The 57671-nt window shown below is 46.1% G+C and carries 50 protein-coding genes, 1 tRNA gene and 5 pseudogenes (1 of these 56 running past the window's edge); 33 read left to right on the top strand and 23 right to left on the bottom strand.

Going from position 1 to position 57671, the window contains the following annotated elements:
- From dsbC to lysS, 4 genes are all read left to right on the top strand, one after another.
- Positions 1-70 carry the final stretch of a bifunctional protein-disulfide isomerase/oxidoreductase DsbC gene (gene dsbC / locus ATB02_RS11715; RefSeq protein WP_046076902.1) on the top strand. It extends 641 nt beyond the left edge of the window, so the window shows 70 of its 711 coding nt (coding positions 642-711); its start codon lies off the left edge, out of view; it ends in the stop codon at positions 68-70.
- A gap of 5 nt (positions 71-75) precedes the next feature.
- A complete protein-coding gene (gene recJ / locus ATB02_RS11710) occupies positions 76-1809 on the top strand; it encodes a single-stranded-DNA-specific exonuclease RecJ (protein ID WP_105271613.1) in 1734 nt (577 codons plus the stop codon).
- A 90-nt stretch (positions 1810-1899) separates the two neighbouring features.
- A protein-coding gene (prfB, locus tag ATB02_RS11705) for a peptide chain release factor 2 (RefSeq protein WP_001701073.1) occupies positions 1900-2998 on the top strand; the annotation gives its coding sequence in 2 pieces (ribosomal slippage) (positions 1900-1974 and positions 1976-2998; 1098 coding nt in all).
- Between the two features lie 9 nt (positions 2999-3007).
- On the top strand, positions 3008-4525 hold the full coding sequence (lysS, locus tag ATB02_RS11700) for a lysine--tRNA ligase (protein ID WP_000003061.1): 1518 nt from the start codon (positions 3008-3010) through the stop codon (positions 4523-4525).
- Between the two features lie 42 nt (positions 4526-4567).
- On the opposite strand, the gene idi is transcribed toward lysS, so the two are convergent.
- Complete coding sequence (idi, locus tag ATB02_RS11695) at positions 4568-5116, bottom strand: isopentenyl-diphosphate Delta-isomerase (RefSeq protein ID WP_105271612.1); 549 nt, start codon at positions 5114-5116, stop codon at positions 4568-4570.
- 54 nt (positions 5117-5170) lie between these two features.
- On the opposite strand from idi, the gene ATB02_RS26685 reads away from it, so the two are divergent.
- Entirely contained in the window at positions 5171-5263 is a 93-nt protein-coding gene (locus ATB02_RS26685; protein WP_223344823.1) for a hypothetical protein, read from the top strand.
- On the opposite strand, the gene yqfG is transcribed toward ATB02_RS26685, so the two are convergent.
- Complete coding sequence (yqfG, locus tag ATB02_RS11690; RefSeq protein WP_001050745.1) at positions 5238-5363, bottom strand: protein YqfG; 126 nt, start codon at positions 5361-5363, stop codon at positions 5238-5240. The genes ATB02_RS26685 and yqfG overlap by 26 nt on opposite strands.
- Position 5364: 1 nt before the next feature.
- Positions 5365-6813, bottom strand: coding sequence for a urate/proton symporter UacT (gene uacT / locus ATB02_RS11685; protein WP_105271611.1), 1449 nt, complete (start codon positions 6811-6813; stop codon positions 5365-5367).
- 435 nt (positions 6814-7248) lie between these two features.
- Here uacT and ygfT point away from each other — a divergent pair, with 435 nt between their 5' ends.
- Complete coding sequence (ygfT, locus tag ATB02_RS11675) at positions 7249-9168, top strand: formate-dependent uric acid utilization protein YgfT (protein ID WP_105271610.1); 1920 nt, start codon at positions 7249-7251, stop codon at positions 9166-9168.
- On the top strand, positions 9168-9656 hold the full coding sequence (locus tag ATB02_RS11670; protein WP_088541708.1) for a 4Fe-4S dicluster domain-containing protein: 489 nt from the start codon (positions 9168-9170) through the stop codon (positions 9654-9656). The genes ygfT and ATB02_RS11670 overlap by 1 nt, the downstream gene beginning before the upstream one ends.
- Before the next feature lie 35 nt (positions 9657-9691).
- Here the strand turns inward: ATB02_RS11670 and ghxQ are convergent, their stop codons facing one another.
- From ghxQ to mocA, 8 genes are all read right to left on the bottom strand, one after another.
- Entirely contained in the window at positions 9692-11059 is a 1368-nt protein-coding gene (gene ghxQ, locus ATB02_RS11665) for a guanine/hypoxanthine transporter GhxQ (protein WP_000012163.1), read from the bottom strand.
- A 35-nt stretch (positions 11060-11094) separates the two neighbouring features.
- Positions 11095-12411, bottom strand: coding sequence for a guanine deaminase (gene guaD / locus ATB02_RS11660; protein WP_001352959.1), 1317 nt, complete (start codon positions 12409-12411; stop codon positions 11095-11097).
- A 17-nt stretch (positions 12412-12428) separates the two neighbouring features.
- Positions 12429-13829 (bottom strand): xanthine/proton symporter XanQ, encoded by a 1401-nt coding sequence (gene xanQ, locus ATB02_RS11655; protein ID WP_001280192.1) that lies wholly within the window; start codon positions 13827-13829, stop codon positions 12429-12431.
- 164 nt (positions 13830-13993) lie between these two features.
- Positions 13994-16864, bottom strand: coding sequence for a molybdopterin-dependent oxidoreductase Mo/Fe-S-binding subunit (locus ATB02_RS11650; RefSeq protein ID WP_105271609.1), 2871 nt, complete (start codon positions 16862-16864; stop codon positions 13994-13996).
- Positions 16861-17640, bottom strand: a complete 780-nt coding sequence (gene ygfM, locus ATB02_RS11645; RefSeq protein ID WP_000572478.1) for a molybdopterin-dependent oxidoreductase FAD-binding subunit — start codon at positions 17638-17640, stop codon at positions 16861-16863. Before ygfM ends, ATB02_RS11650 begins: the two co-directional genes overlap by 4 nt.
- Before the next feature lie 50 nt (positions 17641-17690).
- Positions 17691-19019 carry a putative aminohydrolase SsnA gene (gene ssnA / locus ATB02_RS11640; RefSeq protein ID WP_105271608.1) on the bottom strand — a complete coding sequence of 443 codons (1329 nt, stop codon included), beginning with the start codon at positions 19017-19019 and terminating at the stop codon, positions 17691-17693.
- 2 nt (positions 19020-19021) lie between these two features.
- Complete coding sequence (gene ygfK, locus ATB02_RS11635) at positions 19022-22120, bottom strand: putative selenate reductase subunit YgfK (RefSeq protein ID WP_105271607.1); 3099 nt, start codon at positions 22118-22120, stop codon at positions 19022-19024.
- Positions 22121-22441: 321 nt separating this feature from the next.
- Positions 22442-23020: a molybdenum cofactor cytidylyltransferase gene (gene mocA / locus ATB02_RS11630; protein ID WP_001272839.1), complete on the bottom strand. Its 579-nt coding sequence runs from the start codon at positions 23018-23020 to the stop codon at positions 22442-22444.
- A gap of 102 nt (positions 23021-23122) precedes the next feature.
- On the opposite strand from mocA, the gene yqeC reads away from it, so the two are divergent.
- Together yqeC and yqeB are read left to right on the top strand one after the other, a co-directional pair.
- The gene (yqeC, locus tag ATB02_RS11625; protein ID WP_105271606.1) at positions 23123-23893 is read left to right on the top strand and encodes a selenium cofactor biosynthesis protein YqeC; all 771 of its coding nucleotides are present in this window, start codon (positions 23123-23125) and stop codon (positions 23891-23893) included.
- Between the two features lie 47 nt (positions 23894-23940).
- The gene (gene yqeB / locus ATB02_RS11620; protein WP_001020405.1) at positions 23941-25566 is read left to right on the top strand and encodes a selenium-dependent molybdenum cofactor biosynthesis protein YqeB; all 1626 of its coding nucleotides are present in this window, start codon (positions 23941-23943) and stop codon (positions 25564-25566) included.
- Positions 25567-25606: 40 nt separating this feature from the next.
- Here yqeB and arcC read toward each other — a convergent pair whose 3' ends face one another.
- The 5 genes from arcC to ygeW are packed head-to-tail and all read right to left on the bottom strand — an operon-like array spanning position 25607 to position 31736.
- Positions 25607-26539, bottom strand: coding sequence for a carbamate kinase (gene arcC / locus ATB02_RS11615; protein ID WP_105271605.1), 933 nt, complete (start codon positions 26537-26539; stop codon positions 25607-25609).
- A 47-nt stretch (positions 26540-26586) separates the two neighbouring features.
- Complete coding sequence (gene hyuA, locus ATB02_RS11610) at positions 26587-27972, bottom strand: D-phenylhydantoinase (RefSeq protein ID WP_105271652.1); 1386 nt, start codon at positions 27970-27972, stop codon at positions 26587-26589.
- Positions 27973-28024: 52 nt separating this feature from the next.
- Positions 28025-29236: a YgeY family selenium metabolism-linked hydrolase gene (locus ATB02_RS11605; protein WP_001107125.1), complete on the bottom strand. Its 1212-nt coding sequence runs from the start codon at positions 29234-29236 to the stop codon at positions 28025-28027.
- 57 nt (positions 29237-29293) lie between these two features.
- Entirely contained in the window at positions 29294-30490 is a 1197-nt protein-coding gene (gene dpaL, locus ATB02_RS11600; RefSeq protein WP_000110502.1) for a diaminopropionate ammonia-lyase, read from the bottom strand.
- A 58-nt stretch (positions 30491-30548) separates the two neighbouring features.
- Positions 30549-31736 carry a knotted carbamoyltransferase YgeW gene (ygeW, locus tag ATB02_RS11595; protein ID WP_001360948.1) on the bottom strand — a complete coding sequence of 396 codons (1188 nt, stop codon included), beginning with the start codon at positions 31734-31736 and terminating at the stop codon, positions 30549-30551.
- A gap of 478 nt (positions 31737-32214) precedes the next feature.
- Between ygeW and ATB02_RS11590 the strand changes: the two genes are divergently transcribed.
- A complete protein-coding gene (locus tag ATB02_RS11590; protein ID WP_032185056.1) occupies positions 32215-33993 on the top strand; it encodes a sigma-54 interaction domain-containing protein in 1779 nt (592 codons plus the stop codon).
- A gap of 39 nt (positions 33994-34032) precedes the next feature.
- On the opposite strand, the gene xdhC is transcribed toward ATB02_RS11590, so the two are convergent.
- The 3 genes from xdhC to xdhA are packed head-to-tail and all read right to left on the bottom strand — an operon-like array spanning position 34033 to position 37695.
- Entirely contained in the window at positions 34033-34512 is a 480-nt protein-coding gene (gene xdhC, locus ATB02_RS11585) for a xanthine dehydrogenase iron sulfur-binding subunit XdhC (RefSeq protein ID WP_001016587.1), read from the bottom strand.
- Positions 34509-35387 carry a xanthine dehydrogenase FAD-binding subunit XdhB gene (xdhB, locus tag ATB02_RS11580; protein WP_000459196.1) on the bottom strand — a complete coding sequence of 293 codons (879 nt, stop codon included), beginning with the start codon at positions 35385-35387 and terminating at the stop codon, positions 34509-34511. The genes xdhC and xdhB overlap by 4 nt, the downstream gene beginning before the upstream one ends.
- 10 nt (positions 35388-35397) lie before the next feature.
- Positions 35398-37695, bottom strand: coding sequence for a xanthine dehydrogenase molybdenum-binding subunit XdhA (xdhA, locus tag ATB02_RS11575; RefSeq protein WP_105271604.1), 2298 nt, complete (start codon positions 37693-37695; stop codon positions 35398-35400).
- A 415-nt stretch (positions 37696-38110) separates the two neighbouring features.
- Between xdhA and actS the strand changes: the two genes are divergently transcribed.
- The 16 genes and pseudogenes from actS to ATB02_RS11500 all read left to right on the top strand — a co-directional run bounded on the left by actS (position 38111) and on the right by ATB02_RS11500 (position 51098).
- On the top strand, positions 38111-38866 hold the full coding sequence (actS, locus tag ATB02_RS11565) for an amidase activator ActS (protein WP_001352963.1): 756 nt from the start codon (positions 38111-38113) through the stop codon (positions 38864-38866).
- Positions 38867-38944: 78 nt separating this feature from the next.
- Positions 38945-39018, top strand: a tRNA-Gly gene (locus ATB02_RS11560).
- Positions 39019-39251: 233 nt separating this feature from the next.
- Positions 39252-40025: pseudogene (ygeQ, locus tag ATB02_RS11555) on the top strand (protein YgeQ); the annotation flags it as partial.
- Positions 40017-40385, top strand: a pseudogene (eivF, locus tag ATB02_RS26450) (type III secretion system transcriptional regulator EivF); the annotation flags it as partial. The pseudogenes ygeQ and eivF, both read left to right, overlap by 9 nt.
- A complete protein-coding gene (gene sctC / locus ATB02_RS11550) occupies positions 40382-42085 on the top strand; it encodes a type III secretion system outer membrane ring subunit SctC (RefSeq protein ID WP_000694676.1) in 1704 nt (567 codons plus the stop codon). The pseudogene eivF and the gene sctC, both read left to right, overlap by 4 nt.
- Positions 42086-42089: 4 nt before the next feature.
- Positions 42090-43235, top strand: a complete 1146-nt coding sequence (locus ATB02_RS11545) for a YopN/LcrE/InvE/MxiC type III secretion system gatekeeper (protein WP_105271603.1) — start codon at positions 42090-42092, stop codon at positions 43233-43235.
- Positions 43228-45288: an EscV/YscV/HrcV family type III secretion system export apparatus protein gene (locus tag ATB02_RS11540; RefSeq protein WP_000482504.1), complete on the top strand. Its 2061-nt coding sequence runs from the start codon at positions 43228-43230 to the stop codon at positions 45286-45288. The genes ATB02_RS11545 and ATB02_RS11540 overlap by 8 nt, the downstream gene beginning before the upstream one ends.
- 31 nt (positions 45289-45319) lie before the next feature.
- Positions 45320-46035, top strand: a pseudogene (locus tag ATB02_RS11535) (hypothetical protein).
- Positions 46025-46483, top strand: coding sequence for a type III secretion protein (locus ATB02_RS11530; protein ID WP_123059845.1), 459 nt, complete (start codon positions 46025-46027; stop codon positions 46481-46483). The pseudogene ATB02_RS11535 and the gene ATB02_RS11530 overlap by 11 nt, the downstream one beginning before the upstream one ends.
- A pseudogene (locus ATB02_RS26680) lies at positions 46461-46691 on the top strand (type III secretion system needle length determinant, SpaN/EivJ family); the annotation flags it as partial. The gene ATB02_RS11530 and the pseudogene ATB02_RS26680, both read left to right, overlap by 23 nt.
- A gap of 75 nt (positions 46692-46766) precedes the next feature.
- On the top strand, positions 46767-47336 hold the full coding sequence (locus ATB02_RS26990) for a SpaN/EivJ family type III secretion system needle length determinant (RefSeq protein WP_123057633.1): 570 nt from the start codon (positions 46767-46769) through the stop codon (positions 47334-47336).
- Positions 47296-48283 (top strand): annotated as a pseudogene (locus tag ATB02_RS11520) (YscQ/HrcQ family type III secretion apparatus protein). Before ATB02_RS26990 ends, ATB02_RS11520 begins: the two are co-directional and overlap by 41 nt.
- Positions 48273-48938, top strand: coding sequence for an EscR/YscR/HrcR family type III secretion system export apparatus protein (locus ATB02_RS11515; protein WP_000071537.1), 666 nt, complete (start codon positions 48273-48275; stop codon positions 48936-48938). Before ATB02_RS11520 ends, ATB02_RS11515 begins: the two are co-directional and overlap by 11 nt.
- 9 nt (positions 48939-48947) lie before the next feature.
- Complete coding sequence (locus ATB02_RS11510) at positions 48948-49208, top strand: EscS/YscS/HrcS family type III secretion system export apparatus protein (RefSeq protein WP_000341004.1); 261 nt, start codon at positions 48948-48950, stop codon at positions 49206-49208.
- Between the two features lies 1 nt (position 49209).
- Positions 49210-49977, top strand: a complete 768-nt coding sequence (sctT, locus tag ATB02_RS11505; RefSeq protein WP_105271601.1) for a type III secretion system export apparatus subunit SctT — start codon at positions 49210-49212, stop codon at positions 49975-49977.
- 8 nt (positions 49978-49985) lie between these two features.
- On the top strand, positions 49986-51098 hold the full coding sequence (locus tag ATB02_RS11500) for an EscU/YscU/HrcU family type III secretion system export apparatus switch protein (RefSeq protein WP_088542181.1): 1113 nt from the start codon (positions 49986-49988) through the stop codon (positions 51096-51098).
- Between the two features lie 69 nt (positions 51099-51167).
- Here ATB02_RS11500 and ATB02_RS11495 read toward each other — a convergent pair whose 3' ends face one another.
- Both ATB02_RS11495 and ATB02_RS11490 read right to left on the bottom strand, forming a co-directional pair.
- Positions 51168-51461, bottom strand: a complete 294-nt coding sequence (locus ATB02_RS11495; protein WP_000060687.1) for an invasion protein — start codon at positions 51459-51461, stop codon at positions 51168-51170.
- A gap of 1 nt (position 51462) precedes the next feature.
- Complete coding sequence (locus ATB02_RS11490; protein WP_105271600.1) at positions 51463-51963, bottom strand: helix-turn-helix transcriptional regulator; 501 nt, start codon at positions 51961-51963, stop codon at positions 51463-51465.
- Positions 51964-52221: 258 nt separating this feature from the next.
- On the opposite strand from ATB02_RS11490, the gene ATB02_RS11485 reads away from it, so the two are divergent.
- The 7 genes from ATB02_RS11485 to ATB02_RS11450 all read left to right on the top strand — a co-directional run bounded on the left by ATB02_RS11485 (position 52222) and on the right by ATB02_RS11450 (position 56840).
- Positions 52222-53403, top strand: coding sequence for a PrgH/EprH family type III secretion apparatus protein (locus ATB02_RS11485; protein ID WP_123057632.1), 1182 nt, complete (start codon positions 52222-52224; stop codon positions 53401-53403).
- Between the two features lie 13 nt (positions 53404-53416).
- Positions 53417-53656, top strand: coding sequence for a type III secretion system needle complex protein (locus ATB02_RS11480; RefSeq protein WP_000796272.1), 240 nt, complete (start codon positions 53417-53419; stop codon positions 53654-53656).
- Between the two features lie 19 nt (positions 53657-53675).
- Entirely contained in the window at positions 53676-54008 is a 333-nt protein-coding gene (sctI, locus tag ATB02_RS11475) for a type III secretion system inner rod subunit SctI (protein WP_000116717.1), read from the top strand.
- Positions 54005-54739: an EscJ/YscJ/HrcJ family type III secretion inner membrane ring protein gene (locus tag ATB02_RS11470; protein WP_105271599.1), complete on the top strand. Its 735-nt coding sequence runs from the start codon at positions 54005-54007 to the stop codon at positions 54737-54739. The genes sctI and ATB02_RS11470 overlap by 4 nt, the downstream gene beginning before the upstream one ends.
- A 15-nt stretch (positions 54740-54754) precedes the next feature.
- On the top strand, positions 54755-55336 hold the full coding sequence (locus ATB02_RS11465) for a type III secretion apparatus protein OrgA/MxiK (protein ID WP_105271598.1): 582 nt from the start codon (positions 54755-54757) through the stop codon (positions 55334-55336).
- A complete protein-coding gene (locus ATB02_RS26095) occupies positions 55278-55985 on the top strand; it encodes a hypothetical protein (protein ID WP_123059843.1) in 708 nt (235 codons plus the stop codon). The genes ATB02_RS11465 and ATB02_RS26095 overlap by 59 nt, the downstream gene beginning before the upstream one ends.
- Before the next feature lie 222 nt (positions 55986-56207).
- A complete protein-coding gene (locus tag ATB02_RS11450; RefSeq protein WP_000516283.1) occupies positions 56208-56840 on the top strand; it encodes a LuxR C-terminal-related transcriptional regulator in 633 nt (210 codons plus the stop codon).
- A gap of 17 nt (positions 56841-56857) precedes the next feature.
- Here the strand turns inward: ATB02_RS11450 and ATB02_RS11445 are convergent, their stop codons facing one another.
- Together ATB02_RS11445 and ATB02_RS11440 are read right to left on the bottom strand one after the other, a co-directional pair.
- Positions 56858-57361 carry a lytic transglycosylase domain-containing protein gene (locus ATB02_RS11445; RefSeq protein WP_001239196.1) on the bottom strand — a complete coding sequence of 168 codons (504 nt, stop codon included), beginning with the start codon at positions 57359-57361 and terminating at the stop codon, positions 56858-56860.
- An 83-nt stretch (positions 57362-57444) separates the two neighbouring features.
- Entirely contained in the window at positions 57445-57663 is a 219-nt protein-coding gene (locus ATB02_RS11440; RefSeq protein ID WP_105267236.1) for a hypothetical protein, read from the bottom strand.
- Positions 57664-57671 lie beyond the last annotated feature (8 nt).

The following is a 57671-nucleotide window of genomic DNA, read 5'->3' as shown; positions in this document are numbered from 1 at the left end:
GGGTTACCAGCCGCCGAAAGAGATGAAAGAATTCCTCGACGAACACCAAAAAATGACCAGCGGTAAATAATTCGCGTGAAACAACAGATACAACTTCGTCGCCGTGAAGTCGATGAAACGGCAGACTTGCCCGCTGAATTGCCTCCCTTGCTGCGCCGTTTATATGCCAGCCGGGGAGTACGCAGTGCGCAAGAACTGGAACGTAGTGTAAAAGGTATGCTGCCCTGGCAGCAACTGAGCGGCGTCGAAAAGGCCGTTGAGATCCTTTACAACGCTTTTCGCGAAGGAACGCGGATTATGGTGGTCGGTGACTTCGACGCCGACGGTGCCACCAGCACGGCTCTAAGCGTGCTGGCGATGCGTTCGCTTGGTTGCAGCAATATCGACTATCTGGTACCAAACCGTTTCGAAGATGGTTACGGCTTAAGCCCGGAAGTGGTCGATCAGGCCCATGCCCGTGGCGCGCAGTTAATTGTCACGGTGGATAACGGCATTTCCTCCCATGCGGGGGTTGAACATGCTCGATCGTTGGGCATTCCGGTTATTGTTACCGATCACCATTTGCCGGGCGAAACATTACCCGCGGCGGAAGCGATCATTAACCCTAACTTGCGCGACTGCAATTTCCCGTCGAAATCACTGGCAGGCGTGGGTGTGGCGTTTTATTTAATGCTGGCGCTGCGCACCTTTTTGCGTGATCAGGGCTGGTTTGATGGGCGCGGCATCGCAATTCCTAACCTGGCAGAACTGCTGGATCTGGTCGCGTTGGGGACAGTGGCGGACGTCGTGCCGCTGGATGCTAATAATCGCATTCTGACCTGGCAGGGGATGAGTCGCATCCGTGCCGGAAAGTGCCGTCCAGGGATTAAAGCGTTGCTGGAAGTGGCCAACCGCGATGCGCAAAAACTCGCCGCCAGCGATTTAGGTTTTGCGCTGGGGCCACGTCTCAATGCAGCCGGGAGACTGGATGATATGTCCGTTGGTGTGGCGCTGTTGTTGTGCGACAACATCGGCGAAGCGCGAGTACTGGCAAATGAACTCGATGCGCTAAACCAGACGCGAAAAGAGATCGAACAGGGAATGCAGGTTGAAGCCCTGACCCTGTGCGAGAAACTGGAGCGCAGCCGCGACACGCTACCCGGCGGCCTGGCAATGTATCACCCGGAATGGCATCAGGGCGTTGTCGGTATTCTGGCTTCGCGTATTAAAGAGCGTTTTCACCGTCCGGTTATCGCTTTTGCGCCTGCGGGTGACGGTACGCTGAAAGGTTCCGGTCGCTCCATTCAGGGGCTGCATATGCGTGATGCGCTGGAGCGGCTAGACACACTCTACCCCGGCATGATGCTGAAGTTTGGCGGTCATGCGATGGCGGCAGGCCTGTCGCTGGAAGAGGATAAATTCGAACTCTTTCAGCAACGGTTTGGCGAACTGGTTACTGAGTGGCTGGACCCTTCGCTATTGCAAGGCGAAGTGGTGTCAGACGGTCCGCTAAGCCCAGCCGAAATGACCATGGAAGTGGCGCAGCTGCTGCGCGATGCTGGCCCATGGGGGCAGATGTTCCCGGAGCCGCTGTTTGACGGTCATTTCCGTCTGCTGCAACAGCGACTGGTGGGTGAACGTCATTTGAAAGTCATGGTCGAACCGGTCGGCGGCGGTCCGCTGCTGGACGGTATTGCTTTTAATGTCGATACCGCCCTCTGGCCGGATAACGGCGTGCGCGAAGTGCTACTGGCTTACAAGCTGGATATCAACGAGTTTCGTGGCAACCGCAGCCTGCAAATTATCATCGACAATATCTGGCCAATTTAGCGTCATATTATCTATAAAAAAGAGCGTGGATTCGGTACAATCCCGCTCTTATCACCGCATTTTGACTAGCTCAATAAAAGAAATCAGACCATGTTTGAAATTAATCCGGTAAATAATCGCATTCAGGACCTCACGGAACGCTCCGACGTTCTTAGGGGGTATCTTTGACTACGACGCCAAGAAAGAGCGTCTGGAAGAAGTAAACGCCGAGCTGGAACAGCCGGATGTCTGGAACGAACCCGAACGCGCACAGGCGCTGGGTAAAGAGCGTTCCTCCCTCGAAGCCGTTGTCGACACCCTCGACCAAATGAAACAGGGGCTGGAAGATGTTTCTGGTCTGCTGGAGCTGGCTGTAGAAGCTGACGACGAAGAAACCTTTAACGAAGCCGTTGCTGAACTCGACGCCCTGGAAGAAAAACTGGCGCAGCTTGAGTTCCGTCGTATGTTCTCTGGCGAATATGATAGCGCCGACTGCTACCTCGATATTCAGGCAGGTTCTGGCGGTACGGAAGCACAGGACTGGGCGAGCATGCTTGAGCGTATGTATCTGCGCTGGGCTGAATCGCGTGGTTTCAAAACTGAAATTATCGAAGAGTCGGAAGGTGAAGTGGCGGGTATTAAATCCGTGACTATCAAAATCTCCGGCGATTACGCTTACGGCTGGCTGCGTACAGAAACTGGCGTTCACCGCCTGGTGCGTAAGAGCCCGTTTGACTCCGGCGGTCGTCGCCACACGTCGTTCAGCTCCGCGTTTGTTTACCCGGAAGTCGATGATGATATCGATATCGAAATCAATCCGGCGGATCTGCGCATCGACGTTTATCGCGCATCCGGCGCGGGTGGTCAGCACGTTAACCGTACCGAATCTGCGGTGCGTATTACTCACATCCCAACCGGGATTGTGACCCAATGCCAGAACGACCGTTCCCAGCACAAGAACAAAGACCAGGCCATGAAGCAGATGAAAGCGAAGCTTTATGAACTGGAGATGCAGAAGAAAAATGCCGAGAAACAGGCGATGGAAGATAATAAATCTGATATCGGCTGGGGCAGCCAGATTCGTTCTTATGTCCTTGATGACTCCCGCATTAAAGATCTGCGCACCGGGGTAGAAACCCGCAACACGCAGGCCGTGCTGGACGGCAGCCTGGATCAATTTATCGAAGCAAGTTTGAAAGCAGGGTTATGAGGAACCAACATGTCTGAACAACACGCACAGGGCGCTGACGCGGTAGTCGATCTTAACAATGAACTGAAAACGCGTCGTGAGAAGCTGGCGAACCTGCGTGAGCAGGGGATTGCCTTCCCGAACGATTTCCGTCGCGATCATACCTCTGACCAATTGCACGCAGAATTCGACGGCAAAGAAAACGAAGAACTGGAAGCGCTGAACATCGAAGTTGCCGTTGCTGGCCGCATGATGACCCGTCGTATTATGGGTAAAGCCTCCTTCGTTACTCTGCAGGATGTCGGTGGTCGCATTCAGCTGTATGTGGCTCGTGACGATCTGCCGGAAGGTGTTTATAACGATCAATTCAAAAAATGGGATCTCGGCGATATCCTCGGCGCGAAAGGTAAACTGTTCAAAACCAAAACTGGCGAACTGTCTATCCACTGCACCGAGCTGCGTCTGCTGACCAAAGCACTGCGTCCGCTGCCGGACAAATTCCACGGTTTGCAGGATCAGGAAGCGCGCTATCGTCAGCGTTATCTGGATCTCATTTCTAACGATGAATCCCGCAACACCTTTAAAGTGCGTTCGCAGATCCTCTCTGGCATTCGCCAGTTCATGGTGAATCGTGGCTTTATGGAAGTTGAAACGCCGATGATGCAGGTGATCCCAGGCGGCGCGGCGGCGCGTCCGTTTATCACCCATCACAATGCGCTGGATCTCGACATGTATCTGCGTATCGCGCCGGAACTGTACCTCAAGCGTCTGGTGGTCGGTGGCTTCGAGCGTGTATTCGAAATCAACCGTAACTTCCGTAACGAAGGTATCTCCGTACGTCATAACCCAGAGTTCACCATGATGGAACTCTATATGGCTTACGCTGATTACAAAGATCTGATCGAGCTGACCGAATCGCTGTTCCGTACTCTGGCACAGGATATTCTCGGTAAGACCGAAGTGACCTACGGCGACGTGACGCTGGACTTCGGTAAACCGTTCGAAAAACTGACCATGCGTGAAGCGATCAAGAAATATCGCCCGGAAACCGACATGGCGGATCTGGACAACTTCGACTCTGCGAAAGCGATTGCTGAATCTATCGGCATCCACGTTGAGAAGAGCTGGGGTCTGGGCCGTATCGTTACCGAGATCTTCGAAGAAGTGGCAGAAGCACATCTGATTCAGCCGACCTTCATTACTGAATATCCGGCAGAAGTTTCTCCGCTGGCGCGTCGTAATGACGTTAACCCGGAAATCACTGACCGCTTTGAGTTCTTCATTGGTGGTCGTGAAATCGGTAACGGCTTTAGCGAGTTGAATGACGCGGAAGATCAGGCGCAGCGCTTCCTGGATCAGGTTGCCGCGAAAGACGCAGGCGACGACGAAGCGATGTTCTACGACGAAGATTATGTCACCGCACTGGAACACGGCTTACCGCCGACAGCAGGTCTGGGAATTGGTATCGACCGTATGGTAATGCTGTTCACCAACAGCCATACCATCCGCGACGTTATTCTGTTCCCGGCGATGCGTCCGGTAAAATAAGCATTACGTTATGCTCACAACCCCGGCAAATGTCGGGGTTTTTTAATTGTGCTGCGCGAAAGCAGACAACAATTTTCTTGCTTCACTATTGGCTGCCTGCATCACCATCCACGGACTGAACGCCCACGGTGTGGCATCAATACCGTGTAATACATCTGCTAAATCACACCATTGATAATCCATCACTTCATCATCGTTGATCTGTAACGCACTGGTCGTGCGTGCGGCAAATACCGGACACACTTCATTTTCCACAATGCCATTCGGATCGGTGGCGCGGTAGCGAAAGTCAGGATAGACCGGTTCTGGTGCTGTTATTTCCACACCCAGTTCAAAGCGGCAACGGCGGATCACCGCGTCTTCGTTGCTTTCGCCCAGTTGTGGGTGCCCACAAACCGAGTTAGTCCACACGCCCGGCCATGCTTTTTTGCTAAGGGCGCGGCGGGTAACTAATAATTGCCCTTTGGCATTAAACAGCCAGCAGGAGAACGCGAGATGTAAGAGAGTGTCTGCCGTGTGTGCGGCATACTTTTCCAGCGTACCCGTGGGAACTCCCTGTGCATTCAATAAAATGACGTGTTCCGTTTGCATAATTTCTCACATGTAATTCTAATCACTCATCATTATAGATAATTGAAGAGTGAAATGATTAACCAAGTGAGCGTTTATCGACAACCGCCCGTTTTGAGCGGATGTCGACAGGTAAAACCATTTAAAAAAGCAGCATCATATATTTGAAGCGACTTTCAATGGCCATTGCAACACAGTCAGAAATGACAGGAATAGAGAGAGTAAAAAGCAACAACAGACTGAATATAGCGCGCATTAAAAGATTCATATTATTCTCCATGCTCATTTTTCTTCAGCTTGCGCATCAGAAGCCACATACGTACTGTCCTGACTTTTAAATCTTTATCAGAGACGGATTCCTTCACCAGATCAGCATGATGCTGATAGCCATTAAAGAAGACGTTCAGCACAACGGCGCTAAGGGTTGCGAGCATAATGCCGCTATGCAGCAACGGTTGCAGTACGGCCGGTAACTTAGAAAAGAAATCGTGAGAGAGCGTCGGAGTCATGCCAACGCCGAGACTGATCGCCACAATATAGAGGTTGTAACGGTTAGTGGTGTAGTTACAGCGCGACAGAATTCGAATCCCCGTCGCCAGTACCATGCCGAACATCACCAGCCCTGCGCCGCCAAGCACAAATTGCGGAATCGAGGCTACCAACACCGCCATTTTGGGCACCATGCCAAACATGATTAATATGATCCCCGAAGAAATACACACCCAGCGACTATGAACGCGAGTCACGCTAACCAGGCCAACGTTTTGAGAAAATGACGTGTGGGGGAAGCTGTTAAACGTTCCGCCTATCATTGTCCCTACACCATCGACACGCAGCCCGCGAATAATATCGTGCGAAGAGAGTTTACGACCGACTATTTCACCCAGTGCCAGGAACATCCCCATCGACTCGATAAACACGATGATTAACACAGCGGTCATGGTTAGAATAGAAACGGGGTCAAATACCGGCATACCAAACGACATTGGGGTGACAATCGCAAACCACGAAGCATCATGTAGCCCGGACAAATTGACTTCATTCATCATCCACGAAAGTAAAAAGCCAAATACAATCCCCAGTAATACGGCGACGTTGGACATAAATCCTTTCGCATAGCGAGTAATGAGCAAGATAAAAATTAAGACGGCAAAGGAGATACCTAAATAAACGGGATTACCATATTGCGGATTCCCTTTACCTCCAGCGGCCCAGTCAATACCGACCTGAATAATGCTAAGCCCGATAGAAGTAATAACCACACCGGTAACCAGTGGCGGGAATAAAGGCATTAAGCGACCGATAAGTGGTGCTAATAATGTGGTGATAAATCCCGCGGCGATAGTGGCACCAAATATCCCCAGCAGGCCGATATCCGGGTTCATGCCAATGGCTATCATTGGTGTTACAGCAGCAAAGGTTACCGACATAATCACCGGCAGACGGATCCCCATAAAGCGGCCGATACCGATACATTGTAATAATGTGACGATCCCGCAGCAAAAGAGATCCGAGCTAATGAGCATCGCAATAGCTTCTTTTGAGAGGCCCAGTCGGTCACCAATCATAAGAGGAACAGCGACTGCACCTGCGTACATTACAAGGACGTGTTGCAGACCGAGTATGATCAGCTTTCCTGGTGATAATATGCGGTCAACCTCATCAGTTGGGCGGTCTTGCCCTTGAGATGAGGGAAGTTGGGAATCTATGGCGCTCATCAGTGTTTCTCCTTTCGCCCGCCAGAGTAAAAAGCAACCGTTTACGTTATTGAAACTGTCTAAACATATGCTCGTGGAGTGCCAGTTTTTGCGAGGAAGGGGAGTTAGAGACAGGAATTGCGGAGGCAATCACATAATCGTGGTTAAACCACGAAAATGAGAAGAGAACCTGACAATGGAATTATCTGTAATTTTCTCATATTGATATTTCATTAATCATTCTGGCATGTCGCACTCTCGCATTTAATCGTTTTTATCTGGATAGCGCTCTTTTGGTCGGCAATGTTGAAATAATGAAAGCGGCACAGATTGAGGGGCAATAATTTGAACTCAGTCGCAAAATTATAATTAAAACGGTCATGCTACCTAATATATGCCCGTTTATTGCATCGCGAAATTTGAGAAGACATAACTCATTAAATGAAAGGGATGCAAATGAATAAGTTTATCGCTGCTGAAGCTGCGGAATGTATAGGCTGTCATGCTTGTGAAATTGCCTGTGCGGTGGCACACAATCAAGAAAACTGGCCGCTGAGTCACAGTGACTTTCGACCGCGTATCCACGTTGTAGGGAAAGGCCAGGCTGCGAATCCGGTGGCCTGCCATCATTGCAACAATGCCCCTTGCGTTACGGCTTGTCCGGTTAATGCTCTGACTTTCCAGCCCGATAGCGTACAACTGGACGAGCAAAAATGTATTGGTTGTAAAAGATGCGCAATCGCTTGCCCCTTTGGCGTCGTTGAGATGGTCGATACGATTGCGCAGAAATGCGACCTTTGTAACCAGCGCAGTTCCGGCACGCAAGCCTGTATTGACGTATGCCCAACACAGGCGTTACGGCTGATGGACGATAAAGGGTTGCAGCAGATAAAGGTGGCCCGCCAGCGCAAAACGGCAGCAGGAAAAGCGTCATCAGACGCTCAGCCATCTCGCAGTGCAGCGTTGCTCCCCGTTAACTCGCGTAAAGGCGCAGATAAAATTTCAGCGAGTGAACGGAAAACCCACTTTGGCGAAATTTATTGCGGGCTGGATCCACAACAAGCGACTTATGAGAGTGACCGCTGTGTTTATTGCGCCGAAAAAGCTAACTGCAACTGGCATTGCCCGCTGCATAACGCTATTCCGGATTACATCCGTCTGGTGCAGGAAGGAAAGATTATTGAAGCGGCAGAACTTTGCCACCAGACCAGTTCCTTACCAGAAATCTGCGGCAGGGTATGTCCACAGGACCGTCTTTGTGAAGGCGCATGTACTTTGAAAGATCACTCTGGCGCAGTCTCTATCGGTAATCTGGAGCGCTACATCACCGATACTGCGCTGGCGATGGGCTGGCGTCCCGATGTCAGCATGGTGGTTCCCCGTATCGAAAAAGTGGCGGTGATTGGCGCTGGGCCTGCAGGATTAGGGTGTGCTGATATCCTGGCGCGCGCGGGAGTTCAGGTTGATGTCTTTGATCGCCATCCAGAAATTGGCGGTATGCTGACTTTTGGCATTCCTCCTTTCAAACTCGATAAAACAGTCTTAAGCCAGCGGCGAGAGATATTCACCGCAATGGGAATCGACTTTCATCTCAACTGTGAGATTGGCCGCGATATTACCTTTAGCGATTTAACTTCTGAATATGATGCCGTTTTCATCGGCGTGGGGACTTACGGGATGATGCGAGCAGATTTGCCGCATGAAGATGCGCCCGGTGTCATTCAAGCTCTACCGTTCCTGACCGCTCATACTCGCCAGTTGATGGGATTGCCGGAATCTGAAGAGTATCCGCTGACGGATGTTGAAGGTAAGCGAGTCGTGGTATTGGGCGGTGGCGATACGACAATGGATTGTTTGCGTACCTCCATCCGCCTCAATGCTGCCAGCGTGACCTGCGCCTATCGTCGTGATGAAGTCAGTATGCCGGGCTCGCGTAAAGAGGTGGTCAATGCGCGTGAGGAAGGTGTCGAGTTTCAATTCAATGTTCAGCCGCAATATATCGCTTGTGACGAAAATGGGCATTTAACTGCGGTGGGCCTTATTCGTACCGCTATGGGTGAGCCGGGTCCGGATGGTCGCCGTCGTCCTCGTCCGGTAGCGGGTTCAGAGTTTGAGTTGCCCGCCGATGTTCTGATTATGGCCTTTGGTTTCCAGGCGCATGCCATGCCTTGGTTGCAAGGCAGCGGAATTAAGCTCGATAAATGGGGCCTGATTCAAACCGGGGACGTCGGGTATTTACCTACCCAGACGCACCTGAAAAAAGTCTTTGCTGGTGGGGATGCAGTTCATGGCGCGGATCTGGTTGTCACTGCAATGGCCGCAGGAAGGCAGGCGGCGCGCGATATGTTAACTCTGTTTGATACGAAGGCATCGTGATGAAATCGTTAATTATCGTTAATCCGGCTGACTGTATTGGCTGCCGTACTTGTGAAGTGGCCTGTGTGGTCGCTCACCCTTCAGAACAGGCGTTGAATGCCGATGTCTTTTTACCCCGGCTGAAGGTACAGCGGCTGGACTGCATCAGTGCGCCGGTGATGTGCCACCAGTGTGAAAATGCCCCTTGTGTTGGCGCTTGCCCCGTGGGAGCGCTGACGATGGGCGAGCAGGTGGTGCAGGCCAATTCTGCCCGTTGTATTGGCTGTCAGAGTTGTGTCAGTGCGTGCCCGTTTGGGATGATAACCATTCAGTCGTTGCCGGGGGATACCCGGCAACAAATTGTGAAATGCGATCTCTGTGAACAGCGGGAAGAGGGGCCTGCCTGCGTTGAATCTTGCCCGACACAGGCGCTGCAGTTGCTTACTGAAAGAGAACTCAGGCGAGTCCGCCAGCAGCGTATTGTTGCCAGCGGTGAGAATCCTCTCTGAAAGAATTCTCCGCGCTGAAAGGCGCGGAGAATCTATTAGATAGCCCATCCACCCGCGTAAAATGCGACCAGTGCGGCAGTAATGATTACCGTACCAATATTCAGCTTTTGCCATTCGCGTGCAAAGACGCGGCCTACGACCAGTGTCACAAAGCCCAGCATAATACCGGTAACGATATTACAAGTCAGAACGATAAACACGGCACACACCAGGCCAGCCATTGCGTCAATAAAATCGTTGAAATCCAGCTTCGAGACGTTACTTAACATCAGCAAACCTACGTACATCAGAGCGGGTGCAGTGGCGTAACCAGGGATCAAAAATGACAGTGGTGATAAAAACAGAATCAACAGGAATAACGCCCCCACTACGGTTGCGGTCAACCCTGTTTTACCCCCGGCGGCGGTTCCTGCCGCTGATTCGATATAAACCGCTGCGGGCGCAGCACCCACCAGGCCGGAGAATATTGAACTTACTGAGTCACTGGTCAGGGCTTTACCGCCGTTGATGATCTGGTTGTCTTTATCTAACAAATTCGCCTGACCGGCGACGGCACGGATGGTACCGGTGGCGTCGAACACTGCGGTCATCACCAATGCCAGTACACTCGGAAGTACAGTTGGCTGGAGTGCCCCCATAATATCGAGGCTGAAAATCAGAGACTTACCATCTTCGCCAGTCAGACTGGGCATCGCCACCAGACCGTGGTACTTCACCGCTGGATCAAAGATTAAGCCGATGATCGAAATTGCAATAATCACCAACAAGATCCCGCCAGGTACGCGGCACTTTTCCAGACCGAAGATGACCGCCAGACCCAGTAAGCTCATCATCACCGGGAAGGAGGTAAACGCGCCGAGCGCCACCGGCAAGCCTTCAATCGGGTTTTTGATAACCATTCCCACACCGTTAGCAGCAATCAGCAGCAGAAACAGGCCGATACCGATACCTGTGCCGTGAGCGATACCCATCGGTAAATTACGTAATATCCAGGTTCGCACACCGGTTACAGAAATGGCGGTGAAGATGACGCCCATCAGAAAGACCGCGCCCAGTGCGACAGGAACGCTAATTTGTTGCCCGAGTACCAGACTGAATGCGGTAAATGCCGTTAAGGAAATAGCGCAACCAATCGCCATTGGCAAGTTGGCCCACAAGCCCATCAGCAACGAGCCGAAGCCCGCGACCAGACAGGTGGCAACAAACACAGCTGCGGGAGGAAAACCTGCTTTGCCCAGCATTCCCGGAACGACGATAACGGAATAAACCATGGCCAGAAAGGTCGTTAAGCCAGCCAGTACTTCCTGACGAACGGTACTGCCACGAGCGGTAATTTTAAAATAATTATCCAGCGCGCCTTGTGGCTTTGGTGCGTCCGGTGTTTGTAGGATGTCTCCAGACATAATGATGTCCTCACGAGGATGTTAAAGTTTTATTATTAGTTGCGTTCGTACACCAGACGACCATCAACGTAGGTGCGGTAGATCGAACGGTCATCGCCCAACGTCATCATCACGAACAATTTGTCGACTAAAGAAACAGAGTTGTCATAGCGCAGCTGCTGTAGCGGGGTGGCGGTGGGTTCCATCACCACGAAATCAGCCTCTTTGCCAGGTAAAAAGTTGCCAATCAAATCGTCAAGGCCCAGAGATTTCGCCCCGCCGAGCGTGGCAAGGTAAAACGCTTCATATGCCGAGAGGCGATAGCCTTGTAATTGCAACACTTTGTAGGCTTCGTTCAGCGTTTGCAGCATGTTGAAAGTTGTTCCTGCGCCAATGTCAGTCCCCATGCCCACTTTGACTTTCTTCTGCCATGCTTTTTTCAAGTTGAATAAGCCACTGCCGAGGTAAAGGTTGGAGGTAGGACAGAAAGCAATGCTGGATTTGGTTTCGCTGAGACGATCCCACTCTTTCTCTTCGAGATGGACGCAGTGAGCAAAGACACAATTTTTACCTGTCAGACCGTACTGATGGTAAACATCCAGATAACCATCATGGTCAGGATAAAGCGATTTGACCCAGGCAATTTCATCTTTATTTTCACAAAGATGGGTATGTACCCATGTGTCGGGATACTCTTCTTTCAGGCGTTGCGCCATCGCCATCTGTTCAGGAGATGAGGTTGGGGCGAAGCGTGGCGTAATCGCATACAACAGACGACCATTTTTGTGCCAGCGTTCGATCAGTTCTTTGCTTTGGTGATAGCTGCTTTCGGCAGTGTCGAGCAGATAATCCGGTGCGTTGCGGTCCATCATCACCTTACCGGCAATCATACGCATATTGATATGACTGGCGGCTTCAAACAGCGCATCAACGGATTGCGGATGAACGGTACCAAACACCAACGCTGTGGTGGTTCCGTTACGTAAAAGCTGCTTGATGAAGAACGCCGACATTTCGCGGGCGTACTCTAAATCCTCATAACGACGTTCAGTAGGGAAGGTGTGTTTATTCAACCACTCCAACAATTGTTCACCATAGGCCCCAACCATTTCACTTTGCGGATAATGGATATGTGTATCGACAAAGCCCGGTACTACCAGTTTGCCGCGATAGTCGCGCACGCGAATGGTGTCAGGAATTTGATGCTTTCCGTCTTCCCATTCGCCAAACCATTCCACTTTTCCCTGTTTAATGAGTAATAAACCATCCTCAATAAACCGCAGCGCAGAGGCAATCTCTTCCGGGTTATCGACCGTACGGGTGACATCAATAAAACTGCCTCGTACCGCTTTTAACGTGTGTTCTCCTGACATCATTGACTCCTTTACTGTTAATCCATCTCTTCCGCTGAGGTAATACCAGGCAGAACGTTTTCCTGTCGGTAGCCACCAGGGAGGATAATATTTAATAAAATCGCAGTTAATCCACCAGCACAAATAGGGTTTTCAACTAATACATAAATAGAGGCTGGCAATATTTTAAAAATTTCCGGGTCGTAGGAGACGCCAAGCCCTAAACCTAAAGAAGTGGCGACAATAAGTGTTTCACGGCGCTTTAATCCGTTGGTGATGATGATGCGAATCCCAGCGATGGCAATCATGGAAAACATCAACGTCATTGCGCCTCCCAGAACTGCCGAGGGAATGGTCGTGAAGAAGCCGCCAATCATTGGAAACAAGCCGAGAATAACCAACATGACCGCGATGGTTCGCCCGACATAACGTGAAGCGACACCGGTCATCTGAATAACCCCATTATTTTGCGCAAACGTGGTTAACGGTAATGAACCGACAGCGGAAGCGATAACCGAAACCAGGCCATCTGCCAGTACGCCGCCTTTCAGACGCGACTGATACTCTTCTCCCTGGATGGGGCGGCGGGAAACCATTGCCGTGGCGGTGATATCACCGACAGCTTCCAGCACGCTAAGCAAATAAATCGTGCCGACCACCAGGAACTGATGGAAGCTGAAACTAAACCCGTATTTGAACGGATGCGGGATGGTGATTAACGGCAAATTGCGCATACTGCTGAAATCCACCATGCCCAGGCATAACGATGCGATATAACCGACACATAGCCCAATGGCAATCCCTCCCATGCGTAGTAACGGACTGCGGCAGCAGTTAAAGCCGATCACCACAATCAAAACCAATAAACCAACTCCGAGATGTTCGTAATTGCCGAACGTACCGCTGCTTTTGGCAGCAAATCCTCCACCAAAATCGATAATGCCGACTTTAATCAGGCTTAAGCCGATCATCAGCACCACAATGCCGCTAACGGTAGGTGTAATAACCCGACGTAAATAGGGCAGGATAAAAGAAGAGCCGACAACCAGAAATGCGCCAACGAAGGAGACGCCGAGAAGCGACGACATGATTAACTCTTCGTGAAAACCATCGCTTTTCATGCTGCTGCCCAGCGCAATCATGACTGTAACAAATGAAAAATTGACTGACTGAATTGAGAGTAGGCCAGAACCGACGATGCCATAGCGGTTTACCTGTAACCAGGTACCAATACCAGAGGCGATCATCGCCATAGAAACAAGATAGGCGGTTGTTTCAGCGGAAAGCTGTAAGGCCGCACCCACGATTAACGCAGGGGTTACCATCGGAACGAAAATTGCCAACAGATGGGTAATGGCACCAACGAGAGCCTGATGAAAGGGAGGGCGATCCTCCAGTTCAAATATAAGGTCAGAACCTGCATGGTTTATATCAGACATCCCTTCACTCCTTTTAAAGTAAATTTGATCATCTGAATCAGTAAAATAAATTCCCACGAATTTGGGGCGCAGGACGCCTTGAGAACGGCTTATCTCATTTTCGCAGTCACTATTTAGTCATCGTTCAAACAGAGAAACAGGCCGCCGAAGCGGCCATTTATTATTTATATTTTTTCCAGCGCGGTGAGTATTTTCTCCGGTGTGAAATGCCATTCGCGTAACCAGATGCCGCAGGCATCGTGAATTGCGGTAGCAATCGCCGGAGCTGCGCCATTTACACCGATTTCTGAGATTGATTTCGCCCCGAATGGGCCGACTTTATCGTCGCTCGGCACCAGCACAGCGCGGAAATCACGCGGAATGTCACCAATTTTCGGTGCGCCGTAACTGCGTAAATCACGCGTTAACGGGTGGCCTTCGGCGTCATAAATGATTTCTTCGCTCATACTGTGCCCGATAGCACGCAGGGTGGCTCCGTAGATTTGTCCCAACGCTAACTCTGGATTGACCGGTGTACCACAGTCCAGCAAGGCATAGAATTTATCCAGGCGGATTTCACCCGTACGTGTGTTGACGGCAACTTCAGCAAAGTTTGCGCCATACGGGAAGGCGAAATCAGGCGTGATATAACTGGCAGTTCCCACCAGTGAACCAAAACCGGTGCCGGTTTCGCCTTTATGGGCAATATCCCCGAAACTAACTTCGCCTTTCTTGCCGCGCACGACGCCCGGCGTTGCTAGTTGAACATCTGCCACTGGCTCACCCAACATTTGCGCGCCGTGGAACAGAATTTTATCCCGCAGATTTTCCGCTGCCAAACGCGCCGCGTTACCCGAGAAGCAAGTACCGGACGAGGCATATGCGCCTTTATCAAACAACGCATGATCGGTATCACCGGAGATAACATGCACGTCCTGCGGTGGGCAGTGCAGCACTTCTGCTGCCAGTTTCGTCACAACCGTATCCAGACCAGTACCAATATCCGCACCGCCAGAATGAACGATAAAGGTACCGTCTGATTCCAGTTTGATCATGCAGTTAGCCTGATCGATATCCGGGATCCCTGATTTCTGCATGATAATGGCGACGCCACGACCGATGTGCCAGTCACCGTTTTGTGGTTTTGGTGAAGACCATTGGATCATCTCGCGACCCTGACGCAGGATCTCTTCCAGTGCGCAGCTGGCGGCGGAAGGAACGGAGGTCGGCGCTTTACCTTCACCGATTGCACCGAGAATTTTCAGCTCTTGCCCTTCGTGTACCCGGTTACGTTCGATAATTTCCAGTTGGTCGATCTGTAACTGTTCAGCCAGTTCCGCTAATGCCATGGTGATAGCGAAGTTACCTTTCGGTGCGCCATAACCCTGATAAGCACCATTTGGGCAAATGTTGCTGTAGTAGGTGGTGACCTGGAAATCGACGTTATCGCACGGATATAACGGCAGCGACAGCGCCGGTCCGTTACACGGTACGGTGAGTGAGTGGTTGCCGTAAGGGCCTGTGTTGGCGCGGAAATCCATCTTCACAGCCGTCAGGCGACCATCTTTCTTTGCCCCCAGTTTGACGGTGACTTTCGCGACGTGACGAGAGGTGTTAGCAATAAACTCTTCTTCACGAGTGTAGCGGAACAGTACCGGACGCCCGGTCACGCAGGTTGCCCAGGCGCACACTTCTTCCAGCAGGATGTCCTGTTTAGACCCAAAACCGCCGCCAACTCGCTCTTTAATGACATGAACTTTATGTTGTTTCATGCCCACGAGGCGCGCGACCTGGCGGCGTAAGTGCCATGGTACCTGGGTGGAGGCGTGGATAACCAGACGATCGCCGTCCATACGGGTAAAGCAGATATGAGTTTCAGTCGGGCACTGCTGCGCCTGCGTTGAGTTATAGGTTCGCTCAATGATCACATCGGCATCGGCAAAGCCTTTGTCCATATCGCCAATATGACCATGAATACTGGCGGCGATATTTTTACGGGGGCGAGAACCGATCGGGAAGTTGATGATCATATGCTCGCCGCGCTGGGCTGCATGGCTGTTATCGTCTTCCAGAGTATCTGGCGCACCAGCAACATACACCACCGGTTCATCGTGCACGACAGGCGCATCTTCCGCCATTGCCTCGTCAATCGACATTACAGGTTTAAGCACTTCATATTCAACGTCGATGAGCTTTAGTGCTTCGAGCGCAATTTCTTCACTTTCTGCGACGACCGCAGCAACGCGATCGCCGACGTGACGCATTTTCTTGCCGAACATACGGCGGTCAAGCGGTGACGGTTCCGGTGCGCTCTGACCACCCGGGGTGTAGTAGATATCCGGGCAATTCAGATGAGTAATAACGTGAACGACGCCTGGTAAGGCTTCAGCTTTGCTGACATCCAGGTGAGTAATCAGTGCGTGAGCGTGAGGGCTACGTAACATTTTAATGACGCAGGCGTCAGCCGTTACGCGGTCTTCAACATAGCAGGGTTTCGCCTGCACCATTTTTGCGGCATCAGTTTTAGGATAATGCTTACCAATGACTTCAAGGTCATTGCGGAAAGTCGGAGCGATATCAATGGTGGCCTGCGGGTTATTTTTACGTGCAACCGCCAGTTCAATGACCTGATAGTATTGTTGCCAGCCTGCATCGCGACTGAACAAACCAGAAAGCGCGTCGTCGATCTCTTCGCGGGTCGGTGCGGCGATACGCTCGAGCAGATCGGTGATAATCAGAGCAGCAGCTGGATCGTTATAACCAGACTGCACCACGCCAACATCAACCATTGCCTGTTGAACCAGACTTAACTCGTTCCATTTTCCCAGAGACTCTGTGGTACGAATATTAGCCTTCTCTATCTGTGCGGCAATAAGTAAGGACGCGTTGACGATATTACCGTTAAAGATAATTGCGTCAGAACCGGCAAAACCGAATCCATCATCGCTGTTGCGTACAGAGTGCATTCCCATGTTAAACAACAGCTTTTGCACGTTTTCACCAGGATTAACGGTTAGCTCCTGGGGCGTGCCATTTAATGTAAAGTGGATGATCATACGGCTTCCTCCCCAGCCTGTTGGCAGTCGGCATAAAGGTCGGCTACCAGAACTCCCGTGATATAGCGTTTATAGGCCACGCTGCCCCGCAAATCTTCCTGCGGGAAAATGGCGTTGGCGACAGCCTGTTCAAGGGCATCGCCTTCCAGGTTTTGTTTTTCAACATCGTGCAGACGCAGTGCTTTACTGGCCACGCCATCCAACGCAATTCGCATACCGTCGTGATCGGTTAACGCAACGGCTGCCGTTACTACCGTTAACCCAGCCTGAGAACGGCTAATTTTGCGAGTCGTACAGGTGCGATACGGATCTTTAATGATGATTTCGGTCAGCAGGCGATCGCATGGGCAGGCCAGGTACTCCTCAATTGACAGAGTTTCACCGTTGCCAAAAACCAGTTCGGCATCCAGTGCCAGCAGGACGGGAAGCAGCACCGACTCTTCCTGCCGGGCGGCGATTTCACCACCAATGGTCGACTGATTACGAATATGGCGAGAGTAGACAAAGCCGAGGGCCTCACGCAGTGCTGCAGGAATAAACCGTGCATCACGCAGTGTTTGCAAGCGAGACATCGCGCCAATCCGCAATGCACCGTTATCCCAGTCAACCCAGTCCAGTTCCAGATCCTGTAAGGATATGGCAATCTTTTTATCGGTACGGGTTGGTGTGGCGTTGAGTTTACTGCCTCCGGCGAACCAGACGGCTTCATCCTGGTAGCGGCGCTTCAGTTCCAGCGCCTGTTCGACAGAGTCGGGCCTGAAAAATTGTTCAATCATCTTCTTTCCTTATTTAACCCTCTTCCCTGCGGGAAGAGGGTATTTGTCATTTATGCCAGCGCATCCATCCGACGCCACATACTGGCAGCGGCTTTTCTGGCTTGCGCATAAATGGAATCGCAATCGAAGTTAAACTGACGGTCTTCATAGACCATCATGCCATTGACCATCACGCTATGAACGCTGCCTGAACCCATGCCGAAAGCGATATGTCCAGCGATATTGTCTGCCAGCAGTGGCGTCGGCGAGTTGTAATCGCAAATGGTTAAATCGGCTTTATAACCGGTTTCCAGCAGGCCAAATTTCGCGCCAAAGTTGCGGCTCATCAGTTCGTTGCCGTTAGCCAGAGCTTTGGCAAAGCTGTCAGGCCACAGCGGACCACCCGCATCGCGATGTTTAAAGAAGGCAAATTTCATCTCTTCAAACATATCTGAACCAATACCGTCCGTACCCAACGCCAGATTGCGGATGTCGCAAAGATGATGGTTGTAGCCGACATGGTTGTTCATGTTTGAACGGGCGTTATGCACCAGGAATGCATCACGCTGATTGAGCAACGCGATGTCGTCTTTAGACAGATAAAGCCCATGAGCGACCAGCGTTTTGCTGTCGATGAGATCGAATTGCGCTAATCGTGCCAGCAGATCTTTGCCGTACCAGTGATGACTATGGGAAACATCGTAAAGGTCTTCCGCAGCGTGAATATGTAAACCACGGCCTGTGGCTTTCACGGCTTCACGCAGCATCTCCAGACCGGCATCCGGCACGGTAAACGGCGCGTGAGCACCGATATGTGCTTCCACCAGATACGGCTCGGTTGCTGCTTTCTTCGCCTCATCAATCTGACGGGCGAAGCGGATGTTTTCTTCTACACCTTCCTGTAACTCTTTGATGCCGTTGTTACGGTCAGTGGTTTCAAAACAGGTCATCGCGCGCAGGCCAACTTTTAAAAATGCGTTGCGCAATGTGGAGAGCGACCCGTCGATATACGCCGGAGAGGCATGGTGATCGATAACCGATGTACATCCGCTCTTAATCGCTTCCAGGGAACAAATCAGTCCGCTGTAATAGAGCGACTCTTCATCAAGGGCGCGATCGAGCCGCCACCAGAGATTTTTCAGCGTTGAAATGAAATCCGGGCAGGGGGCGATGTTTGCCATAATTCCACGGGAAAGCCCCGAGTAAAAATGGTTGTGCGAGCAGACAATTCCCGGCATCACAATCCGACCATGCATCTCTTTGTAGTTGGCATCGGGGTAGCGTTGCGTCAGCGCATCGCCGATAGCGACAATCACATCATTTTCGATGGCGATATCAACGCCTTCCTGCACTTTCGCCGGGTGTAACTGCACTGCGGTGACATTCTTCAGAATCAACATGATTACACCTCCACGCGGCCCAGCAGATAATGATGATGCTGGTGGACATGGCTGATAATGCGGCACATATCGTTCAGCTCCGGTGGTACGTTGTTGAACTGACCTTCGCTGTCGATGTTTAACACCCAGCTTTGGTTATTCAGACGTACTCGTACCCGGCAATCTTCCACAAGGAAGCCTGGGTTGCTGCTGTTATCAAAGTCTTGCGACAGGCTGAAGACGGTGATTTTGTCTTTGTACGGTTTACCGTTCCACGGACAGAACTGAGCGCAGTTGCCGCATTCGTTACAGTAAGCGTCGAGGTGCAGCGTCTGGAAACGGTTCTGGAAGCCAGGGACCGCAATTGAGACATTGGCGCGGTTCGGGCAGACATCCACACACTTGCTGCAAACGTAGTTACATTCAAGGCAGCGTGCGGATTCCTGGGCGACAAACGCGTCACGATCGTCGCTATCCACCAGGGTGATAGAGATATCGCCTTTGCGTTGATAGATTTCCGCCGGATTAACGTTGTTCCAGTATTTATCGTTCTGGTGGGAACGGATATTTTCCCGACTAAGGATGGCATCGGTCGCCCGACGCGCAGTTCCGACAGCTGCAACGATAGAGGACGGTCCGCGCTGTACGTCGCCGATCATAAAGACGTCAGTCAGACGAGTTTCGCCATTATGGTCGACGTCTGGCCAGCCGTTTTTGTCCAGCGGCACGCCCATCGCATTCAGGGCTTCAGTATCCTGCTGTTCACCAATGGCGGTGATCAGGCTGTCTACATGCAGTGTTACTGTTTCGTTGGTTTCAACCGGACGGCGACGACCTTTCTCATCAGGTTCGCCAAGCGACATAACGCGCAAGGTTAAGGTGCCATCAGCATCGAAACGTTCCGGATTATTCAGGAAACGGAACTCCACGCCGTCGTGCAACGCTTCTTCATACTCTTCGCGCCATGCTGGCATCTCTTGCAGTGAACGACGGTAAACGACTGTTGCTTTTTCTACGCCTGGAACGCGTAACGCCGCACGAGCGCAGTCCATTGCGGTGTTACCCGCCCCGACAACGACCACATGTTTGCCCAGCTTGAGCGCTGTGCCCTTGTTGTATTCACGCAGGAAGGGGAGTGATTTCCAGACATTTTGGTTGTCGCCCGCCAGTTTCACACCGCTATTTTTATCAGTGCCGGTGGCAATCAGAACATAGTGGAAGCCCTGATTTTTTAACTGTTCAACGGTCAGATCGGGTGAGCAGCCATACTCAAATTTCACGCCGTGAGCGGCAACAAAATCGATATCGTGCTGAATTAACTCTGCAGGAATACGGAACTGAGGAATGATATTTTTCACCACGCCGCCCGCATTGGCTTCGCGTTCAAACAGCGTAACCGGATGGCCCGCTCTGGCAAGGAAGTAACCTGCTGCCAGACCCGCCGGACCTGCACCAATCACGGCAACCGGATGGCGTGAACCAGAACCGGCTGGTTTGTGCCAGCGTTGCTTATATTCATCCCAACCTTTTTCCAGCGCGACTTTTTTCAGTTCGCGGATATTCAGCGCACTGTCGTAATCCAGGCGGGTACAGTTGTATTGGCACTGGTGATCGCAAATATGACCGGTAATGGCGGGCAGGGCGTTGCGTTGGTAGATGAGTTCCAGTGCGTCGGCATAGCGGTGTTCGCCAAGCAGACGGATGTATTCCGGAATATCCTGTTTAATGGCGCAAGCAGTAACGCACGGTGCAACGTAGCAGTCGGTCAGCGGCAGGTCTTCTGCCACTTCAATACGCTCTTCTGGCTTCCAGTGTTTCTGAGTGTATTCCATGGTTAACGCGTCTGCTGCCAGTTTGTTCAGTCGTTCGACGTCAACATGGTCAAGCCCCCAGGCGTCGGAGCCTTCCAGCTCGCGCATGCAGGCACTTAAGCGCAGATAGCCGCCAGGTTTCAGCAGGTCGGTTGCCATAGTAATAGGGCGAATACCAGTATCAAAAATATCGCGGATAGTCAGCTGACTGGCACCACCGGAATAAGAAATGGGCAGTTTGCCGTCAAAGGCGCGAGAGAGAACTGCTGCAACATTGATGGAGAGCGGGAACAGCGCACGGCCTGACATATACATCTCTTCACCAGGCAGTGCGCCTTTATTGTTGATGGTGCCGAGAGTGTTAGTCAGTTTTACGCCAAAGCCGAGTGATTTTTCTTTTGCCAGTACCATCAGGCGTTCCAGCATTTCCAGCGCTTGCGTCAGCTTGAGGTCGTGATCAAATGACTCTTCTTTTAAGCCTATGTAACCGAAACCGCAGACATCGAGGATCTCACGAACACGCGCGTACCCCAGTAAGGTCGGGTTGAGTTTCACAAAGGTATTGAGCCCTTTTTCTTCCAGCATGTAGCGGCAAATGGCTTCGATTTCATGCGGAGGACAGCCGTGCATCGTGGAGAGGGTGACGCCCTGCACCATGCTGGTGGGGATGCGAGCGGGTAAGGCCTGCAAGCATTCGCGTTTTTCCTGTAAGCCGTGGCGGGCTAAAAATGCGTCATCCTGGAGTAATTTATTCAGCGTATCGCGATATTGAGCGAATTTCGGATGGTCAGATGCGTCCATCATATTGTCGATGAACTGTTGCATCGGCGGTTGCTTAATACCTTCGAGGTTGTAACCGACGCTCATATTAAAGATGAACGATTTACCGGAATCAGAAGGCTGGAACATCGCTTCGAGAAGGTGCAGGGCAAACCAGGCTTTGAGGTATTCATCCCAGGCTTTAAGCAGGGTAAATTCGGTAGACCATTCGGTGTTAAAGCACTCGTCTTCAGCGTCGATACAGGGCTTTTCCAGTTCCAGGCGGTCAAGAATTTGGACAGTTTTTAGTTCGATGAAGCGTCCGCCAGTCAGCCAGGATGTGACAATATTTTGCGCGAGCTGCGTGTGCGGACCAGCGGCAGGGCCGACGGGAGTGGCACAGGTTTCACCGAAGACGCTAACAGTTTTACCTTTTACGGGTGAGTAAAACTGTTGCTCGGGAATACCAAAGATTGAGCGTTGTTGTTGGTATTCATCAAATATGCGCGTCAAAAGTTCCTCAAACGGAATGGGACGCATAATATCCCCCATAACCCTCTCCTTAGCTTATACAGATATCATTGAGTGACCGGTGTTGAGAAATCCGGTGGTTTAGGGGGATAGAGCAACAATCGCACCACTCTTGCCAGGTTTGGCGGGAAATATAAAAAAATGTGAGGCGGCTCGAAACTTAAGGGCTTTTTGTGAATGAACTCACAGGTGCCAAATGAGAATTAAAATCACTCCTGGAAATTATTATTACCAGCCCATTTATCACTTTTTCTCTTTTCTCAAAATCAGTGATTCCTTATCATAATGATAAAGCAGGCTGGATGGTTTAAATATTTGAACGCAAACGTTTAACTACGTTTTCTAAATTTCAGTATACCTTTTTTGCGCTGTAATAAAGTCGTCCGGAGTATCAATATCTAAAATTATTTCTGCATTCTCTATTTCGACGGAATAATGTTCTCCCATAAGGAGTGCCTGACGCATATTGGTGACATTGGGTCGCTGGGTTGCCTGCATCAGGCATGGCTTTGACACTAAAATCGGATGGCCGGGGATACCTTTATGGAGTGGCAGTATTGCGCCATCATTACGTAACGACCAGATTTTTCTAAAAATATCGATGGTGAGGGTTGGCATGTCACCGTGGGTGAGAAAACAATGTTCGGTTTGCACCGCGGGTACTGCGGCCTTTACTGATGTCAGTAAACCCTGCGCATAATTTGGGTTGTGGATAATAGTGATATTACTCTGGTTCGCATAACGTTCGTGCAGTTCATTACCACGATAGCCGGTGACTAAAATAATTCGGCTACAAAACTGCAACGCATTTTTGATACTTGCATCAAGAATTGTTCCTTGTTGCCAGGGTAACATCATTTTCCATTGCCCCATTCTTGATGATAATCCGGCAGCGGTAATTATACAGTCGATGGCTGACATAGTGGTTCCATTATTTATAGGGGCTAATAACGCCTGATAATTGCGTTACTTCCTGATGGATTAAGTTGGGGATAATTTATCCCAGAGAGGTCATAAAGACTCGTGAAAAGTATAGTTGACCCATCGGCATTATTCATTGATTTAGGCGCGCAGAAACGCCCCACTGTGATTTCTGTTGTTGGGGCTGGGGGGAAAACCAGCTTGCTTTTTGGGCTGGCAGAACTGCTCCAGGCTAGCGGCAGGCGTGTGTTAATCACTACGACGACACATATGTTTATGCCAACGTCTCACTGGCCCGTGGTTTTCTGTCGTGATCCCGCCATGCTTCCTCATGCGTCTCTTACATCCCCCATTTCATTTTGTTTTCACAGCTGGAAAGCGAACCAGGGAAAAGTGCAGGGATTTATGCCAGAAGCGATTGATGCACTGGTGCAACGACCAGAGTGTGACGTAATTCTCATTGAGGCAGATGGCTCGCGTGGAATGCCGTTAAAAGCGCCTGATGAGCACGAACCTTGCATACCCAAAAGCAGTTGCTGCGTGATTGCTGTGATGGGAGGACATATTTTGGGTGCGAAAGTGAGCACAGAAAATGTCCATCGCTGGTCGCAGTTTGCTGATATTACCGGGTTAACACCTGATGCAACCTTGCAACTGAGCGATCTCGTTGCGCTGGTTCGCCACCCTCAGGGCGCATTTAAAAACGTACCGCAAGGTTGTCGGCGAGTCTGGTTCATTAACCGTTTTTCTCAATGTGAGAATGCGATTGCGCAAAGCGAGCTCCTTCAACCGCTGCAACAACACGACGTAGAGGCAATCTGGCTGGGCGATATACAAGAACATCCTGCAATCGCGCGCAGATTTGTGAATTAGCGGCCCGGGTATTCCGGGTTACTGAAAGGATATCCATTGAGGTTGGTATGAATATTTTCACAGAGGCTGCAAAACTTGAAGAGCAAAATTGTCCGTTTGCGATGGCGCAAATTGTTGATAGCCGAGGCTCGACTCCCCGCCATTCTGCACAAATGTTAGTGCGCGCCGATGGTTCTATCGTCGGTACAATTGGTGGTGGAATGGTTGAGCGGAAGGTGATTGAAGAGTCGCTTCAGGCATTGCAGGAACGTAAGCCGCGATTATTCCATGGACGTATGGCTCGTAACGGTGTGGATGCTGTCGGGTCAGATTGTGGAGGTGCAATGTCCGTGTTTATCAGCGTCCATGGTATGCGTCCTCGTCTGGTGTTGATTGGCGCGGGGCATGTCAACCGGGCGATAGCCCAGAGTGCGGCGCTATTAGGATTTGATATTGCCGTTGCCGATATTTATCGCGAAAGCCTTAATCCTGAATTATTCCCACCATCAACCACGCTTCTCCATGCTGAGTCGTTTGGTGCGGCAGTGGAAGCACTGGATATTCGCCCTGATAATTTTGTCCTGATTGCCACGAATAATCAGGATCGTGAAGCCCTCGACAAACTCATTGAACAGCCCATTGCATGGCTGGGGTTGCTAGCAAGTCGCCGCAAGGTTCAGCTTTTCCTACGTCAATTGCGTGAGAAAGGCGTGGCTGAAGAACATATTGCCCGTTTACATGCGCCCGTAGGTTACAACATAGGTGCGGAAACGCCGCAGGAGATCGCCATCAGCGTGCTGGCAGAAATATTACAGGTGAAAAATAACGCGCCGGGTGGGCTGATGATGAAACCTTCTCATCCTTCCGGACACCAGCTGGTGGTGATTCGCGGTGCGGGGGATATCGCCAGTGGTGTGGCGCTACGTCTGTATCATGCGGGTTTTAAAGTGATCATGCTGGAAGTGGAAAAACCGACAGTGATTCGTTGTACCGTGGCGTTTGCCCAGGCCGTGTTCGATGGCGAAATGACGGTCGAAGGCGTCACTGCCCGCCTGGCAACCAGCTCTGCGGAAGCGATGAAACTTACCGAACGCGGATTCATCCCTGTGATGGTAGATCCCGCCTGTTCATTGCTTGATGAACTGAAACCGCTTTGCGTGGTGGACGCTATTCTGGCGAAACAGAATTTGGGTACGCGGGCAGATATGGCACCAGTAACAATCGCGCTTGGGCCGGGCTTTACTGCTGGGAAGGATTGCCATGCGGTAATTGAAACAAATCGCGGGCACTGGCTCGGTCAGGTGATTTACTCTGGTTGTGCGCAGGAGAATACCGGTGTTCCCGGCAATATTATGGGGCATACCACCCGACGGGTGATCCGTGCTCCTGCTGCAGGCATTATGCGATCCAACGTGAAATTAGGCGATCTGGTGAAAGAGGGCGATGTGATTGCCTGGATTGGTGAGCATGAAATTAAAGCACCGTTGACGGGGATGGTGCGTGGCTTGTTGAACGACGGACTGGCGGTGGTCGGTGGTTTTAAAATTGGTGATATCGATCCACGTGGTGAAACGGCTGATTTCACCAGCGTTTCTGATAAAGCCCGGGCAATTGGCGGCGGCGTACTTGAGGCGTTAATGATGTTGATGCATCAGGGCGTTAAAGCGACAAAAGAAGTGCTGGAAGTGGCTTAAATGAAAATGGCCGGATGGTATTACCCACCCGGCCTTTAAATTACTGACAAATCACCGTTCCGGTTTTGCCTTCAATCCCTTCTTTCGCTTTGCTCAATACGGTAATCAGTGCTTCGCGTCCAGCGCGAGAGCGAGCAAACGAGGCGGCTGCTTCCACTTTAGGCAGCATAGAACCTTTCGCAAAATGACCTTCTTCGATAAAGCGTTCAGCATCGACCAATGACAGGCGGTCGAGCCACTGCTCATTCTCTTTACCGAAGTTAATGGCCACTTTTTCTACCGCGGTCAGAATGATCAGCATATCGGCATCAATCATTTCTGCTAAACGGGCACTGGCCCAGTCTTTATCGATAACCGCGCTGGCACCACGCAGATGGTTACCTTCACGAATCACAGGAATACCTCCGCCGCCAACGGTGATCACCACCTGGCCTGCTTCAACCAGCGCTTTAACCGTTTCTTTTTCAATAATATCAACCGGTTTTGGTGAAGCAACGACACGGCGATAGCCGCGACCGGCATCTTCTTTCAGAGTGTAGCCCTGTTTTGTCAGTTGCTCGGCTTCCTGCTCGGTAAAGAACGAACCGATTGGTTTGGTCGGGTTGAGGAAGGCCGGATCGTTAGCATCTACTTCGACCTGGGTAACCAGCGTTGCTACAGGTTTATTAATGCCACGGGAAAGCAGTTCTTCTCTCAAGGCGTTTTGTAGATCGTAACCAATATAACCCTGGCTTAAGGCAACACAGACGGACATCGGCAGCATTGGCGAGTGCGCTTCAGTTTTTGCCGCGGCTTCAAAGGCCTGGTTAATCATGCCTACCTGCGGCCCGTTACCATGAGTGACGATGACCTCATGTCCTTGGGCAATTAAATCAACAATTGCCTGAGACGTAATTTTTACCGCTTTCATTTGTCCGGCTAGATCGTCGCCCAGCGCATTCCCGCCCAGGGCGAGAACAATTTTCTTACTCATTTTTCCTCACTCATCATTCTTGATTGTGTATAGATCCCTGGCAGTGGTTAGAGCACGGGAGGGACAAACGGTTTGCGTCGCAGGAAACGACCTCGCCCGGCTTTACCTGTAAAGATGCCGTCACAGAAAATCGTTTCACCACGGGATAATGTTCTGACAATTGCGCCCTGACAGGTAAAACCCTCCCAGGGCGAGTAGTCGGCGTTGTCGTGGAGATGGCGGTGTTGAATTTGTTGACTCTGACGTGGGTCGATAATTACCACATCACCATCTGAGCCGGGCGCTAATAATCCTTTTTGTGGCCACAGGCCAAATAGCCTGGCGGGCATCGCACTGGTCAATTCAACAAAACGCTCCGGTGTGATTCGTCCCGTCATCACGCCACTGGAAAACAGTAACTGCATGCGGTTTTCCACACCGGGTAAGCCATTTGGGCAGCGACTGAAATCGCCTTTAGAAATTTGCAGGCGTTGAGCCATCGAGAAGGTGCAGTGATCGGTCGCCACCACGTCAATCGCACCATCGCTGATGCCACACCACAGTTTGTCCTGCTCGCGTACGTTACGCAGCGGTGGGCTAAGAATGAACTTCATGCCATCTTCTGTATCGTAACTGCGTTCGTCCAACAGGAGATATTGTGGGCAGGTTTCAACCCAGACTGGCTGGTGATTCGCACGGGCAAGACGCAGATAATCCAGACCTAAGCCGTTAGACAGGTGGACGATATAGAGCGGGGCGTTACCGGCAATTTGTGCCAGGTTAATCATGCGGGCGATGGCTTCCGCTTCGCATTCCAGAGGGCGACTCAAGGCGTGATAGCGCGGCGCGGTTAACCCTGCGGCGATAAACTCCGCCCGCTTGCTGGCGATAGCTGCATCATTTTCCGGGTGCACGGTGGTCAGCGCGCCGGACTCATGCAAGCGGCGTAATGCCTGCAACACTTCATCATCGTTGAGTTTATATTGATAGGTTAAATAGAGTTTAAAACTGCTCAGCCCTTCTTCGACCATCATCGGAATTTCGTCGAGGATGGCATGATTAATGTGCTGGATAACACCGTGAAAGCTGTAGTCAATAACCGCTTTATGGGCGGCATAACCACGATAAACTTCCAGTTGATGGCGTAATCGGCAGCCATTTGGTCCAAATCCCATATGGTCAATAATGGTTGTTGTACCGCCACACGCAGCTGCGCGGGTACCGGTAAAAAAATCATCACAACTGCGCGCGATGCCGACATCAATATTGAAGTGTGTATGGACATCTACGCCGCCAGGGAAAACGTAACAGCCAGTAGCATCAATTTCTTCATAAGGGAGCTGCGGCGAAATATCGGTGCCCAACTGGCGAACAATCCCGCTTTCAATCAGCAAATCCTGTTTGGCTTGTCCATCTGCGTTAACGATAGTGCCGTTTTTGATCAATACGCGCATAGCAAACTCCAAAAACCCTCCGGCGAACCGGAGGGGAATAAGTGAAGAATAATTATTCGGTTGCCAGCCAGCTTAACGGGATTGCAGCGTACATAGCGGCACAGGTCACCAGGTGAGATTTCCAGGTTTTTTCGTTAGGTGCGTGCGCTTCAGGTTCTTTACCAGGGCCAAAACCGATCACCGGAATGCCGTGACGACCCATGATGGAGACGCCGTTAGTTGAGAAGGTCCACTTATCAACAACCGGCGCTTTGCCAAACAGCCCTTCGTAGGCGTTCACCAGGGCTTTAACAGTGAAGTGATCTTCTTCCACTTTCCAGGTCGGGAAGTAGCATTCGGTTGGGTAAACCAGGCCAGTCCAGGAAGGACGGTCGTAGTTGTACATAGAAACAACCGCGTTAGCTTTCTGTACCGCAGGCAGGGCGCGGATTTCGTCCAGCGCGCCTTCCCAGGTTTCGCCCCAGGTCAGACGACGGTCAATTGAAACTGCACAGCTGTCTGCTACAGCGCAACGGCTTGGAGATGTGAAGAAGATTTCAGAAACGGTGAGGGTGCCTTTGCCGAGGAATTCGTCATAGCCCAGGCGCTGGGAGAGCTCCTGCAATTCGCCAAGAATCGGACCCATTTTGAAAATGGCGTTATCACCGCGTTCTGGCGCAGAGCCGTGGCAGCTAACGCCCTGAACATCAATGCGAATTTCCATACGACCGCGTTGACCACGATATACCTGGCAGTCGGTTGGTTCGGTACTGACCACAAATTCCGGGCGAATGCCAGATTGTTCAATAATGTACTGCCAGCACAGACCGTCGCAGTCTTCTTCCTGCACAGTGCCGGTGACCAGCAGGGTGTATTCATCTTCCAGACCGAGGTCTTTAATGATTTTACCGGCATAAACCATAGATGCCATGCCGCCTTCCTGGTCGGAAGTACCACGGCCGCCGATCAGCTCATCAGTTTCCATGCCTTCGTACGGATCGAAGTCCCAGTTTTTGATGTTGCCAATGCCGACGGTATCAATATGAGCGTCCATTGCCACCAGACGCGGGCCGTGGCCGATATAACCGAGAACGTTGCCCATCGGGTCGATTTCAACTTTATCGAAGCCGACTTTTTCCATCTCTTCTTTAATACGATGTACTACGCGTTTTTCATCGCAGCTTTCACTGGGAATAGCAACCATATCGCGCAGAAAGCGAGTCATGTCTGCCTGGTAATCTTTTGCTTTTTCAAGAATCAGTTTGAATGGAATATTCTTAGCCATTATTTTTCTCCAGATTTTTTACTCCCCGTTTGGCGGGGAGCAGTTCCAATAGGGTGATTAAGGTGCTACAGAGTGTTTGCCTTCCCAGACAACTTCGCGGTAGTGCTTCACGTCGGTGTCGCCTTCAGTGCTGATAACCAGCACCACTGCATCTTTGTTCAGCGCCAGTTTTTCCATCAGGCTTTGACGTTGCGGGTGATAATGAACCGCCGCGAGAACGCCTAAACCGACAGCGCCGGATTCACCGGAGATGATGCGCGGGTCGTTGCCGTACGGATTACCCAGCACGCGCATACCTAATGCGGCAACGCTGTCCTGGCAGGAGATGAATTGGGTGGCGCAGTTACGTAGGATTTCCCAGCCCAGTGGGTTAGGTTCGCCGCAAGCCAGGCCCGCCATGATAGTGGCCATATCGCCGCCAACGTTGACGATGTCGCCTTTGACACCAGAACGATAGATACAGTCAGCTTTGTCAGGTTCAACAATAATGCTGTGCAGATTTTGCGGGCTGTAGACGTCGACCAGATAACCCAGTACGCCGCCGGCCATCGCGCCGACACCGGCTTGCAGCAGAACGTGAGTTGGGGTTACGCCCATTTCACGCATTTGCTCGACGGCTTCATCTGCCAGAGTGGCATAGCCCTGCATGATCCAGGTTGGGATTTTGGTGTAGCCTTCCCAGGCGGTATCTTGCACCACTTCCCAGCCGTGTTGCTGCGCGTGTTGCATGGTCAGACGAACGGTATCGTCATAGTTCATATCAGTGACGATGCACTCGGCTCCGAGGTTCAGAATGGCGTCAACGCGTTCCTGAGCGGAACCTTTCGGCATGTAAATTACCGCGTTCTGACCGAGTTGCTGTGCTGCCCAGGCAACACCGCGCCCGTGGTTGCCGTCGGTCGTTGTAGCAAATGTCATTTTTTCGCCGATGGCACTTTTCAGATGCTCGAATGACAGTGTTTCGATATCAAGATGATATTTTTCGCACAACAACTGAGCGATGGCATATGCGCCGCCGAGCATTTTGAATGCGTTCAGACCGAATCGTTTTGATTCGTCCTTAACGAGAATTTTTTTCACCCCAAAAAGGTTTGCGAGATCGTCCAGCGCGCAAAGTGGTGTTGGGCGATAGCCAGCAATTTTCTGGTGGAACTGGCGCGCCAGTTTTGCCTGGCTTTGCGAAAAGAGCGGTGATGTTTCGCCGTTGAAAAATTTGTTATCGGCGATATCAATCTTCAATGAGAAAACGGACATATCCTATCCTTTTGGCCTCTGGAAATAGAGAGCCGACCTGTCGATCGGCCCGAGGGGGTTATTTCACGCGTTCTTGCGCTTCTTTCAGCAGTTGTTCGAGCAGTGCGCCTGGTTTGGAATATTTACGGGAAAGGATCATTGCTGCGATGATGTATGGCTTCCAGCTGGCTTCTTTGTAGGTCGCGATACGGTATTTTTCGAATACGCCTTCAGTGACTTCACCTTCTTTGCAGGATACGCCGCTGATATCTGCTGGCAGGCAGTGCATGTACAGGGCTTCGCCATCACGGGTCAGTTCCATCATCTCTTCAGTGCAATGCCAGTCTTTGTGTTGCGCGTTCTGTGCCAGACACTGTTTTTCCAGTGCTTTTAAGCCTTCGTGATCGTTCGCACGCAGCAGTTCAGTACGCTCTTCCATCACTTTGTAAGGTGCCCATGACTTCGGATAAACGATGTCTGCGTCTTTGAAGGCTTCTTCCATGCTGGTGACCTGACGGAAGCTACCGCCAGAGGCTTTAGCATTATTTTTAGCTACTTCAACTACATCCGGGATCAAATCGTAGCCTTCCGGATGGGCCAGGGTGACATCCATACCGAAGCGGGTCATCAGGCCGATAATGCCTTGCGGTACAGAGAGCGGTTTGCCGTAGCTTGGGGAGTATGCCCAGGTCATGGCGATTTTTTTACCTTTCAGGTTTTCGAGCGAACCAAAGTGTTCACGCAACCATGCCAGGTCAGCCATTGACTGAGTCGGATGGTCGATATCGCATTGCAGGTTCACTAAAGCCGGACGCTGTGGAAGCACGCCCTGCTTGTAGCCGTCATCAAGCGCAGCGCCAACTTCACGCATATAGGCGTTACCTGCGCCCAGATACATATCGTCACGAATACCAATAGCGTCGGCGCAGAAGGAGATCATATTGGCGGTTTCACGTACGGTTTCGCCGTGAGCGATTTGTGATTTGCCTTCGTCGAGATCTTGCTGTGCAAGGCCGAGCAGGTTAAGCGCGGAAGCATAAGAGAAGCGGGTACGGGTGGAGTTGTCGCGGAATACGGAAATACCTAATCCACTATTAAAGACTTTGGTTGAGATGTTTTCAGCACGCAGTGCTTTTAATGCTGCGGCAACGTCCAGTACTTGTTTCAGTTCATCAGGCGTCTGTTCCCACGTTAACAAAAAATCTTTCTCGTGAAGGTGAGAGGTCAGCGAATTGATATCCTTAATCAGCTCATTAACAGTTTTCATCATAAAGTCCCGGTAGTGGAATGACAGGCAAAGTGGTTTATTTCACTGTGACTTGCCAAAGTGATTGGTGTTTTCACAGCTATACCAGGGACTAACAATAAGTGTGCCAGAATTATCCACGCGGCTATAAAAGACTAATTTGACGGGTAATGTGTGGTGTAGATCACAAATTGATGCCAGCTTCCGGTTGTGTGTAAAATACGAAAACGTTTGGCTTTTTTTATTGCGTTGTTTATTTGCTGCTAAGTATCAGAAATAAGATAAAGGGGCAGGCTATCCCTCGTCAGTTTGATAAACTCACCGCTGTAATTCTCATATTGATATAGAAATGTGATATCTCTTCCATAATTTCATTAGAAAGTGATAAAAACCTTATGTTTTTATCAAAGCCAATTTCGCCTGAGTTAATATCATGATGATCTGTGAACCATCAACGTCTTCAATGATCGACTTTTAAGTAAGTCTGGAAGGTAAAGCTATGGAGCTTGCTACTACGCAGTCAGTATTGATGCAAATTCAACCGACAATTCAGCGTTTTGCCAGAATGCTTGCCAGCGTTTTGCAGCTTGAGGTTGAGATCGTTGATGAAAACTTGTGTCGCGTCGCCGGAACGGGCGCGTATGGGAAGTTTCTTGGCCGCCAGTTGAGCGGCAACTCACGCCTGCTCCGCCACGTCCTGGAAACGAAAACTGAAAAAGTTGTGACACAGTCTCGCTTCGATCCCCTTTGCGAAGGTTGCGATAATAAAGATAATTGTCGCGAAAAAGCATTTCTGGGTACGCCTGTCATTTTACAGGATCGTTGTGTTGGGGTGATAAGTTTGATTGCAGTTACCCACGAGCAACAAGAACATATCAGTGATAATTTACGCGAGTTTTCTGATTACGTTCGCCATATATCCACCATTTTTGTTTCGAAACTTCTGGAGGATCAGGGACCAGGAGATAACATCAGTAAAATATTCGCGACCATGATCGATAATATGGATCAGGGCGTATTAGTTGTTGATGACGATAATCGGGTTCAGTTTGTTAATCAGACGGCCTTAAAAACACTCGGTGTTGTGCAAAATAATATTATTGGGAAACCTATCCGTTTCAGACCATTAACATTTGAGAGTAATTTTACCCACGGACATATGCAACATATTGTTTCGTGGGACGATAAAAGTGAATTAATCATTGGTCAATTGCATAACATTCAGGGCAGACAATTATTTTTAATGGCGTTTCACCAATCGCATACCAGTTTTTCTGTAGCAAATGCACCTGATGAACCGCATATTGAACAATTGGTTGGCGAGTGCCGTGTTATGCGGCAATTAAAACGACTCATTAGCCGTATTGCGCCCAGCCCATCCAGCGTTATGGTGGTTGGTGAAAGCGGCACGGGTAAAGAAGTCGTCGCGCGTGCAATCCATAAGTTGAGTGGAAGACGAAATAAACCCTTTATTGCTATCAACTGTGCCGCGATTCCTGAACAACTTCTGGAGAGCGAACTATTCGGTTATGTTAAAGGCGCATTTACTGGCGCTTCAGCCAACGGTAAAACAGGGTTGATTCAGGCGGCGAATACGGGCACGCTGTTTCTCGATGAAATTGGTGATATGCCGTTAATGTTGCAGGCTAAATTACTGCGCGCTATTGAGGCGCGTGAAATACTGCCGATTGGTGCCAGTAGCCCAATTCAGGTCGACATCCGTATTATTTCTGCAACTAACCAGAATTTGGCCCAGTTCATCGCCGAAGGTAAATTCCGCGAAGATCTCTTCTACCGACTTAATGTTATCCCGATCACTCTTCCACCGCTGCGTGAACGTCAGGAAGATATTGAACTGCTGGTACATTACTTTTTACATCTGCATACCCGTCGTCTGGGATCGGTTTATCCGGGTATTGCTCCCGATGTCGTCGAGATATTGCGTAAGCATCGTTGGCCCGGAAACCTGCGCGAGTTAAGCAATTTAATGGAATATCTGGTTAACGTTGTTCCTTCAGGTGAAGTTATCGACAGCACGCTATTGCCTCCAAATTTGCTGAATAATGGCACAACAGAGCAAAGTGATGTAACAGAGGTCAGCGAGGCGCACTTGACACTCGATGATGCGGGCGGCACGGCGCTGGAGGAGATGGAAAAGCAAATGATCCGCGAGGCACTTTCACGTCATAACAGCAAGAAGCAAGTTGCTGATGAACTGGGTATCGGCATTGCTACGCTCTATCGCAAGATAAAGAAATATGAGTTGTTAAACGCATAACCTCAGTGAATCCGCCCTGAGTTCAGGCCGGATATCCTTTTACTTCGTTTTCTCGCAATCCAGAACTGTATTTACAATCATCTGATACCCCGTGCAGCGACAAAGATTTCCCGCCAGGCCGCGACGAATCTCCGTAATAGTTAATGGCTTCTCGCGTGGTTTCGCCAGCATTGCCGTGGTAGCCATAATCAGGCCAGGCGTACAAAACCCGCACTGCACCGCGCCGGATTTCGCATAAGCTTGCTGGACATGAGAAAGTTTTCCGCCTTTCGCTTCACCTTCCAGCGTGCGGATTTCTTTGCCTTCAGCCCAGGCGGCAAGGTATAAGCAACTGTCTATCGCAGTACCGTCGACCAGCACCGTACAGGCACCACATTCACCCACGCAGCAACCTTGCTTGACGCTTAGCAGCCCTTGTTCGCGGAGTAATTCCGAGAGCGGCGTGCCTGGCGCGGCGTGAAGCTGAAAAGGTATCCCGTTAATGGTGCATTCGATGGTAATTGTTTCGCTGTGATTCATTGCAATTTTCCCCCCGCCGCGGCGACGGCTTCGCTAATCACTTTTTTGGTCATCGTCTGGATGAGATGCAGACGAAACTCTTTGCTGGCCCGCCATGAAGAACGCGGGGCGACATCCTGCAGGACTGATTCGCTGATGGCTTCCAGCGTTTGCAGGTTTAATGGCGCATTTTGTGCAGTTTGTTCGGCATGTTGGCAGCGAATCGGCGTTGGCGCGGCAACGCCAAATGCCAGGCGTAATTCGCTGAAATTGCCGTTATCCAGTCGGCAATGTGCGGCACAGCCAATCGTTGAAATATCCATCGCATCGCGCATGGCATATTTAAAATGGGCGCTGCCTGCGTGTTCTTTCGGCTGGGGCGGAAAATGAAAGGCGACAAGGATTTCGTCATGCTCAAGGGACACTTTGCCCGGTCCGGTGTGGAAGCCATTAATCGGGACGAAACGAACACCGCGCGGGGAGTGGATCTCCAGCTTCGCATCATAAATTAGCGTTGGCGTGGCAGAATCCGCGCTGGTGGCTCCATTGCAAATATTTCCTCCGTAGGTAGCGACGTTACGGATCTGCGGCCCGGCAATGGATGAAGCCGCAGCACATAACGCCGGGAGATGACGTTGAGTTATAGGATCTTCAATGAGCTGGGTAAATGTCGTTGCTGAGCCGATGCGTAGCGAGTCATCTTCCGCTAGCGTAATTCCACGAAGCTCCGTCAGATTGTGGATATCAACAATATGGCGATAACGGTCATTGTGATGGTGGAGCTGAATCAGTACGTCAGTGCCACCGGCGAGCAGTTTGGCCTGTGGGTTGTCAGCCAGCAGGTTGATGGCATCGGCAAGGGTTGCTGCGCGATGGTAAGAAGCAAAATCAAACATGATGTTATCCTCAAATCAATCCTGCCAGATGGAACTCTTCATATAACCGTTTTGGCGTCAGCGGCAGTGTATTGATTGCAACACCGGTAGCCATCTTCACCGCGTTACGAATAGCAGCGGCAACAGGAATTATGGGTGGTTCACCCAGTGACTTATGTCCGTATGCGGATTGCGGCTCATTGATTTCGACGAACGCGCTTTCCAGTTGTGGCAGATCCGGCATGGTGGGCATTTTGTAATCCAGCAGATTGGGGTTACGGACCACGCCGCTTTTCGCATCGATGATCATTTCTTCAAATAGCGCCCAGCCAATGCCCATTCCCATTCCGCCGTGTACCTGACCTTCTGCCAGCAACGGATTAAGAATATGGCCCGAATCATGAACGTTGAGGATGCGGTTGATGGTGACTTTGCACAGCGCAATATCGACAGTCAGATCAACAAAGGTACAGCCAAACGCCGGTGGGTTAGTGGTGGTTTTGATGGAGCTTTCGGCAGAGAGCTGCCCGCCGCGTTCAGGGTGGTAGAAGGCGTCCATCGCCAGATCTTTTAACGACAATAACGATTCCTCCGGTCGTTCAACCAGCACGATATGGCCTTTTATCAGGGTAAGATTCATCGCTGACTGATGTAGCATGACAGCGGCGTGAGCGATGATTTTCTCCTTTAATAACAGTGCCGCACTGCGCAGCGCAGGCGCGGCAACATAGCTCTGGCGTGAGGCAAATGCACCGGGATCGAACGGCGTAATGTCGGTATCTTGGGTTGAAATAACGCGAACGTCGCTGACCGGAACCCCCACGGTTTCTGCTACCATTTGCGAGAAGACAGTGTCGGCCCCCTGACCGATTTCCGTTGCGCCGCTTTGCACGTTGATGGTTCCATCCTGATTCATCAGAAGGCGCGCGCCTGCTATTTCTACGCCGACAGGCCAGGTGTTAGAGGTGTAGCTAAAACAGGCGACGCCAACGCCGCGGCGTAAATTGCCTTGCTGGTTCTGGCATTCTGCACGGCGTTTTTCCCATTCAAAGATTTTCCGGCCTTTTTCAAGACACTCCGGCAACCCTGCGCTGTAAATACGTTTGCCCGTGAGCGGATTAGCATCTCCTTCGCGGGCGGCGTTGCGTAAACGAATTTCAATAGGATCAATATTTAACGCTGTCGCGGCGTCATCAAGCATTGACTCAACGGCAAATACGACTTGTGGCGCGCCATAACCGCGCATCGCTCCAGCCGAGGGGAGGTTGGTATAAAAGGTCTTTGAACTGTAAGCGTAGGCACAACGAGGATAAAGGTAAGCGACTTTATTCCCGCCCGCAGAAGCGATGGAGTGCCCGTGAGATGCATAAGCGCCTGTGTTAGACAGAACATCCAGACTATAGCCTTTCAACGTTCCGTCTCGGTTTACGCCCATTTGCCCGTCAATAGTAAAAGCGTGGCGGGTACGGGTTGCGAGGAAACACTCTTCACGGCTAAGGGAAACTTTCACCGGAATGCCGCCGAGCTTGCTGGTCAGAAAAGCCGCCATGGGCTCTTCCAGCACATCCTGTTTATTACCAAAACCGCCACCGACAAACGGTTTGATGACTCGTACGCATGACCAGGGAATACCCAGCGCCTGACCAACCACGCGGCGAACAATGTGCGGGATCTGGGTGCTGGAAACGATGGTAATTCGTGAATCATCTTCCATCCATGCCAGCGATGTCACGCTTTCCATATGACAATGTTGAATGACCGGCGTCTGATAGTGCCCCTGGACCTGGTGATCGGCGGCATCAATTGTTTGTTGGACATTGCCCGTCGACATCGAGCTTTGTTTTAGTAAATTGCCGCCGTTATGGATTGGTGCAGCATCTTCTGCCAACGCCGCTTCTGGCGTGGTGATAACGGGTAATTCTTGCCACTCAATGCTGACCAATTGCGCCGCTTTTTCTGCCGTGAGTTCATCACGGGCCACGACGATGGCAACGGCGTCACCATGATGACGAACATGGCGAGTTAGCAGTGCGCGATCGGCGGTATCGCGCTTGTTTTCGTCAAGTGTCCAGGCATGCCCAGCTGTAGCGAATGGGATATCAGGTACATCTTCCCAGGTAAAAATTGCCAGTACGCCTGGTAAACTTCTGGCTTGTTCATCATTAATACTTACGGCATAACCATGTGCGATAGGGCTACGTACATATTTCGCGTAACACATGCCCGCCATAACATAATCGTCAGTATATCGTGCCCGCCCAGTGACCTTAGCAATGGCATCGACGCGCATGCATGATTCACCCGTAGCGGTTGCTTCCCGCGCTTCCATAGAAATCCCCTCGATTTGAACATTTGGTTCTTATGGCAAAGATTTAGTCTAAGCAGGCAAGATTTACGCCAGAAACGACGATAAACGTTAGGGGAGGAAGGAAGTGTGATGACGTTAAAAAAATACAGATACGATACGAAACAGGACTTTGAATAGGGACAGTGATACGTATCAATATGAGTGGCGATAAAATCAATGTGATAAATTAGGATTATTACGCATCAGGATGGGAAATAGGGTAAAAGAGTCAGGAACTTCGATACCACCACGGCAAATATTTTGCTTATGATACTTCCCTTTGCCAAATGAAATTAATCTCTTTCTCAATTACCTCGTTTTTCCAGAAGCGAGAGATTGGGTATCCAGAGGCTGGCTGCTATGATATAGCGTCTTGTTTTTTAAGCGAGGAAAGATTTTGAGTGCGGGACGCCTGAATAAAAAATCTCTGGGTATCGTGATGTTGTTATCGATTGGACTGCTTTTGGCGGGCTGTTCGGGTAGCAAATCATCCGATACAGGAACGTATTCCGGCTCCGTTTACACCGTGAAACGGGGGGATACGCTATATCGTATTTCGCGCACCACGGGAACCAGCGTAAAAGAACTTGCGCGACTGAACGGCATTTCACCCCCTTACACCATTGAAGTTGGTCAGAAACTAAAACTGGGTGGGGCGAAAAATAGCAGTAGTACACGTAAAGCAACCGCCAAATCAACGACCAAAACCGCATCGGTTACACCGTCATCAGCGGTACCGAAATCTTCCTGGCCGCCAGTAGGGCAACGTTGTTGGTTATGGCCAACGACAGGGAAAGTTATCATGCCGTATTCGACAGCTGATGGCGGCAATAAAGGGATTGATATCTCTGCTCCACGGGGTACACCTATTTACGCCGCGGGTGCAGGAAAGGTGGTGTATGTGGGCAACCAGCTGCGTGGCTACGGTAATCTCATCATGATTAAACACAGTGAAGATTACATTACGGCTTACGCCCATAATGACACGATGCTGGTAAATAATGGGCAAAGCGTGAAGGCTGGGCAAAAAATCGCCACTATGGGGAGCACTGATGCGGCATCGGTTCGCCTGCATTTCCAGATTCGTTACCGTGCAACGGCAATTGATCCGCTACGTTACTTGCCGCCTCAGGGCAGCAAGCCAAAATGCTGATGGCGAATTAATCAGCAGTCAGCAGCGCGGCACTTGCTAAGGAGAGCGTAAGGTTTATAATGCCTTACGCATCTCGAAGCGGGCGTAGTTCAATGGTAGAACGAGAGCTTCCCAAGCTCTATACGAGGGTTCGATTCCCTTCGCCCGCTCCAATTTATCTTCACCTCATCAATCTGCCATTTTTGCTGTATCTGATTTTCTATATTATCTTAATTCAATTGCTTCAGACTTTTCGCAATCGCTGTAACACTTCCCCATTTTTTTGTAAATAAAAAGCGTTTACGCAATGCAATCCATTTGTAACAACCCAGGTAAAATACCTTATTTTCAAGTTGTTAAATAAGTGGTTATCTACGCTTTTAACAAACGATTGATGGAATCTTTTATGAAAGGGAAATCTGCATTAACTCTTCTGCTCGCTGGTATATTTTCATGCGGCACATGCCAGGCGACAGGGGCAGAAGTGACGAGTGAATCTGTATTTAACATTCTTAATTCCACGGGGGCAGCAACAGATAAAAGTTATTTATCGTTAAATCCAGATAAGTATCCTAATTATCGTCTTCTGATTCACTCAGCCAAATTACAAAATGAAATAAAGAGCCACTATACCAAAGACGAAATTCAAGGATTGCTAACATTAACAGAAAACACACGAAAGTTAACGTTGACGGAGAAACCCTGGGGAACGTTTATTCTTGCTTCTACTTTCGAAGATGACAAAACAGCGGCAGAAACCCACTATGATGCTGTCTGGCTGAGGGATAGTTTATGGGGCTATATGGCATTAGTATCAGATCAGGAAAATAGGGTAGCTGCAAAAAAGATTCTGCTCACCCTGTGGGATTATATGTCTACGCCCGACCAGATTAAGCGGATGCAGGACGTCATTAGCAACCCAAAACGACTGGATGGTATTCCTGGGCAAATGAATGCTGTGCATATCCGATTTGACAGCAACTCCCCCGTGATGGCAGATGTGCAGGAAGAAGGCAAGCCGCAGCTGTGGAACCATAAACAAAATGATGCGTTAGGTCTTTATCTTGATCTCCTTATACAAGCAATCGACACTGGTACTATTAACGCTGAAGATTGGCAAAAAGGTGACCGATTAAAATCGGTTGCGCTGCTGATTGCTTATCTGGATAAAGCCAATTATCTGAGCAGCGATAATATTAATGAAATTCTGTTTCAGCATCTAAGAAAAACAGAATGCTATAAACTGGTTCGCTATTTATTATCGCAATCGCTCATACAGACTTCACTCTATGATCTTGGTGAGCTTTACGGCGTATCGTATTCACATTTTCGCCGTTTATGTAGTTATGCATTGGGTGGTAAAGTTAAAACGGAATTATGTGGCTGGAGAGTTGCCAGAGCCGTGTTGGAAATCATTGAAGGAAACAGTGATATGACAACTATTGCGCATAAATATGGCTACTCATCCTCATCACACTTTTCAGCCGAAGTAAAAAGCCGGTTAGGAAAAACACCGAGAGAACTATGTAAAAAGTTATGAAAATAAAATTACGTATTACTATTATATTAATTTCAGCCTTATGCATTTTTAATGGATTATTGACTCCTGGTGCATATGCCGCAGCAGCGAATGGATACGTAGCAAATAAAGAAAATCTACGTAGTTTTTTTGAGACGGTTTCATCATATGCGGGTAAGCCTACAATAGTAAGTAAGCTTGCCATGAAGAAACAGATCAGCGGAAATTTTGATTTAACCGAACCCTATGCCTTGATTGAACGCCTGTCGGCGCAGATGGGACTTATTTGGTACGATGATGGCAAAGCTATTTATATCTATGACTCATCAGAGATGCGTAATGCGCTGATTAATCTGAGAAAGGTATCGACGAATGAGTTTAATAATTTTTTAAAAAAATCGGGTCTGTATAACTCTCGTTATGAAATTAAAGGGGGCGGCAATGGTACTTTCTATGTATCGGGGCCACCGGTTTATGTTGACCTGGTCGTTAATGCTGCAAAATTAATGGAGCAAAACAGTGATGGCATTGAGATCGGACGCAATAAAGTAGGTATTATTCACCTGGTCAACACATTCGTTAATGACCGGACTTATGAATTACGGGGCGAAAAGATAGTTATTCCGGGCATGGCAAAAGTACTATCGACGTTGTTAAATAATAACATTAAGCAAAGCACTGGGGTTAACGTACTTTCTGAAATTTCAAGTCGTCAACAACTAAAAAACGTATCACGTATGCCTCCTTTTCCTGGTGCTGAAGAAGATGATGACCTACAAGTAGAGAAAATAATATCGACAGCTGGAGCGCCAGAGACTGACGATATACAAATTATTGCATATCCAGATACCAACAGTTTACTTGTTAAAGGAACAGTATCTCAGGTTGATTTTATCGAGAAGTTAGTAGCTACGCTCGATATTCCAAAGCGACATATTGAATTATCTTTATGGATAATAGATATTGATAAGACTGATCTAGAACAGTTAGGAGCTGACTGGTCGGGCACGATAAAAATTGGATCCAGCCTAAGTGCATCATTTAATAATTCAGGTTCAATTAGTACCCTGGATGGGACACAGTTTATTGCAACAATACAGGCACTTGCGCAAAAAAGAAGAGCCGCCGTTGTTGCTCGTCCTGTCGTTTTAACACAGGAGAATATTCCTGCTATATTTGATAATAACCGTACTTTCTATACTAAATTAGTCGGCGAGCGTACTGCGGAGTTGGATGAAGTAACCTATGGTACGATGATTAGCGTGCTACCACGATTTGCTTCGCGAAATCAAATTGAATTACTCTTGAATATTGAAGATGGCAATGAAATCAATTCCGACAAGACCAATGTTGATGATCTGCCTCAGGTTGGTAGAACGCTTATAAGTACTATTGCGCGCGTGCCTCAAGGGAAAAGTCTTTTGATTGGTGGATATACACGAGATACGAATACCTATGAAAGTCGCAAGATCCCAATATTAGGCAGTATTCCATTTATTGGTAAATTATTTGGATATGAAGGAACAAATGCGAATAACATCGTTCGTGTCTTTCTTATTGAGCCAAGAGAGATCGATGAGCGCATGATGAATAATGCGAATGAGGCTGCGGTTGACGCCAGAGCAATAACACAGCAAATGGCAAAAAATAAAGAAATCAACGATGAATTACTGCAGAAATGGATAAAAACTTACCTGAATCGTGAAGTCGTCGGAGGATAGTGAAATGGCGATTCATGTAGAGCATGTCGGTGTATTAGAAAGAGCCAGAGAAGTTTCTCGCTTAGAGGATATTATCACAGAAGATAATGAAGATATTGAAGCTGAAATGCCTAAAATGGGAGATGATCCCGCCGGTAAAGAAGCTCGATTCTTACAAGCTACTGACGAGATGTCAGCAGCGTTAACGCAGTTTATGAAGAAAAAAATCTACGAAGAACAACTGGCCAACTTTCTGGACGGAGAAGAATATGTCCTGGAAGATCAGCCAATAGAAAAAACCGATAAAGTCATGGAGGCGCTTAAGGCAGCAACTACCCATGACTATGAAATGTATAGCTTTGCTAAAAAATTATTTCCAGATGAAAGCGATCTGGTGGTTGTATTACGTGCAATTTTACGTAAAAAACAAATATCTGAAAATGTGCGGCTAAACGCTGAAGCATTACTTAGAAAAGTTAATCAAGAGACTACTAAAAAATTCATTAATAGTGGCATTAACTCGGCATTAAAAGCAAAGTTATTTGGCCAGGCGTTGTCATTAAATCCAAAATTACTAAGGGCAAGTTATCGACAATTTTTAATGGCAGAAGACGATGCTGTAGATACTTATGTAGAATGGATTGGTAGTTATGGCTATCAAAATAGAATGCTAGTGACAAAATTTATCAAAGAGACGCTTTTCTCAGATATAAATGCACTTGATGCGAGTTGTTCATCATTGGAATTTGGTGTGTTTCTCAATAAGTTGTCACAACTATTGTCTCTTCAGTCGGCAGAGGCTTTATTTCTGAAAACTTTAATGAATAACCCAATAATTAAAAAATTTATTAGCGCAGAAGATTACTGGATATTTTTTCTGATATCGTTAATAAAATTTCCTGAGACTGCAGAGGAACTCCTGAAAAATGCACTGGTAACCCTACCCGCAGATGCTAATTATAAAGACAAAACGTTACTCCTGAAGGCGATTTACAGCGGATGTACAAATCTTCCATTTTCACTTTTTATTAATAATGAACAATTATTAGAGATTAGGGAGTGTTGTAAACAGGCAATAAAACTAACATTTGCAGTAGAGCTCTTTGATACACAAAACAGTAATAAAAAACAAAATAAAAAACCATGGAAGAAGGTAATGTTCAATGTTTAACAAAGTTTTGATAGGGTTAAGGAGTCATCCAGAATTAATAATTCTTGGATTAATGGTGATGATTATCGCCATGCTCATAATTCCATTGCCCACCTACTTAATCGATTTTTTGATTGGGCTGAACTTAACATTGGCAATACTTGTGTTTTTAGGATCATTCTATGTTGATAGGATCTTAAGTTTTTCTTCATTCCCATCAATTCTCCTCATCACAACGTTATTTCGTTTGGCGCTGGCGATCAGTACCAGTCGACTTATACTTCTTGAGGCGGACGCCGGAGAAATTATAACGAGTTTTGGTGAATTCGTTATTGGAGATAGCCTGGTAGTTGGTTTTGTTATTTTCTCCATTGTTACTATTGTTCAGTTTATCGTGATTACTAAAGGTTCGGAACGTGTGGCTGAAGTTGCTGCCCGCTTTTCGCTTGACGGTATGCCAGGTAAACAAATGAGTATTGACGCCGATCTACGCGCCGGGATCATTGATGCAGATTTAGCAAAAGAACGTCGTAGCGTATTAGAACGAGAGAGTCAGCTGTATGGTTCCTTTGATGGTGCGATGAAATTTATCAAAGGTGATGCTATTGCAAACATCATTATTATCTTTGTTAATATTATCGGTGGGCTATCAGTAGGAGTAGGCCAAAATGGAATGGATTTCTCGACAGCGTTGACCGTCTACACAATTCTTACCGTCGGTGATGGTCTTGTTTCTCAAATTCCAGCTTTATTAATTGCTATTAGCGCAGGGTTTATCGTAACGCGCGTGAATGGCGATAGTGATAATATGGGGCAAAATATAATGTCCCAGTTATTAAGTAATTCTTTTGTCATTATTGTGACATGTGTCCTCGCGCTGAGTATTGGGTTGCTTCCAGGTTTTCCCCTTCTTGTGTTTTTATGTTTGGCAGTAATCTTAGGAATTTATTTTTACTTTAAATTCAAAAAGAAAGGGGTTGAAGAAACGGTTGTTGAGGGAGATATCACCGTTGGGTTGGAACCCTATAATCAGGATGATGATATTTCATTAGGTATTATTAATAAACTTGATCAGGTTATTACCGAAACGGTACCCTTGGTTTTGATTATGAATAGTGTACAGGCTAAAAAATACACTGAAATCAATCTTGCTGATAGGATTCGTAGTCAGTTTTTTATTGAGTATGGTATCCGTATTCCCGGTATTGTCATTCGTGAGGGGGAAGGCCTTAATGATGAAGATGTCATATTAATGCTAAATGAAGTCAGAGCCTCGCAATTTAAAATTTATCATGATCTTGTCTTGTTGGTTGAATATTCAGATGAAGTGGTTTCGACTTTGATCAAGAAACCTGTCATCGTAAATAGTAATGGTGAACAATATTATTGGGTTACAAAAAGTGATGCCCAAAAATTAACAAAAATTGGCTGTTATACACGCACGGCCATGGATGAAATGTACAATCATTTATCTGTATGTCTGGCTCATAATATTAATGAGTATTTTGGTATACAAGAAACCAAATATATTCTTGATCAATTAGAGATGAAGTATCCTGATCTATTAAAAGAAATATTAAGATATATAACCGTGCAGCGCATTTCAGAGGTAATTCAGCGTCTGATCCAGGAGCGAATTTCAGTGCGCAATATGCGTTTAGTTATGGAGGCTTTAGCATTATGGAGCCCACGAGAGAAAGATATAATTACACTCGTTGAGCATGTACGAGGTGCATTAGGTCGCTACATTTGCCATAAGTTTTCATATTCTGGAGAAATTAAAGCAATTGTGATTTCGCCTGAAATAGAGGACAGAATCAGAGATGGTGTCAGGCCTACCGCTGGCGGTACTTTTCTTAATCTCGATGCATCCGAAGCTGAGATGATTCTGGATAATTTTAAACTGGCACTTTCTGGAATCAATATTCCTATTAAAGACATTATTTTACTGGGATCTGTGGATATTCGTCGTTTTATCAAAAAACTTATTGAATCTAGTTATCGAGACCTCGAAGTACTTTCGTACGGGGAACTAACGGAAAATGTTCCCGTTAATATTCTGAAAACTATTTAGGATAATGTCTTGCGATATGGAGCATGCTGGTATGAAAAAATTAAAACTATTGAATAAATACAGCTACTTACATAGCATAAACGGCTCGCTGATTGAAGCAGAGCTTGACGACGTTTCAGTGGGCGAAGTATGCGAAATTTATGCGAGCTGGCAAGCAAATGAACGTATAGCCAGGGCTCAGGTCGTTGGCTTTCGCAATGGAAAGACATTATTAAACCTGCACGAGCACTACGCGATATGAAGCTGGCAGCGGGTGAACCACCGGCCAGACGTGGTTATCCTGCTTCTGTTTTTGACAGTTTACCTCGCTTACTGGAGAGGCCGGGACCAACACTAAAAGGAAGTATTACTGCCTTTTATACCGTATTACTGGAGGGGGAGGATGAATCAGACCCCCTGGGGGATGAAATTCGCTCAATCCTTGATGGCCATATCTATCTAAGTCGCAAACTCGCTGGGCAAGGTCATTATCCGGCAATAGATGTTCTAAAAAGTGTGAGTCGAGTATTTGGTCAGGTCACTGATGAAAAACACAGAGATAATGCTGCACGGGTAAGGAAGATCCTCACAACTTTGGAAGATCTACAGGTATTTATTGACTTAGGGGAATACCGCGCTGGTCAAAATGCTGAAAATGATTTTGCCATGAATGCCCGGCCTAAACTCACAAATTGGTTAAAACAGTCAGTTAATGAAAAAATGCCAATGAGTGAAACTCTGAAAGAGCTTGAACGAATTGTTAAGTAAAGTTAATCGACTTATCAGAAGAACGACGCAGAGCCTGGCTGCATGTGAAGCATCATTACAAAAGTTAAATGCAGAAAAAGAAAAGTTAGCCGAAAAGGAACACCTGTATGATATGCAACTTAAAAATCTACAGTCACTCTTAGATATGAAGGAGTTGCGCGGCGAAGTTGTATTTCGCAAGGATATATTTTACTCGTTACGTAAAGTTGCCGTCATTCAACAACAGATCGCTGAGATAAATCTTGAAAAGCAAAAAATAGCAGAACGGCGAAAAATACTTAACAAGGAAATAGTTCAACAGCAAGCACAAAGAAAACACTGGTGGTTAAAAGGAGAAAAGTACAAACGACTAAAGAAGCGAATCAAAAAAGAATTTTCAAATCAGATGTTTTATCAAGACGAGATTGAACAGGAAGAGAAATATAATGGACGAAGTCAAGAAAATTGAACATTATAAAATTTTAAACACTGGCACATCCGAGAATTCTGCTACAGATTTAGACAGTTTCTTAAAGAAAACCAAAAAAAATAAAGATATGAGAGAGATTGTCGCTGGATCCATTCTACAGTTATTACGTCAGACTCAGGATAGTTATTTCCCTATCTTAGAGAAAAAGAATGGGCAAATGAAGTCTATTGATAACAAATCGTCTCTCCAGGTTGACAGGAATTCATCTTTTTCTTTGCAAACAAATGGAATAGAGCAACTTTCTACAAAGAAAGTCCTCAATATGACTTCACGAGATCAGGGTGTTAATTCTGAACTATCTGATAAAACGATACAATTTAAGGGGGGAATCCATAATGGTATCCATACAGAAAAAATCACGGTTCAAAACCACAGTAATAATAAAGAGCGTGAAAAAAAATATCGCGATGGAGACAAAAAAAATGGAGAGCAGGCCCATTTATTAGATATTACTAACGAAAGAAGGTTTGCTGATAACAAAACCATGTTTACTCAACATATCGAAAAGCAAAGGAATGTTCATACGCTCAATCAGAATGATATAAATAATTCTGTTAATAGTGCCAATGTACCCGAAAATGAATTGACATATCAGTTTCAGCGTTGGGGACAGAATCATACAGTTCGGATTCTGGAAAGTAGTGAAGGGATACGACTAAAACCATCAGACACGATTGTCTCCGACAGACTCCATGAAGCCCAACACAATGATGTTACAGCACAACGTTGGGTATTGACTGAGCAAGATGAACGACAAGGGCAACGACATCAGCCTCATGATGAGCAAGAAAATGAAGGTAAATTCGAAAACGATCAGAAGGACGAAAGTTAATGTTCGGTCTGAGAAAAGTAAATGGAAACACTCATTCCTTTGAAACCACTTTTCAAAACTGGAAAGAAAATGGTGAAGATGTTGCGTTATTAATGCCCGAATTTAGCGCCAAATGGCTACCGATAGCAGAAGAGAGCGGCAGCTGGTCTGGATGGGTGTTACTTCGAGAAATATTTCCCTTAATTTCTGCCGAGCTCGCTGGGATGGCTTTAATGCCAGAAACGGAAAGGTTAATAGTGGAATGGCTCAGTTTATCTAGTACCCCGTTAAATCTAAAGTATCCTGAACTAAAATATAATCGTTTGTGTGTAGGTAAAGTATTTGATGGAGTATTGAGTCCAGCTCAACCACTAATAAGAATATGGACAGGGGAATTAAATGTTTGGTTAGATAAAGTCACGGTCTGCCAATACGAAAACGCTCTAACGCTAGACAAAAAAACATTATATTGGCCCATTCATTTTGTAATTGGATTTAGTAAAACATGTTATAGAACCATTGTTGATATTGAAGTTGGTGATGTTTTATTAATTTCAGATAATTTTGCTTATGCGGTTATTTATAATACAAAGATTTGTGACTTAATTTATCCAGAGGAGTTAAAAATGGCTGATCATTTTGAGTACGAGGAAGATTTTGAAACAGATGACTTTGATATCAAAAAAAGCGAAATCGAGATTAATGATGAAAATGACTATCAGCAGATTAATAGTTTTGAAGACTTGCCTGTAAAAATTGAGTTTGTTCTTGGAAAGAAAATAATGAATCTATATGAAATAGACGATCTCTGTGCAAAAAGAATTATATCTTTGCTTCCTGAAGCTGAGAAAAATATAGAGATACGTGTAAATGGCGCGCTAACTGGCTATGGCGAACTTGTTGAAGTGGATGATAAATTGGGCGTAGAAATTCATTCTTGGTTATCAGGGAATAATAATGTCAAATAGTATTTCGCTGATAGCGATATTATCATTATTTACACTATTACCGTTTATAATAGCATCCGGGACATGTTTTATTAAATTCTCGATTGTTTTTGTTATTGTCCGAAACGCACTGGGACTTCAGCAAGTGCCATCAAATATGACACTTAATGGGGTAGCTTTGCTATTGTCAATGTTCGTAATGATGCCGGTTGGGAAGGAAATATATAATAACAGTCAGAATGAGAATCTTTCATTCAATAATGTAGCGTCGGTTGTTAATTTTGTTGAGACAGGCATGAGTGGTTATAAATCATATTTGATAAAATATTCTGAACCGGAGTTGGTTAGCTTTTTTGAAAAGATTCAGAAGGTGAATAGTTCTGAAGACAATGAAGAGATAATCGATGATGAGAATATTTCAATTTTCTCGTTACTCCCGGCATATGCGTTGAGTGAGATAAAAAGTGCATTTATTATAGGTTTCTATATCTATTTACCCTTTGTTGTAGTTGATCTGGTTATATCAAGCGTTCTGTTAACGTTAGGTATGATGATGATGAGTCCGGTAACCATATCTACACCGATAAAATTAATTCTGTTTGTCGCGATGGACGGTTGGACAATGTTATCGAAAGGACTCATTTTACAATATTTTGACCTATCCATTAATCCCTGAGGAAAAAATATGGACGACATTGTTTTTGCGGGGAATAGGGCGCTGTATCTGATTTTAGTTATGTCTGCAGGACCTATTGCAGTTGCGACATTTGTTGGTTTATTGGTAGGGCTTTTTCAAACGGTAACACAGTTGCAAGAACAGACTTTGCCATTTGGCGTCAAATTATTGTGCGTAAGTATTTGCTTTTTTTTAATGAGCGGATGGTATGGTGAAAAATTATATTCGTTTGGTATCGAAATGCTTAATTTAGCATTCGCGAGAGGATAGCATGGGGGAGGCGATACTCTATCAGTTGCATAGCCTGCTGGCTGCTACAGCGCTCGGTTTTTGCCGATTGGCACCAACTTTCTATTTGTTACCATTTTTCGCCAGTGGGAATATACCAACAGTAGTCCGCCATCCAATAATAATAGTGGTATCATGTGCATTAGTTCAGCATTACCACTATGAATTATCTACCCTAAATGAAATAGATATCGCTTTGTTTGCTGCCAGAGAAATTATCATAGGGTTGTTTATTGCTTGCTTATTAGCATCCCCATTTTGGATTTTCCTTGCTATAGGCAGCTTTATCGATAACCAACGTGGTGCAACGTTAAGTAGTACTTTGGATCCGGCTACAGGTGTCGATACATCGGAATTAGCAAGATTATTTAACCTTTTCTCTGCAGCAGTTTATCTTACTAACGGTGGATTGAACTTTATTCTGGAGACTCTATGGCAAAGTTATAACTTATGGCCTTCAGGAAATTTTAATTTTCCTAAATTAGAGCCTTTATTTTCATATATTAATAATATAATGACTCATACTATCGTTTACGCAAGCCCCGTGATTGCGGTTATGCTGGGCGGTGAAGGTGTCCTGGGATTGCTGGCACGCTATGCTTCACAACTAAATGCTTTTGCCATCTCACTGACTGTCAAAAGTGCGCTGGCATTTTTAATATTAATTATTTATTTTGGCCCAATACTGGCTGAACGAGTTATGCCGTTATCCTTTTTCCCAGAACAATTGCAATTATACATTGATAAATAGAGTGTTTCATGGCAAATAAAACTGAAAAGCCAACACAAAAGAAACTCCAGGATGCTTCTAAAAAAGGGCAAATTCTAAAAAGTAGAGACTTAACAGTCTCTGTAATAATGCTTGTGGGTACTTTATATCTCGGATATGTATTTGATGTGCATCATATTATGTCGATTCTTGAATACATCCTTGATCATAACGCTAAACCGGATATTTGGGACTATTTTAAAGCTATGGGGATAGGTTGGTTGAAAACGATCATTCCTTTTTTGCTGGTTTGCATGTTTACAACAATACTTGTCTCATGGTTTCAAAGTAAAATGCAATTAGCAACTGAAGCTATTAAGTTTAAGTTTGATTCATTAAATCCAGTAAATGGCTTAAAACGTATATTTGGCTTAAAAACCGTAAAAGAATTTGTCAAAGCAATACTTTATATTATTTTTTTTGCATTGGCGATCAAAGTATTTTGGAGTAACCATAAATCACTGCTTTTTAAAACTCTTGATGGAGATATCATATCTTTATTATCAGATTGGGGAGAGATGCTATTCCTTCTCATACTATATTGTCTCGGCAGTATGATAATTGTTCTAATATTTGATTTTATCGCTGAGTATTTTTTATTTATGAAAGATATGAAAATGGATAAACAAGAAGTTAAAAGAGAATACAAGGAACAAGAAGGAAATCCAGAAATTAAGTCTAAACGCAGAGAACGCCATCAAGAAATTCTGTCAGAACAATTGAAATCTGATGTCAGTAATAGCCGTCTGATGATTGCCAACCCTACGCACATTGCAATAGGGATATACTTTAAGCCACATCTGTCACCTATACCATTGATTTCTGTAAGAGAAACTAATGAGGTCGCATTAGCCGTAAGGAAATATGCAAAAGAAATCGGAATACCAATTATTACAGATAAAAAATTAGCACGAAAAATTTATGCTACCCATCGTCGCTACGATTATGTTAGCTTCGAAAATATAGATGAGATCTTGCGTCTTCTGCTGTGGCTTGAAGATGTGGAGAATGCTGGACAACCTATTCCAGATGAACTGCTCCCCTCAGAAGATAAATGCAAAGAAGGTGAAGACACAAAAAGTGAGAATAAAGACAATAATTAAAAAAATTAAACATCTATCATAGTCGGAAATTTATAAGAATCTACACGCAAAAAGCGTGTAGATTCTTATTTAATGTGTTAAACGATCTTGCGAAATGACAAGCAATTGATACATACTCATCTCTTTATAAGCTGGAACAGTCGTAACCTGTGCAAATTCGCGATATAGTTTCTGCTCTAGTTCTGCTGATGATATATATTCCGGGTGTTCGCTAAAGAACTGTCTTGCATCTACTATCGCTTGAGATTCGCCACTTCTTTTATTCTGAGTATCCTTTAATGAATTTTCTCTGGTGCATGCAGAGAGCAACGATATCAGCGCGACAGTTATTATGATTTTACTATTATATCTTACTAATGACATATCAACTTTCTCTTATGCAAGATTGGAGTTTAAAATAATGTTTATCCCATTCACAGAGTGCTATAAACAACTCAACAGTACCTTTTATGTTAAGTTTATTTAGGGCTCTTATTTTGTGATATGATACTGTTTTATAATCAATTCCTTTGATAATGGCTATTTGTTTTAACGAATAAGAAACACATAACCGCAGGATATCTATCTCATCATGGGTAAGTGGTTCTTGAGTGGAATACACATTTTGTGTATGAAGATTCGAAACCAGGAAATGCGTTAAATCAGATAATGTAATATTCTTATTGATCCTGATGAAATTGTTGCTCAAAAGGGTGTTTACAGGTTCTGTATTTGGTTTGAGATTTCGATGTTGGTGCTCATCAATAACAACGAACAAATGTCCAAGATCAACCAACGCAACCAAATCGCTGTAATATTCCTTTTGGGATGCTAATAATGCATTAGTGCCTACAGTGAAGTAGACATCACTGGAAAAGACTTGCATATGCCAACCTGCACTCTAAAATCATTTAGGGTAAATATTACGTGTAAAATTTAAAATAATGGTAATTGTTATATTTGCATATCAATGAGGGAATAGGGTGAATACCTTAAATTGCAAATAAAGTTATGTATGTAGGCATTTAAAATGGTTCTCGAAAATTATAATCTTTTTATTGTGTGTCATCATAATTTGGTCATGAAATTTCCGTCTTGTTACACTACTCTAAACTAGAGCTTATGGAATTAGCGGGTGGTATTCATGGGAAATAATGATAAATTCTTATCACAAGACTTATTGGAATCTTATGCCATTCGTTTATTGAGCGGACCATTGAATGGATGCGAGTATGAAATACTTAATGGGCGTGTACTCGTTATCGTTGGTAATGATGTTTCGTTAGGAAGAAGTGATTCTTTTTCTGAGTTACCAGAGAATACGATAGTCATTCCTTATGGAGAGCTTACAGGCAGTTTTGAGGTAATAATCACTACCGACCCTGATCTGGTTGTAACAATCAGAGAATTAACAGCACAAGAACCTGAAGATAGAACGTTAACATTGAATCAGCAAATAGAAGTTTTAGGCCTCAAATTTGCTGTAAAAGGAAAAAATGAAGTTTGGCAGTATTCAATACCAGGTATTGTTGAAAATAACATTACTTCAACAAGACAACATTTCTTAAGTAGTACGCTGTTTAAATATGTAACGCTATTTTTTCTTTTTGCTATCATTTTTATAGCTTTTTATATTGTTAATGCCAGTAATGATCCGCAGCTGAGACATATCGATAAAATTCTTGTAAACAAAAATAGAAATTATGAAATTTTATATGGTAGGGATCATGTCATCTATATCAATACCAATAGTTTGGATGAAGCTGTCTGGGTCAAACAAGCACTGGAAAAAAATCAACCAGGAAAGCCAGTACGGGTGATAAATCCTGATGATGAATCGATACGAATTTTTTCATGGCTTGCTGATAATTTCCCAGATCTACAATATTTTAAACTACAGCTATTAGATGCCAGTAATCCAAGACTGACAGTGAGTAAGCAACGGAATGCTATCACACAGCAACTAATCGATAATCTTATTAAAGGATTACTGCAAACTATGCCATATGCCAGCAATATAAGTATTGCGGTATTAGATGATAATGTATTGGAAAGTCAGGCAATTGAAACATTGTCGGCAATAGGTCTTTCTTATGAAAAATATAAAACAGCTAACAATGTATATTTCAATATCATTGGTACGTTAAGCGACAGTGAATTAAATAAAATTAATAATTATGTTGACGAATATTATAAACAATGGGGTAAACAATATGTAAGATTTAATGTGAATTTGAAAAATCAGGACACAAACAATAGTTCATTTAGCTACGGAGATAACCGATTCGAGAAGTCTCAAGGTAGCAAGTGGACATTTCAGGAATAATTGAGGAGGACTTATGGCAGATTGGAATGGTTATATTATGGATATCAGCAAACAATTTGATCAGGGCGTTGATGATCTTAACCAACAAGTTGAAAAGGCGTTGGAGGATTTAGCAACCAATCCTTCCGACCCGAAATTCCTTGCCGAATATCAGAGTGCATTAGCTGAGTATACATTATATCGAAATGCGCAATCTAACGTTGTAAAAGCGTATAAAGATCTTGATTCGGCAATCATACAAAACTTCCGCTAAACTGGATAAGGATTTCATTATGTCAGTAAGCAATATGCCACCTATTGATAGAGCTGAGCAATCAACTGCTCATGAAATACAGCAAGCGAAAGTTATTGATTTAAATGACCGGGTTCTCAATCTTGATAACCCGGATGATAAAATGATCTCCGCTTTTGCTAACTATGCGGTACAAACTGAAAATTGGCAGCAAAATGCGTTACAAGCATTAAGGTCTGATAAAAAGGGGTTAACTCCTGAAAAATTATTAGTCTTGCAGGATCATGTGCTTAATTATAATGTCGAGGTTTCATTGGTGGGAACATTAGCAAGAAAAATTGTCGCTGCAGTTGAGACGTTGACTCGCTCATGAAATATATATCATTATTCTTGTTTATCCTGCTGTTGTGCGGTTGCAAGCAGCAGGAATTACTGAACCATCTTGATCAACAGCAAGCTAATGATGTCCTTGCTGTTTTACAAAGACATAATATTAATGCTGAGAAGAAGGATCAAGGTAAAACTGGATTTTCAATCTATGTAGAACCAACGGATTTTGCTTCTGCGGTGGATTGGCTAAAAATCTACAATCTCCCGGGTAAGCCTGATATTCAAATATCGCAGATGTTCCCTGCAGATGCACTCGTTTCCTCTCCACGAGCGGAAAAAGCAAGATTGTATTCTGCTATTGAACAGCGTTTAGAGCAATCTCTCAAAATTATGGATGGCATTGTTTTTTCAAGAGTACATGTTAGTTACGATGTTGATACAGGTGATAGTGGCAAAACTGCTTTACCAATTCATATTTCTGTACTTGCTGTATATGAAAAAGATATCAATCCAGAAATAAAAATAAATGACATTAAGAGATTTATTGTTAATAGCTTTGCAAGCGTACAATATGAGAATATTTCAGTCGTATTGTCAAAACGAAGAAATATTATTGAACAAGCACCAACATATGAAATTAACGAACCTGTTTTTGCTTATGATAAGACTATGCCGGTTTCTATCTTACTTGCATTAATGTCCATTGCGACTTGCTGGCTGTTATGGAAGTACAGGGCTATTCTAACTAATTTAATCAGGTTAAAAAATAAGTAGACATATGAGAACGTTATGAATCTTGCCCTAAGAAAGATTATATATGATCCAATTAGTTATATTCATCCTCAACGAGTAAGTTTGAATAATGCACGTATTAGCAATCCGGTACTTAGATCTATTACCAATGAAATGATACTCCTACAGTACAATCTTTCAGTTGAGCATTTCAGTCTGAATAGTTCACTTATTTACTACATAAACAATTGGAAATTATTTCCATTGATCTGTTTACTCAGTGGTTGTCACTTTTATCGAGAAAGGTTTGCAGAACGGGGATTTTTTTACAAGGTTCCTGATGTGCTAAGGAATTATTTATCAGCGATACCGGTGGAAATAAATGAAAAGGCACGATATAAACCTGGCATCGTTAACTATCATAATATCATCACATGTGGTTTTTCAACGTTGTTGCCCTATGTAAGGCAACAACCGTTGGCAATGCAGCAACGATTTAATTTATTATTTCCTGATTTTGTTGACCACATACAATTGCCGTTACCACTTGCGTCTACTCTTTTGGAGAGAATTACATTTTATGCGAAAAAAAATAGAGATGAGCTTGATAAACTCTCCTGCAAATGGTGTTGTGATTAAAAGAATAATTTCTGATGGATTGAAAGAAATAGTCTCTCTAAAAGAAAAGATCCTTCTTGAAACCACCGCAAAAATTCAGAGTATTGAGGAAAAGAGAGAAGAAAAAGTTATTCAAGGTTATTATGATGGCTATGCGAAAGGCATTATTGATGTGATGGATAATTTTATACCCTTGATAAGTTTGCTGAGCTCAGAATTAGAAAAAAACAGAATAAACATGATAAACGATCTGAAGAGCATATTGTTAAAATCTTCAGAGGAAGTTGAAGTTTTTATCAAAATTTTTGAAAGTTGGGTAACAAAATTACCGTCAATATCAGGCCCTTTAAATCTCTATATACCTACCAGTTTCAAAGATAAGTCTATTGAAGTAGAGTCATATTTTGTCGACAAGTCAATATGGAATGTCCATATTTCATATCATGATGACAAACGTTTTATTTTTTTTACAGATCAATTTATTGCTGAATTTAGTCCGCAGGAATTTGTGGATAATTGTGAGCAATATTTAATTAGCAATCACTGTTTTTCCCCTGATAAGGTTAATGAAATCTGTGAACATGCCAGACATTATTTAGTTGAAAGAATGTGTGAAATAGATTCTTTGGCTATGAATAACTCTGATTTGAAGAACCCAGAGGACTTATAGATCACTGTCTCCGGTTTAATGACTTGAATATAATCTAATTCTAATATTTTAAACGCCTAATGATTTTTCAACACTGGTCTTATTTTGCTTACACAAAAATTTTATTTTTAATTATATTTCATTATTATTTCATCAATGTATTCTTTGTATTTTGCTTATAATAATAATGGAAGGGATGATTATAAATGAATGTGTTATAGCATTTACACTCAGGATGAATATATGGGAAAGATTAAAATTGTAGTTTCAGATCAGCAGCCGTTTATGATTGATGGGATAATTGGATTTCTCGGACATTATCCCGATTTATATGAGGTTGTTGGGGGCTATAAAGATCTGAAGAAAGCTATAGCGGAGTGTAACAAATCTGCAGCCCAAATATTTATTTTAGGAGAATTTGCAGGTGGAATGATGGGGTCCGAACTCATAAAATGGGTTAAATCGCATAAAATAGATGCTCATATTATTACATTTGTAGCAAAAATGCCGTATATTGATTCAATAAAATTGCTTGAAGCCGGTGCGAAAGGATGCGTATGGAAAACCAGTCACCCGGCGAAACTAAATCGCGCTATTGATTCGATTAGTAATGGTTACACTTATTTTGATAGTGTACATATGGATTGTGAAAAAATATCTTCAAGATATTCCTCTGATAATCAACTTACAAATCGTGAGTCTGAAATACTACAACTCATAGCTGATGGAAAAACAAACAAAGAAATCGCTAATTTCTTGCAGTTAAGCAGGAAAACAGTCGAAACTCATAGACTCAATATCATGAAGAAATTAGATGTTCACAGTGGTATCGAGTTGATCAAAACAGCTTTACGTATGGGTGTTTGCACTATATAAAAAAAGAGGCTTTAGGCTCATTTTGCTAAAGCCTTACGCTTGTCTATTTCATTAAGTCTGGTATATACAACATATATTTTTTTTGCATATTGCAGCCTCTTTTTTTGGTTTTCCATTGCAAAACCCGCGTTATAAGTCCCCAGACATTGCCACGTTACCCCACAACGTGAAAAATGATTATATAAAATCTCGGTCCCTATTTTAATGTTCAGACAGGGGTTATCTAACAAATCTCGTTCATCTTTTATTATTCCACGTTTTTTTAACATGGGAATGTGCATCTGGTTTATCTGCATTAAACCATAATCAAAACTCTTTATATTGTTTTTCTTATCCCTGTTCTTGCCGATGCTATCATTTTTTAAATTACTTTCAACAAGAGCGATAGCTTTGATCAAATTTGGTTCGATTCTGAAAATTGATCCTGCTTCATTAAAGCAAGCGCTACTGGCGAAAGACATTTTTGTAATTAATATAGAAAATATGAAGATGGATAAGATTTTAACTTTGGGTAAGCGCATATATTTTTATGTGTAGGATTGAAGAAAAGGAACGAGATACTAATATAATCAGTATCTCGTTAAACATTTAAGTGGTCAATTGTCTACCATTCCAGTTCATAGTAAGGAGAGATAGGATTATCTTTCGAATACATATCATTTTGAAAAGATGCCATCCATGTTGAAACTATAAATGCTTGTATTTGATCTGTATCAGTAGCACTGGTGGTGATATGTTTATCTAATGAAACTACGTCATCACCCGTTGCAGTTGCTATATTTAAACTTTGAGAAAAATTATTCATATTGATTGGATTAGTCATAAAGTTCC

The sequence above is a fragment of the Escherichia sp. MOD1-EC5189 genome (assembly GCF_002966045.1).
Classification (GTDB): Bacteria; Pseudomonadota; Gammaproteobacteria; order Enterobacterales; family Enterobacteriaceae; genus Escherichia; species Escherichia coli_F.
The sequence above is the reverse complement of the archived record's forward strand: the minus strand, read 5'-3'. Positions and strand labels throughout refer to the sequence as shown.

Excerpts from the sequence above, each read along its gene's own strand:
- lysS (WP_000003061.1), top strand. The coding sequence starts at position 3,008 with ATGTCTGAACAACACGCACAGGGCGCTGACGCGGTAGTCGATCTTAAC.
- idi (WP_105271612.1), bottom strand. The coding sequence starts at position 5,116 with ATGCAAACGGAACACGTCATTTTATTGAATGCACAGGGAGTTCCCACG.
- ATB02_RS26685 (WP_223344823.1), top strand. The coding sequence starts at position 5,171 with ATGATTAACCAAGTGAGCGTTTATCGACAACCGCCCGTTTTGAGCGGA.
- yqfG (WP_001050745.1), bottom strand. The coding sequence starts at position 5,363 with ATGAATCTTTTAATGCGCGCTATATTCAGTCTGTTGTTGCTTTTTACT.
- uacT (WP_105271611.1), bottom strand. The coding sequence starts at position 6,813 with ATGAGCGCCATAGATTCCCAACTTCCCTCATCTCAAGGGCAAGACCGC.
- ygfT (WP_105271610.1), top strand. The coding sequence starts at position 7,249 with ATGAATAAGTTTATCGCTGCTGAAGCTGCGGAATGTATAGGCTGTCAT.
- ATB02_RS11670 (WP_088541708.1), top strand. The coding sequence starts at position 9,168 with ATGAAATCGTTAATTATCGTTAATCCGGCTGACTGTATTGGCTGCCGT.
- ghxQ (WP_000012163.1), bottom strand. The coding sequence starts at position 11,059 with ATGTCTGGAGACATCCTACAAACACCGGACGCACCAAAGCCACAAGGC.
- guaD (WP_001352959.1), bottom strand. The coding sequence starts at position 12,411 with ATGTCAGGAGAACACACGTTAAAAGCGGTACGAGGCAGTTTTATTGAT.
- xanQ (WP_001280192.1), bottom strand. The coding sequence starts at position 13,829 with ATGTCTGATATAAACCATGCAGGTTCTGACCTTATATTTGAACTGGAG.
- ATB02_RS11650 (WP_105271609.1), bottom strand. The coding sequence starts at position 16,864 with ATGATCATCCACTTTACATTAAATGGCACGCCCCAGGAGCTAACCGTT.
- ygfM (WP_000572478.1), bottom strand. The coding sequence starts at position 17,640 with ATGATTGAACAATTTTTCAGGCCCGACTCTGTCGAACAGGCGCTGGAA.
- ssnA (WP_105271608.1), bottom strand. The coding sequence starts at position 19,019 with ATGTTGATTCTGAAGAATGTCACCGCAGTGCAGTTACACCCGGCGAAA.
- ygfK (WP_105271607.1), bottom strand. The coding sequence starts at position 22,120 with ATGGGGGATATTATGCGTCCCATTCCGTTTGAGGAACTTTTGACGCGC.
- mocA (WP_001272839.1), bottom strand. The coding sequence starts at position 23,020 with ATGTCAGCCATCGACTGTATAATTACCGCTGCCGGATTATCATCAAGA.
- yqeB (WP_001020405.1), top strand. The coding sequence starts at position 23,941 with ATGAATATTTTCACAGAGGCTGCAAAACTTGAAGAGCAAAATTGTCCG.
- arcC (WP_105271605.1), bottom strand. The coding sequence starts at position 26,539 with ATGAGTAAGAAAATTGTTCTCGCCCTGGGCGGGAATGCGCTGGGCGAC.
- hyuA (WP_105271652.1), bottom strand. The coding sequence starts at position 27,972 with ATGCGCGTATTGATCAAAAACGGCACTATCGTTAACGCAGATGGACAA.
- ATB02_RS11605 (WP_001107125.1), bottom strand. The coding sequence starts at position 29,236 with ATGGCTAAGAATATTCCATTCAAACTGATTCTTGAAAAAGCAAAAGAT.
- dpaL (WP_000110502.1), bottom strand. The coding sequence starts at position 30,490 with ATGTCCGTTTTCTCATTGAAGATTGATATCGCCGATAACAAATTTTTC.
- ygeW (WP_001360948.1), bottom strand. The coding sequence starts at position 31,736 with ATGAAAACTGTTAATGAGCTGATTAAGGATATCAATTCGCTGACCTCT.
- ATB02_RS11590 (WP_032185056.1), top strand. The coding sequence starts at position 32,215 with ATGGAGCTTGCTACTACGCAGTCAGTATTGATGCAAATTCAACCGACA.
- xdhC (WP_001016587.1), bottom strand. The coding sequence starts at position 34,512 with ATGAATCACAGCGAAACAATTACCATCGAATGCACCATTAACGGGATA.
- xdhB (WP_000459196.1), bottom strand. The coding sequence starts at position 35,387 with ATGTTTGATTTTGCTTCTTACCATCGCGCAGCAACCCTTGCCGATGCC.
- xdhA (WP_105271604.1), bottom strand. The coding sequence starts at position 37,695 with ATGGAAGCGCGGGAAGCAACCGCTACGGGTGAATCATGCATGCGCGTC.
- sctC (WP_000694676.1), top strand. The coding sequence starts at position 40,382 with ATGAAAATAAAATTACGTATTACTATTATATTAATTTCAGCCTTATGC.
- ATB02_RS11545 (WP_105271603.1), top strand. The coding sequence starts at position 42,090 with ATGGCGATTCATGTAGAGCATGTCGGTGTATTAGAAAGAGCCAGAGAA.
- ATB02_RS11540 (WP_000482504.1), top strand. The coding sequence starts at position 43,228 with ATGTTTAACAAAGTTTTGATAGGGTTAAGGAGTCATCCAGAATTAATA.
- ATB02_RS26990 (WP_123057633.1), top strand. The coding sequence starts at position 46,767 with ATGACTTCACGAGATCAGGGTGTTAATTCTGAACTATCTGATAAAACG.
- ATB02_RS11515 (WP_000071537.1), top strand. The coding sequence starts at position 48,273 with ATGTCAAATAGTATTTCGCTGATAGCGATATTATCATTATTTACACTA.
- ATB02_RS11510 (WP_000341004.1), top strand. The coding sequence starts at position 48,948 with ATGGACGACATTGTTTTTGCGGGGAATAGGGCGCTGTATCTGATTTTA.
- sctT (WP_105271601.1), top strand. The coding sequence starts at position 49,210 with ATGGGGGAGGCGATACTCTATCAGTTGCATAGCCTGCTGGCTGCTACA.
- ATB02_RS11500 (WP_088542181.1), top strand. The coding sequence starts at position 49,986 with ATGGCAAATAAAACTGAAAAGCCAACACAAAAGAAACTCCAGGATGCT.
- ATB02_RS11495 (WP_000060687.1), bottom strand. The coding sequence starts at position 51,461 with ATGTCATTAGTAAGATATAATAGTAAAATCATAATAACTGTCGCGCTG.
- ATB02_RS11490 (WP_105271600.1), bottom strand. The coding sequence starts at position 51,963 with ATGCAAGTCTTTTCCAGTGATGTCTACTTCACTGTAGGCACTAATGCA.
- ATB02_RS11485 (WP_123057632.1), top strand. The coding sequence starts at position 52,222 with ATGGGAAATAATGATAAATTCTTATCACAAGACTTATTGGAATCTTAT.
- ATB02_RS11480 (WP_000796272.1), top strand. The coding sequence starts at position 53,417 with ATGGCAGATTGGAATGGTTATATTATGGATATCAGCAAACAATTTGAT.
- sctI (WP_000116717.1), top strand. The coding sequence starts at position 53,676 with ATGTCAGTAAGCAATATGCCACCTATTGATAGAGCTGAGCAATCAACT.
- ATB02_RS11470 (WP_105271599.1), top strand. The coding sequence starts at position 54,005 with ATGAAATATATATCATTATTCTTGTTTATCCTGCTGTTGTGCGGTTGC.
- ATB02_RS11465 (WP_105271598.1), top strand. The coding sequence starts at position 54,755 with ATGAATCTTGCCCTAAGAAAGATTATATATGATCCAATTAGTTATATT.
- ATB02_RS26095 (WP_123059843.1), top strand. The coding sequence starts at position 55,278 with ATGCGAAAAAAAATAGAGATGAGCTTGATAAACTCTCCTGCAAATGGT.
- ATB02_RS11450 (WP_000516283.1), top strand. The coding sequence starts at position 56,208 with ATGGGAAAGATTAAAATTGTAGTTTCAGATCAGCAGCCGTTTATGATT.
- ATB02_RS11445 (WP_001239196.1), bottom strand. The coding sequence starts at position 57,361 with ATGCGCTTACCCAAAGTTAAAATCTTATCCATCTTCATATTTTCTATA.
- ATB02_RS11440 (WP_105267236.1), bottom strand. The coding sequence starts at position 57,663 with ATGACTAATCCAATCAATATGAATAATTTTTCTCAAAGTTTAAATATA.